The sequence below is a fragment of the Chitinophaga sancti genome (assembly GCF_034087045.1).
Taxonomy (GTDB): domain Bacteria; phylum Bacteroidota; class Bacteroidia; order Chitinophagales; family Chitinophagaceae; genus Chitinophaga; species Chitinophaga sancti_B.
This window is the reverse complement of sequence record NZ_CP139247.1, coordinates 173,015-230,685: the sequence shown is the minus strand read 5'-3', so window position 1 is coordinate 230,685 and position 57,671 is coordinate 173,015. Positions and strand designations below refer to the sequence as shown.

At 36.8% G+C, this 57,671-nt stretch carries 50 protein-coding genes (2 of these 50 running past the window's edge); 21 read left to right on the top strand and 29 right to left on the bottom strand.

Annotated elements, in window-relative coordinates; all coding sequences use genetic code 11:
- Positions 1 to 175 carry the 5' portion of an ABC transporter permease gene (locus tag SIO70_RS00865; protein WP_320578554.1) on the bottom strand. 2,180 nt of this gene lie to the left of the window's left edge, so the window shows 175 of its 2,355 coding nt (coding positions 1-175); it begins with the start codon at positions 173 to 175; its stop codon lies beyond the left edge, outside the window.
- Positions 176 to 336: 161 nt separating this feature from the next.
- Between SIO70_RS00865 and SIO70_RS00860 the strand changes: the two genes are divergently transcribed.
- The 4 genes from SIO70_RS00860 to SIO70_RS00845 all read left to right on the top strand — a co-directional run bounded on the left by SIO70_RS00860 (position 337) and on the right by SIO70_RS00845 (position 4,950).
- On the top strand, positions 337 to 1,182 hold the full coding sequence (locus SIO70_RS00860; protein ID WP_320578552.1) for an HNH endonuclease: 846 nt from the start codon (positions 337 to 339) through the stop codon (positions 1,180 to 1,182).
- A 388-nt stretch (positions 1,183 to 1,570) separates the two neighbouring features.
- Positions 1,571 to 3,703: a sensor histidine kinase gene (locus SIO70_RS00855; RefSeq protein ID WP_320578550.1), complete on the top strand. Its 2,133-nt coding sequence runs from the start codon at positions 1,571 to 1,573 to the stop codon at positions 3,701 to 3,703.
- A gap of 1 nt (position 3,704) precedes the next feature.
- Positions 3,705 to 4,334, top strand: a complete 630-nt coding sequence (locus SIO70_RS00850) for a hypothetical protein (protein WP_320578548.1) — start codon at positions 3,705 to 3,707, stop codon at positions 4,332 to 4,334.
- On the top strand, positions 4,327 to 4,950 hold the full coding sequence (locus SIO70_RS00845) for a hypothetical protein (RefSeq protein WP_320578546.1): 624 nt from the start codon (positions 4,327 to 4,329) through the stop codon (positions 4,948 to 4,950). The genes SIO70_RS00850 and SIO70_RS00845 overlap by 8 nt, the downstream gene beginning before the upstream one ends.
- Positions 4,951 to 5,229: 279 nt before the next feature.
- Here the strand turns inward: SIO70_RS00845 and SIO70_RS00840 are convergent, their stop codons facing one another.
- From SIO70_RS00840 to SIO70_RS00825, 4 genes are all read right to left on the bottom strand, one after another.
- Positions 5,230 to 5,904 carry a hypothetical protein gene (locus tag SIO70_RS00840; protein WP_320578544.1) on the bottom strand — a complete coding sequence of 225 codons (675 nt, stop codon included), beginning with the start codon at positions 5,902 to 5,904 and terminating at the stop codon, positions 5,230 to 5,232.
- Between the two features lie 24 nt (positions 5,905 to 5,928).
- Entirely contained in the window at positions 5,929 to 6,156 is a 228-nt protein-coding gene (locus tag SIO70_RS00835; protein ID WP_320578543.1) for a hypothetical protein, read from the bottom strand.
- Between the two features lie 322 nt (positions 6,157 to 6,478).
- Positions 6,479 to 7,795, bottom strand: a complete 1,317-nt coding sequence (locus tag SIO70_RS00830; RefSeq protein ID WP_320578541.1) for a 5-methylcytosine restriction system specificity protein McrC — start codon at positions 7,793 to 7,795, stop codon at positions 6,479 to 6,481.
- Complete coding sequence (locus SIO70_RS00825) at positions 7,785 to 9,932, bottom strand: McrB family protein (RefSeq protein ID WP_320578539.1); 2,148 nt, start codon at positions 9,930 to 9,932, stop codon at positions 7,785 to 7,787. The genes SIO70_RS00830 and SIO70_RS00825 overlap by 11 nt, the downstream gene beginning before the upstream one ends.
- Positions 9,933 to 10,135: 203 nt before the next feature.
- Between SIO70_RS00825 and SIO70_RS00820 the strand changes: the two genes are divergently transcribed.
- A complete protein-coding gene (locus tag SIO70_RS00820) occupies positions 10,136 to 11,578 on the top strand; it encodes a hypothetical protein (RefSeq protein WP_320578536.1) in 1,443 nt (480 codons plus the stop codon).
- A gap of 1,019 nt (positions 11,579 to 12,597) precedes the next feature.
- Complete coding sequence (locus tag SIO70_RS00815) at positions 12,598 to 13,455, top strand: glycosyltransferase family 2 protein (protein ID WP_320578534.1); 858 nt, start codon at positions 12,598 to 12,600, stop codon at positions 13,453 to 13,455.
- A 206-nt stretch (positions 13,456 to 13,661) separates the two neighbouring features.
- Here SIO70_RS00815 and SIO70_RS00810 read toward each other — a convergent pair whose 3' ends face one another.
- Genes SIO70_RS00810 through SIO70_RS00795 form a run of 4 tightly spaced genes read right to left on the bottom strand, consistent with a single transcriptional unit; the run spans position 13,662 to position 16,594 of the window.
- Positions 13,662 to 14,306, bottom strand: coding sequence for a hypothetical protein (locus SIO70_RS00810; RefSeq protein WP_320578532.1), 645 nt, complete (start codon positions 14,304 to 14,306; stop codon positions 13,662 to 13,664).
- Entirely contained in the window at positions 14,278 to 14,922 is a 645-nt protein-coding gene (locus SIO70_RS00805) for a hypothetical protein (RefSeq protein ID WP_320578530.1), read from the bottom strand. The genes SIO70_RS00810 and SIO70_RS00805 overlap by 29 nt, the downstream gene beginning before the upstream one ends.
- A 28-nt stretch (positions 14,923 to 14,950) precedes the next feature.
- On the bottom strand, positions 14,951 to 15,823 hold the full coding sequence (locus tag SIO70_RS00800) for a hypothetical protein (RefSeq protein ID WP_320578528.1): 873 nt from the start codon (positions 15,821 to 15,823) through the stop codon (positions 14,951 to 14,953).
- Between the two features lie 18 nt (positions 15,824 to 15,841).
- Positions 15,842 to 16,594 carry a hypothetical protein gene (locus tag SIO70_RS00795; RefSeq protein ID WP_320578526.1) on the bottom strand — a complete coding sequence of 251 codons (753 nt, stop codon included), beginning with the start codon at positions 16,592 to 16,594 and terminating at the stop codon, positions 15,842 to 15,844.
- A 57-nt stretch (positions 16,595 to 16,651) separates the two neighbouring features.
- Between SIO70_RS00795 and SIO70_RS00790 the strand changes: the two genes are divergently transcribed.
- The 3 genes from SIO70_RS00790 to SIO70_RS00780 all read left to right on the top strand — a co-directional run bounded on the left by SIO70_RS00790 (position 16,652) and on the right by SIO70_RS00780 (position 18,188).
- The gene (locus SIO70_RS00790) at positions 16,652 to 16,963 is read left to right on the top strand and encodes a hypothetical protein (protein ID WP_320578524.1); all 312 of its coding nucleotides are present in this window, start codon (positions 16,652 to 16,654) and stop codon (positions 16,961 to 16,963) included.
- 15 nt (positions 16,964 to 16,978) lie between these two features.
- Positions 16,979 to 17,299 (top strand): LytR/AlgR family response regulator transcription factor, encoded by a 321-nt coding sequence (locus SIO70_RS00785; protein WP_083730102.1) that lies wholly within the window; start codon positions 16,979 to 16,981, stop codon positions 17,297 to 17,299.
- 322 nt (positions 17,300 to 17,621) lie between these two features.
- The gene (locus tag SIO70_RS00780) at positions 17,622 to 18,188 is read left to right on the top strand and encodes a hypothetical protein (RefSeq protein WP_320578521.1); all 567 of its coding nucleotides are present in this window, start codon (positions 17,622 to 17,624) and stop codon (positions 18,186 to 18,188) included.
- Positions 18,189 to 18,236: 48 nt separating this feature from the next.
- Here SIO70_RS00780 and SIO70_RS00775 read toward each other — a convergent pair whose 3' ends face one another.
- From SIO70_RS00775 to SIO70_RS00760, 5 genes are all read right to left on the bottom strand, one after another.
- Complete coding sequence (locus SIO70_RS00775) at positions 18,237 to 19,811, bottom strand: alpha/beta hydrolase family protein (protein WP_320578519.1); 1,575 nt, start codon at positions 19,809 to 19,811, stop codon at positions 18,237 to 18,239.
- A 151-nt stretch (positions 19,812 to 19,962) separates the two neighbouring features.
- Entirely contained in the window at positions 19,963 to 20,415 is a 453-nt protein-coding gene (locus tag SIO70_RS33310) for a MauE/DoxX family redox-associated membrane protein (protein WP_414017898.1), read from the bottom strand.
- 11 nt (positions 20,416 to 20,426) lie between these two features.
- A complete protein-coding gene (locus SIO70_RS00770) occupies positions 20,427 to 21,497 on the bottom strand; it encodes a hypothetical protein (RefSeq protein WP_320578517.1) in 1,071 nt (356 codons plus the stop codon).
- 551 nt (positions 21,498 to 22,048) lie between these two features.
- Positions 22,049 to 23,959: a hypothetical protein gene (locus tag SIO70_RS00765; RefSeq protein WP_320578516.1), complete on the bottom strand. Its 1,911-nt coding sequence runs from the start codon at positions 23,957 to 23,959 to the stop codon at positions 22,049 to 22,051.
- Between the two features lie 1,152 nt (positions 23,960 to 25,111).
- On the bottom strand, positions 25,112 to 25,513 hold the full coding sequence (locus SIO70_RS00760; protein WP_320578514.1) for an AraC family transcriptional regulator: 402 nt from the start codon (positions 25,511 to 25,513) through the stop codon (positions 25,112 to 25,114).
- A gap of 528 nt (positions 25,514 to 26,041) precedes the next feature.
- Between SIO70_RS00760 and SIO70_RS00755 the strand changes: the two genes are divergently transcribed.
- From SIO70_RS00755 to SIO70_RS00745, 3 genes are all read left to right on the top strand, one after another.
- Entirely contained in the window at positions 26,042 to 27,913 is a 1,872-nt protein-coding gene (locus SIO70_RS00755) for a DUF262 domain-containing protein (protein WP_320578512.1), read from the top strand.
- On the top strand, positions 27,906 to 30,314 hold the full coding sequence (locus tag SIO70_RS00750; protein WP_320578510.1) for a DUF262 domain-containing protein: 2,409 nt from the start codon (positions 27,906 to 27,908) through the stop codon (positions 30,312 to 30,314). Before SIO70_RS00755 ends, SIO70_RS00750 begins: the two co-directional genes overlap by 8 nt.
- 458 nt (positions 30,315 to 30,772) lie before the next feature.
- Entirely contained in the window at positions 30,773 to 31,048 is a 276-nt protein-coding gene (locus SIO70_RS00745) for a hypothetical protein (RefSeq protein ID WP_320578508.1), read from the top strand.
- 80 nt (positions 31,049 to 31,128) lie between these two features.
- Here SIO70_RS00745 and SIO70_RS00740 read toward each other — a convergent pair whose 3' ends face one another.
- The gene (locus SIO70_RS00740; RefSeq protein WP_320578506.1) at positions 31,129 to 31,362 is read right to left on the bottom strand and encodes a hypothetical protein; all 234 of its coding nucleotides are present in this window, start codon (positions 31,360 to 31,362) and stop codon (positions 31,129 to 31,131) included.
- Between the two features lie 347 nt (positions 31,363 to 31,709).
- Here SIO70_RS00740 and SIO70_RS00735 point away from each other — a divergent pair, with 347 nt between their 5' ends.
- Positions 31,710 to 32,150 (top strand): MauE/DoxX family redox-associated membrane protein, encoded by a 441-nt coding sequence (locus SIO70_RS00735; protein ID WP_320578505.1) that lies wholly within the window; start codon positions 31,710 to 31,712, stop codon positions 32,148 to 32,150.
- On the opposite strand, the gene SIO70_RS00730 is transcribed toward SIO70_RS00735, so the two are convergent.
- The 6 genes from SIO70_RS00730 to SIO70_RS00705 all read right to left on the bottom strand — a co-directional run bounded on the left by SIO70_RS00730 (position 32,111) and on the right by SIO70_RS00705 (position 38,661).
- Positions 32,111 to 33,112: an AraC family transcriptional regulator gene (locus SIO70_RS00730; protein WP_320578504.1), complete on the bottom strand. Its 1,002-nt coding sequence runs from the start codon at positions 33,110 to 33,112 to the stop codon at positions 32,111 to 32,113. The two genes, SIO70_RS00735 and SIO70_RS00730, sit on opposite strands and share 40 nt — an antisense overlap.
- Positions 33,113 to 33,240: 128 nt before the next feature.
- A complete protein-coding gene (locus SIO70_RS00725) occupies positions 33,241 to 34,206 on the bottom strand; it encodes a hypothetical protein (RefSeq protein WP_320578503.1) in 966 nt (321 codons plus the stop codon).
- 68 nt (positions 34,207 to 34,274) lie between these two features.
- Positions 34,275 to 35,402 (bottom strand): FecR family protein, encoded by a 1,128-nt coding sequence (locus SIO70_RS00720; RefSeq protein WP_320578502.1) that lies wholly within the window; start codon positions 35,400 to 35,402, stop codon positions 34,275 to 34,277.
- Positions 35,403 to 35,437: 35 nt separating this feature from the next.
- Positions 35,438 to 35,989, bottom strand: a complete 552-nt coding sequence (locus SIO70_RS00715) for an RNA polymerase sigma factor (RefSeq protein ID WP_083730331.1) — start codon at positions 35,987 to 35,989, stop codon at positions 35,438 to 35,440.
- 478 nt (positions 35,990 to 36,467) lie between these two features.
- Positions 36,468 to 37,463 carry an AraC family transcriptional regulator gene (locus tag SIO70_RS00710; RefSeq protein WP_320578501.1) on the bottom strand — a complete coding sequence of 332 codons (996 nt, stop codon included), beginning with the start codon at positions 37,461 to 37,463 and terminating at the stop codon, positions 36,468 to 36,470.
- Positions 37,464 to 37,497: 34 nt separating this feature from the next.
- A complete protein-coding gene (locus tag SIO70_RS00705) occupies positions 37,498 to 38,661 on the bottom strand; it encodes a FecR family protein (protein WP_320578500.1) in 1,164 nt (387 codons plus the stop codon).
- A gap of 188 nt (positions 38,662 to 38,849) precedes the next feature.
- On the opposite strand from SIO70_RS00705, the gene SIO70_RS00700 reads away from it, so the two are divergent.
- The 7 genes from SIO70_RS00700 to SIO70_RS00670 all read left to right on the top strand — a co-directional run bounded on the left by SIO70_RS00700 (position 38,850) and on the right by SIO70_RS00670 (position 48,598).
- The gene (locus SIO70_RS00700) at positions 38,850 to 39,416 is read left to right on the top strand and encodes an RNA polymerase sigma factor (RefSeq protein ID WP_320578499.1); all 567 of its coding nucleotides are present in this window, start codon (positions 38,850 to 38,852) and stop codon (positions 39,414 to 39,416) included.
- Between the two features lie 413 nt (positions 39,417 to 39,829).
- Complete coding sequence (locus tag SIO70_RS00695) at positions 39,830 to 42,697, top strand: SusC/RagA family TonB-linked outer membrane protein (protein ID WP_320578498.1); 2,868 nt, start codon at positions 39,830 to 39,832, stop codon at positions 42,695 to 42,697.
- A 9-nt stretch (positions 42,698 to 42,706) separates the two neighbouring features.
- Positions 42,707 to 44,071 (top strand): RagB/SusD family nutrient uptake outer membrane protein, encoded by a 1,365-nt coding sequence (locus tag SIO70_RS00690; protein WP_320578497.1) that lies wholly within the window; start codon positions 42,707 to 42,709, stop codon positions 44,069 to 44,071.
- A gap of 87 nt (positions 44,072 to 44,158) precedes the next feature.
- Positions 44,159 to 44,497, top strand: a complete 339-nt coding sequence (locus SIO70_RS00685) for a hypothetical protein (RefSeq protein WP_320578496.1) — start codon at positions 44,159 to 44,161, stop codon at positions 44,495 to 44,497.
- A 290-nt stretch (positions 44,498 to 44,787) separates the two neighbouring features.
- Positions 44,788 to 45,216, top strand: coding sequence for a hypothetical protein (locus tag SIO70_RS00680; protein WP_320578494.1), 429 nt, complete (start codon positions 44,788 to 44,790; stop codon positions 45,214 to 45,216).
- Between the two features lie 42 nt (positions 45,217 to 45,258).
- Entirely contained in the window at positions 45,259 to 45,777 is a 519-nt protein-coding gene (locus SIO70_RS00675) for a hypothetical protein (RefSeq protein WP_320578492.1), read from the top strand.
- 205 nt (positions 45,778 to 45,982) lie between these two features.
- On the top strand, positions 45,983 to 48,598 hold the full coding sequence (locus SIO70_RS00670) for an alpha/beta hydrolase family protein (protein ID WP_320578491.1): 2,616 nt from the start codon (positions 45,983 to 45,985) through the stop codon (positions 48,596 to 48,598).
- Positions 48,599 to 48,607: 9 nt separating this feature from the next.
- On the opposite strand, the gene SIO70_RS00665 is transcribed toward SIO70_RS00670, so the two are convergent.
- The 8 genes from SIO70_RS00665 to SIO70_RS00630 all read right to left on the bottom strand — a co-directional run bounded on the left by SIO70_RS00665 (position 48,608) and on the right by SIO70_RS00630 (position 57,105).
- A complete protein-coding gene (locus tag SIO70_RS00665; protein WP_320578490.1) occupies positions 48,608 to 49,729 on the bottom strand; it encodes a FecR family protein in 1,122 nt (373 codons plus the stop codon).
- Positions 49,730 to 49,769: 40 nt separating this feature from the next.
- Positions 49,770 to 50,312 carry an RNA polymerase sigma factor gene (locus SIO70_RS00660; RefSeq protein ID WP_320578487.1) on the bottom strand — a complete coding sequence of 181 codons (543 nt, stop codon included), beginning with the start codon at positions 50,310 to 50,312 and terminating at the stop codon, positions 49,770 to 49,772.
- Positions 50,313 to 50,581: 269 nt separating this feature from the next.
- Positions 50,582 to 50,791 (bottom strand): hypothetical protein, encoded by a 210-nt coding sequence (locus tag SIO70_RS00655; RefSeq protein ID WP_320578485.1) that lies wholly within the window; start codon positions 50,789 to 50,791, stop codon positions 50,582 to 50,584.
- 199 nt (positions 50,792 to 50,990) lie between these two features.
- Positions 50,991 to 51,773 carry a hypothetical protein gene (locus tag SIO70_RS00650; RefSeq protein ID WP_320578483.1) on the bottom strand — a complete coding sequence of 261 codons (783 nt, stop codon included), beginning with the start codon at positions 51,771 to 51,773 and terminating at the stop codon, positions 50,991 to 50,993.
- Positions 51,774 to 51,776: 3 nt separating this feature from the next.
- The gene (locus tag SIO70_RS00645; RefSeq protein WP_320578482.1) at positions 51,777 to 52,820 is read right to left on the bottom strand and encodes a hypothetical protein; all 1,044 of its coding nucleotides are present in this window, start codon (positions 52,818 to 52,820) and stop codon (positions 51,777 to 51,779) included.
- 212 nt (positions 52,821 to 53,032) lie between these two features.
- The gene (locus SIO70_RS00640; protein ID WP_320578480.1) at positions 53,033 to 55,645 is read right to left on the bottom strand and encodes an outer membrane beta-barrel protein; all 2,613 of its coding nucleotides are present in this window, start codon (positions 55,643 to 55,645) and stop codon (positions 53,033 to 53,035) included.
- A gap of 354 nt (positions 55,646 to 55,999) precedes the next feature.
- The gene (locus tag SIO70_RS00635; protein WP_320578478.1) at positions 56,000 to 56,251 is read right to left on the bottom strand and encodes a hypothetical protein; all 252 of its coding nucleotides are present in this window, start codon (positions 56,249 to 56,251) and stop codon (positions 56,000 to 56,002) included.
- 350 nt (positions 56,252 to 56,601) lie between these two features.
- Entirely contained in the window at positions 56,602 to 57,105 is a 504-nt protein-coding gene (locus SIO70_RS00630) for a sigma-70 family RNA polymerase sigma factor (RefSeq protein ID WP_320578476.1), read from the bottom strand.
- 240 nt (positions 57,106 to 57,345) lie between these two features.
- On the opposite strand from SIO70_RS00630, the gene SIO70_RS00625 reads away from it, so the two are divergent.
- Positions 57,346 to 57,671 carry the 5' portion of a SusC/RagA family TonB-linked outer membrane protein gene (locus tag SIO70_RS00625; RefSeq protein ID WP_320578474.1) on the top strand. It continues 3,001 nt past the right edge of the window, so the window shows 326 of its 3,327 coding nt (coding positions 1-326); it begins with the start codon at positions 57,346 to 57,348; its stop codon lies beyond the right edge, outside the window.

Here is a 57,671-nt window from a genome sequence, read left to right as displayed (position 1 = left end):
TATAGGTCTGATCGGCGTTTTTATGAAAACGGTCGTAGCTTTTTTCATGTTGTACCCATAGTAATATCAAAATGCTGGAAGCCATACCGACTGCAAGGCCCAATACATTGATGGTGGTATAGGACTTATGCCGGATAATATTGCGAAAAGCGATTTTGAGATAATTTCTGAACATGGGTTGGATTTTGGCTGGTAGGCAGGGCACAAAAAGATGGCCATTTTTTAAGTGTTTATATTATTAAGTATTAGATATTATGAATATTTAGATGGTGTTCGGATTTGAGAATGGGGTGTTCGAATTTGTATATTTGGTAGTCAATTTTATACTGCGAAATTATGCTAAAATACAAAGAGCTATACGATAAGGAGGATCTTTATAAGCTCCTGTCTGTACCTGAAAAAAAGCGAAAAGGTCCTTGGCACACTGGGTATACTAAATTCGATGGGAGTTACTATGTTTTTGCCAATATTGGTGTGCCGGGAAGGACTGGTCACGATTATGACAATCATTGGGGTGGGAAAGATTTATTAGTTTGGTACGGAAAGAGTAAGTCTCATATAGGTCAGAAGTCTATTAAGGAGATGCTAAGTGGAAAGGTACCAGTGCATATCTTTACCAGAGAGGAGGATAGGAGCAAGTTTTTGTATCGAGGATTGGGAGTTCCCGTTAAATATGAGAATAAAAAGCCTGTATTGATTGAGTGGAGTTTGATGAAACCTGTGGAGGAAATAGAGACAGATGAGGTCATCAAGGATTTTATTTTGAAAGGGGAAGCTCCAGATGATGTGATAAAAAAAGTGGTGGCTGTTCTTAAGCGTGTAAGGGATGGACAGAAGAAATTGAAGGATGGGCTTATGCAAATATATGATGGGCAGTGTTGTATAACGGGATCTAGTATAGCGGAGGTATTGATTGGCTGCCATATTGAACCGCATAAATTAAATGGGAATAACCAGTCTAAGAATGGATTGTTGTTGAGGGCAGATTTACATATATTGTTTGATACTAATTTAATAGGGATAGAACCTGATACTTTGAAAGTTCGGATAGGGAGTAAATTAATGGAGAGTGAGTATGAATATTTAGATGGAATGGTATTAAAGCCAAGGAATGATGGAAGGAGACCGGATAGACAGGCTTTGGCCGAAAGGTGGAAGGTATTTGTAAATGCGAGTGTGTAAACCTAAGATGGTTTACCTATACTGTTATATTAATTGAACTAAGGACTGATATTTCATGGGAAACGCTTAGGATTCATTGTTAGTTATATGACAATGGAGGCGTTTGTGCAATTCAATGGTAATAAAGGGATAGCATTACAGTGGATGAACGCGAAATATTAGATTTACTAATATAGTCATGAGAAGAATATTGAAAGTCAAGCGGAAAAAAATAATTAATTTGTTAAATGAAATTTCCATTCCCTGTTTTGTTTTTATCTAGTTAAGTGTAACTGATTGATAATTATTGTATTTTGGCTTAATGTGTGTTGAATATAACCTTATTAGTTAGAGGAATGAGAAATGCTAATTCTATTGTTAAAAGCAAAATACCCTTATAAAGGTCATAATGAATAAAAAGGACACCCTAAGATGGCGCTTCGATGTAAATGCTTTTCGCTTGTTAGGAAGAGAGTTGATTACCGATAGGGTAACGGCTGTATTCGAATTGGTGAAAAACTGTTATGATGCTAACTCTACAAAAGTAAATGTTGAATTCCTGAATATTACAAAAGACTCCGATGATAAACAAATCATAATATCAGACAACGGTATAGGTATGTCATATAATGACATTGACAATAAATGGATGGTTGTTGGTACTAATAGCAAAAGAGCAAAATTGTATTCTGACCCGCCATTCAATAGGAAGTTTGTAGGGGAAAAGGGAATTGGTCGATTTGCTGTAGATAAGTTAGGAGAGCGATTAGTAATAAAGACCAAGCAAGTAGGAGAATCTAAATGGTTGAATGTAGAAATTAAATGGGATGAATATGAGGAATTGTCGACAAAGGCAACAGCAGGTGACCAGTTGTCCTTATTTACTGAAGTAGATAATCATTACTTTTTTACAGATGGACCCCCTGATGAACACGGTACCAAATTAATAATTTCACAGATTAGGGATAATTGGTCGAAAGCAGATCTTGAAAGATTGACAAGGGAGTTATCAATATTAAAATCTCCATTTTATCCGCTTAATCCTCCTTTTGATATATATATCGGATCAAACGATTTTATTGAGTTTAAGGAAAAATTAGTAAAACCGGATCCATTTAGATTTTATTCTCACCATGCAGAAATTGAATACGATTCAGCAAATGGAAAGCAGGAAACCTTGGTATTTAATAAAGAAGCTGGAAAGATTTTAAAGGAGTTGATTGATATAAGAGATTTTGGTCCAATTAAAGCAAAGTTTTTCTATTTTAATGAAGGAGCTAAACGAAAATTTAATGCAGTATATAAAAACGATGAAACAAGAATTGATGGTGTGAAAATTTACCGAGATTCGGTAATTACTACTCCATTTGCAGAATATGAATCTGATCCTGATAAAAGGAGAGATATTCTAGGGATAGATAAAAGGAGATGGAGGCAGACATTTGATAGAGTAAGCACAAGGGAAATAATTGGTATCGTAGATATTACTATGAATGATAATCCTCAAATCATAGATGGAACTAATAGACAGGATTTTATAGATACACCCGAATATAGACATTTGAAGGAATTTCTTATGCAGCAGATAGATGTTTTTGGTGCAGTGAAAATATATGAGAGAGAATTTAAACGATCTGCTGTTGAGAAGGAACTGCATAAAGCGGGACAAGAAGTTAAGTCTTTTTCGCATGCGATTGATAAAATTCAACAAGAAATAGATAAAGAGAAACCTGAGCTCAAGGCAGTCCTTCAACCTTTAAAAGAGCAAGCAGCAGAACTAAGTAAAAGTATATCCCAAAGTATAAGTGAGCAAAAGAAATATCAAGCGGATGTCACAAGAAAGGAGAATATTTATTTAAGTTTGATGTCTCTACAAGATTATGCATCTAACATTTCACATGCAATTAGAACGTCGCTTGGGAAAATAAAAAGGATGGCAGAATTTATTAAACTAAATTTTCCGAATCCTGAATATGACGTTTATTTTAAACAATATGCGTCTTTGATATATGATGAAATGGATGTTTTGTTAAAGGTGACTGATTTCATGTTAAGCTATGCGAGTTCTGGTGGGAATTTTGAAGATTTTAGTGTTAAAGAGCTAATAGAAAATTTGTTGCTTCACACATATTCACAAGCATTTAGATCAGAGGGAATTATTGTAGAAGTTGAAATCAAGGATGATTTTGTCATTAATTTTAATAAGAAAATTTTTGAGGATATATTTCAAAATCTAATTTCTAATTCTATTAAAGCCTTAGAGGGTAATACGAACAAACAGATCAAATGTTCTGGATATTTGGATAGCGATAATTTTACATTATACTTCTCCGACAATGGTGTTGGCGTATCTAAAGGGGATGAAAAATGGATTTTTGAGTTATACAATACAAGGACGGCAGATAAAGGTGGTGCAGGTTTGGGATTATATATTGTTGAAAAAAGAATACAAGCCCTAAAAGGATCCGTAGAATTGGTTGAAAGTGAGTTCAAGCCTCAAGGTGCAACATTTAAAATAAAGTTACCGTTCAACAAGATTTAAGATGGAAAATAAAATATCAAAAAAGATAGTTGTAATTCATGATGGGCTGATTTCAAACGAAGATCCATTACTTGTTGTTTTGAGAGGGAAGTTTGGAATAGATAATGTATTGTATTTTAAAAAGTCAGATGACGGATTAGATTATGTTTTAAATAATCTACATCAACCGATTGTAGTGATTCTTGATATGAATTTTAGCAGGAATGAGAAGTCTGGTATTGAAGTATTTCAAGAAATTAGGGAGAAAAGCGCGCTCGTATACATAATTTTAATTACCGCAAATGAGATAAGTAAAATTAATAATGATGATTTGATCTCTTTAATTAATAATGATGCATTTGCAGTAGAAAGTGTTTCAGCAGGTTATACAAAAATAGTATCCTTAGTCGAAAGTGCTGCCCATAAGCTAGATACAAGAGTAGACAGTGCATTAGAAAATTGGATAGTACTTCATCCTGAGTCGGAAAAGAATAAGCCTTACATAATGACACGTGATGGCCAATCATATTCTCTAAATCAGCTTCTAACAGAGATTCGTAAACAGACTCTATTGGGAATGGAAATAGAGAAAGATATTCTTATGTTAGTAATCGATATGTTATCTAGAGGGAAAAAAAGTATTAATGGCTAGTTTCGGTATTTCTTTTGATGACAGCCACGTAAGGCTGGGGACATATTTTAGGAAAAGTAAGGATGATATTATTACATTTATTAATGACAAATGTAATACTGCAAATATTAGTGAATTGAATGCTTCTTTATGTACTATCGCTAATATTGACAGAACAATGCCTTTGCTAAACCAAAGTAATTTTGTTTTTATAGCATACTCTCATGGTAAAGATGATGCTCTTGAAGTTGATGGAGAGCTGTATATACAAGCTGGTGTAAATTCATATTTATTCAGTAATAGCTTTTTTTATTCCATGGCTTGCAATACAGGAAATATATTGGGAGGTGATTTAATTGTTAATCGCAGCCATGGATTTATAGGTTATATGGATGAGGCGATAGCTTTGCCAGAACCTTATGAAAAATTATCTATTGATTGTGATAATTATGCCTTGAAGAAATTTATTTTAGGTGCGACTTTAAAGGATGCCTATGATGAGATGAAAGAATTTTTTAATCAGCAAATTGATTTTCTTCTTAATCAAGGGGAGTTTCTTTGGGCGTCCAGTTTAAGACGAAATAGGGATGCATTGATAATGCACGGAAATGGAGCCTTGACATTTGAAGAATTCTAATTTACTTTTATTCATAATATTTTGATTCAAGTGCATAACAAATTTAGGCACTTGGATAAATCTGAGAGAGCTCTGGTTTTGTTGCAATGTACTTTCTACAGGTTTGGTAGCTCTTTTAAATGTAACCCCTATATTATTTGGCGCTTTCAACATTTATTTCAAGGGAAGGTGCCCAATTACGATTAGTAACGATGATACTGTAAAAAAATCATCTAACCATTCAAATCTATTCTGATAGTTACAATGTTTTTAAGTTTTTGTAATTGAACGTTTTTAAAGCTATACTCTATTCCTCGAAATAAACTCAAGCACCCCCTGCAACATCCCTTCAACCTGTGTCTTATTATAAGTGGTATATTGCCCGTGTGCGGCTTTATTTCTCAAATCTAACCATGCCGTCACATTTTTATGATCAAGCGCATTATAAACATTGGCTTTGTACAATTCAGCATTCAATGTGTCTGCTTTTTTCGTGATGATCTTCCCTCCCCTGTTTTCAGTGATAGAAATACTATATTTATTACATAGCTGCCTTAAATGTTCTTCTAATACACTTCCAACCATAACGGCAGCTGGATCTTTGTAATTTTCACTTAATAAATATCCCGCCATTTCTAAAAAATCTGCAAAAATATCTGCGGAAATCAGGCCCTTTATATCCATTAACCAATTATCTTCAATCTCGGACTTTATAGCCCTTATTATGCCCCTTCCTATTTCGGCGCAGGAAGGTTCAGAGCGGGTAACGCGGCCATCAAAGTCTGTATAATAGGAATGGCTTTCACCATAGATATTTTTAATAAAAGAAAGAGATGCTGTTCTGAATTCATTAAAACTTTCCCTATTTACCTTAGCAATACCTATTCCTTGGGGATATTTGGTAGATTCGATCACCTTATTTGCAAGTTCAAGTAATTTAGTAACTCGATCCATTAGTTTTTTTTCTATAGACATATTATATCGAATGTTTATTGAAAGTTATACGGCTTTGATAGTTTCAATACTACAAATTCTATAAGGGGCACTTTCCCCTTTACTCTCTAAAGTAAAGTAGTCCTCTATTTGGATACTCCCTCCAGGATAATTGGGATCTTCAGGATAAATATTTTTCAATATTCCGGTTTTATTTGAACCATCTTTGAATAGTATTCTAGCGAATGTGTTAGGATGCTCCTCATCCCATTTTTTTAACTTATCAATGGTCATTACGCTGAAAATTATTTGAATTAATAACTACCTATAATTACTAAAGGAAGCCCTATTTTTAACAAGCACTCAAAGACTTATGAATTTTAAACCAGAATAAATCATATCACAAATAGTGATATTTAAGTAATTGAAAAATTGATCTGTGAAAAAATGATGTAAGATCAATTTTTTCAAAAGAAAATAGTGTAAGACTAAATGGTGATTATTACATATAATAGAATATTTATGTAGTAGCTGGGTATACTTAATTTTTTCTGTAGTGCTAAAATTATATCGTGAAATCTCTCCTAATTTCATATTGATATTATTAATTAATAGCTTATTCTTTTAACACCCCCAACAACTCCTCCCCAATCCTCCCTGACAACCCACCCCCCTCCGCCACCGGATTCACAAACACCAGCCCGCAATGACTATAAAAATCATCTCCCTGCCTCTTCTCCCCAGCCGATAATGGAAAATGCACATATGATCCCTCCACCTTATTAAAACTCCCTGGATACACTAAAAATGACTGCCTGGCATTCCAAAGTAAATTATACACAAACAATTGCTTCAAATCATCATCCCCTGGCATATCACCATCCACTACCTTCCACTTCGTATCCAAAATATAAATCTCCTCACCCATCTCCACCACAATATCAGGTTTAACCTTCTTATAAGACCTATATTCATTATGATACCAGAAATCCTTCTTACTCTGCCTATACACTCTCATATGTGCATAACCGGCCGCCGCTTTCTGTATCCTATGATATATAAACTCTTCCCAAAGCATATTCATATCAAACAAAATCGCGATCACCTGTTCGCTTCCTCCATTAATCCCTGGCCGGTAGTTTAACAGTAATAGCTTACTGATAAGCAATGCTTCCTTATACCTTTCCGTCTTACGATCAAAAGCCAAGCTGGAAAAGGTTTGTTCAGTTACTTTAGAAGTTGCCATTTCAGGAAAATGAAGCAATAACCGGTGTGCCTTATCTATTATTAATGAATCATTACATAATTTGGATATTAATAGTAATGTCATATAAAGCAGCTGGTTGTACTTATTCTGCACATTATATACCGTATGCCTTACATAGAAACGCTCTTGATGGACTAAATTTTGGCTAATGTTTTTGGAAAATAATAACTGCCCTTTCATCGCCAGTCTATTCCCTTCTTCTTTGCGATATTGCTTTGTAAGTCCTTCATGTAGAATCTTTTCCGTCTGTTCCAAAAATAGCTGAATATAAATATCCAGTATGGAATTAGACCGTAAGTTTAAATTGGCTTTATCTGAATGATGTACCTGCAAGAATCTACATTCCTTTAACATAGACAATAACACCTCATGCCAGTTAGCCCTAGCGTTGGCATCATCGTTTTCGAGGTGCTGTATATTACAATTTGCAGCAGTTGTCAAATGCCTATCGGTTTTAGGCAATATTTCGATAGTAAGTTCGCCTGCTTGTAAACCACCTACATAGTTGATAAACCTAATTCCCCGATCAATAATTTGGAAATGTTCGATTTCATTTCTGGCATGATATAAACATAATGCCTCCCAATGTTTCTTCTTGAAAGGCTTGTCATTATCATAATACAGTTTTTCATATTCTGCAACCCGGATGATGTTCTTATTTGCCATGGCTATAAATTGACTTGAAATCATCCAAATCCATCTCCATCGGATCTTTTAAGGTATATATGATCCTATCTGTGAAGTCCCCCGCAATTTCCTCTCCTTTTGCAAAATTTGCGAAGAGGTTTCTGCTGACGCTTTTAAAGGATATAAAAGTATCCCCTAATACAAGGCCAATTTTAGCATAGTCATTAAAGAAATACTCTTGTAAAAGAGGGAGGATCTTATTTTTAAACGCCTTTTGCAGATCATACAAGTCTTCAATACCCATCAACCATGCATGACCAATTAAATGATCCTTTGTCAATAGCGCTTCCAGTCTATTGTTAATCGTTTTTAGTAGTGCTTGTAAATCTAATTCCTCCAATGATTTTCCAATAAGAGATTCATCTGGCGACATTTCTTCAAAGCAAAACCTTCTTCGAAGCGCATTGTCCAATGCCTCTACACTGCGGTCTGCAGTATTCATTGTGCCAATGATATAGAGATTGTTTGGGACAGAGAATTCTGTTTTACTATATGGTAAGGTAACAACAAGAGACTCTTCTTCCTCAAATCGTTTGTTATCTTCAATTAGGGTGATTAGCTCCCCGAATATCTGGGATACATTCCCACGATTGATTTCATCGATTACAAGTACATAGTTCTTTTTATTAGTAATATCCTCGTTTCCTTTTTTAAGACCATAATTTTTTACAAGGTGGCTGATCGTGCCGCGGATGTATGTCGGATTATAGAGTCCTATGTAATTCTCCGTTTCAAATGCTTTCCGGATGTTATTGATGTTTACTGGGTACCAGGCATCTTCTTTTTCAGTATCATGCGGTTGAACGTAGAATACGCCTGTACCCCTGAAGGTGATATCGAAAGTGGAAGAACTACCTTGTATGGTAGCAGCAGGCATGCCATCTGCCTGAGATATATCTTTTTTAAACTTTTCAATCACAGTTTCAAAGTTGCCAGCAATAAATCTCGCTTTATCACTTATTTTCTTAAAGATCCCATCCTCAATTTCATATACTAGTTTCTCCCCATCAACTTTGGGCTTAATGCCTTCAATAAAGTCCTCATAACTGAGGTTTTGGTGGAAAGTAATAAATTCAATCTGGCCTTCTCTTTGTAGCCGTGCAAATTCTGCTTTTATATCCTGTCTATCAATAGACCTGAAACCCGGGTTGGCGATACTGACAGCTTTATTGATAGTATGATAAGTCTTGCCGGTACCCGGAGGTCCATATAAAATGGTATTTAGAGCGTGTGGGACGGAGACGTCAGTAGCGCCCAATTGTTCCAGGGTATGTTTATGGTATAGCTTAATTATATCGAAATAGTCCTGCTCTAAATCTTGAAAGAAAGTATAGGTTAGATCTATTAGGTATTCCCAACCTTTATCCAACATCTCTTCCTCATTAACAATCTTTACTAATTTTGACTGCATAAAATCTCCTCGCACATTTTCATATATTTTCAATCGTGGATCATTTGGTTCCAGTAAGATGGTATCAATCTTCATAACAAATCCATGTTCAGAAGAAATTCCGACAGTGAATGCAAGCCGGTCAGTAATGAAGGTTGAACTGGGATAGATTTTTGCCCAATGATAGTTTTGAAATTTTCCACTCTGATTAGTAGGCTTCATAATAATCTGAACATGCCCTATTTCCGGGAAGGTCCTCTTTTTCACTTCCTCCGCCCAGTACTTCGTTTTCTTATAAATTTCTTTTAGATCATTATATAAGTCCTGGTGCTCCTGATTACCCTCCACTTTTTTCACCCCTGCTAATTTTTTTAATTTGATAAAGTCCTCTTCTGTATAAAAGTCTGGGGCGTTTTCGTGAATAACTTCCATTTTCAATAATAAGTTGTGGGTGATAGTTACCTGCATGATCTTATCCATCAGCAAGTCTTTGAAGAAATCATTATTTATTAATACCTCGTACAAGTCTCTGCCTTGCGCATACCCATTTCTTGGAATCTCCAACTGTCCATAGACAATTCTGAAATTTGCATAATAGGTTTTCCTATCTCCATATTCTTCGAGGCCAGAAACAGGTATTTGAATGATTGTTGGGCTACTTTCAAAACATTGAATTAATTCAGGTAAGATAGCGCTCCAATACTGAGTGTATAGGTGATCCCCCATAAGTATAGATAATGTGATTAACAATATAAACTAAATATAAAAAAAATACTACTTCAAACAAACACTCTTCCCATTTAAATCGATTGCTATTCCCTCTTAACATCGCATTAACTCCATAACCTTTTATTATCCCTATAATTGCGTCCAAATCCCCAAATTATACCATTATCATTTTAATCACCAGCACATTAACTATCCCATTTATGAGACGACCTCAAAGTACGCTACTAATCTCCCTTTTCTTCCTTTTAAGTGGACCATTTACCCACGCCCAAATTTTGAAAAAGCTGAAAGAAAACATGAAAGACTTACAGGATCTTACCAAACAGGTAGGTGAGACCTCCAAAGAAGTCGCCAATACTTCAAAAGGCTTTAAATCCACCTGGCAAAAGGATACCAGTGGTAATATCAAGTATGAACAAATACCTGATTATCGTAGCCGGCAGGAAGTTAGTATCAGCAAGAAGCAAAAGTTAACAGTAGAAAACGGGGAATTTACCAATCTCTCCTGGGAGCCTGTCACCAATTTTCACGCGCAGGTCTTTCCTTCTTTTATTATTGCCTGGGCAAGTTATAGAGGAGAGAAGGATGTCGACATGGGAAGTAGTTTAGGATTTAAGATCAAAAGTAATGTCTCAGGAGTGGTATTGAAGTGGGAGATAGAATCTGCAGATAAAAGTTATTTTAAGATAGACAGTGGGTATATCACCTGTAAAGGCTCAGGGGAGACATTGAATTTCATGCCTAAAGTCGCCTGGGATTTCCGACAACTGGCCAAGCACCAGACATCGGCGCCAATGGATATCTATTTCAGGTTGATAGACCCTGTCACCGGTGCCAGGGTAGAGAAGCTGGTAACAGCAACCTTAAGGAGTATTAACGATTGTATGACCCTTTATGATAATCAGTCTTACAACTTCATGTTTGCCGCTTATGTAAATGAAGAACATCCTTTAATTGATAAGATATTAAAAGATGCGTTAGATACCAAGATGATTAGTTCCGTAATGGGATACCAGGGATTCAATAGGGGCCATGCACTTTCATCTGCTGAAAGAGTGGACGCCATGAATTCGGTAGATCTCCAGGTTGCCGCCATCTGGAGAGTATTGCATGACCGAGGATTTAAATATAGCAGTATTACTGATAATTCAGCCGCGCGACAGGATAACTATATTTTCTCTCAGACAGTACGCACTTTTGATAATGCCATGAATACCAGCCAGGCGAATTGTGTGGATGGTACGGTGTTGATGGCTTCTATTTTAAAGCGGATGGGATTGAGGCCCGTATTAGTGCTGGTGCCTTCACATTGTTTCCTGGGTTATTACCTGGATGCAGATTCGGATGATGAAACGGGTTTGACCTTTTTAGAAACGACCATGCTGTCATCGAGTGGTATGATTGAACATCCTAAGGATGCGATATTAAAGAATAAGCAATTAATTGATGAATATACGCCGGTGGGTGCAAAGCTTTCAGACATCAACAAGTGTTATTATGCCCAGTTCCTATTAGCGAAATTTAAAGGGATTGAAAATTATAAATTGAATAGACAGTTGGTAAGTGAAAATAAGGGGCTGATAGAATTGGTGGATGTCCAGCAGTATAGAAAAATGATTGCTCCTATACCTATTTATAATTAATTGAGAGCCATTGCGATAACAAGCAATGGCTTTTTTGTTTTTTGCCTTCACCATCTATATTGAGGATAATTATCCCATACTCAGGGATAAATCAATGCTATTTTAAAAAGGAGGATAAACACCACCGATCAGCCACCGTTCCAAAGGAATCATCCTTTGCGGTGGCTGAATGGGTGACATGGGTAATGAACTCAAACAACTTTCTGGTTCGTTGTCTTCGTATGGTAAGACAACAGGTTAATAATGAGGTATGTACTTGTATGCAGCTTTTCCGCATACGTGACTCCTGGTTTCCATAAAATGCCAGGTGCCTTCGAGGTTAAAAAGGGAAAGCAAAGAGCATGGCTGACATGAATATCAACCTGGTTCAATTTAGAGGGTATAAGTAAGACAATGCTGTTGATCAAAAAGTATGATTGGAATAGAAAAAAAGTTTAAATTTTTTTTTAGGGCAAAAAAAAGGCTTGAGTAATATAGAAATATTCTCAAGCCACTCTAATTTCAATTAAAACCAGATTCCTTCGAAACGATCAAAAGGAATCGGATGTAAATATTCAACAAATTTTTGAAAAAAAGACAAAATGGGTCAAATTATTTTGTTGATTTTCAAATTATTATCTATTTGATAATTTAATTATCAGTTTGGATAAAATCATTATCATTTTAAGAATTTGAAATCGGTTTTACTCCTGTGTCATTTGATAAAATCGGGTTCGATATATTATTTTAAAAGGAAATGTTTGCGAACTCATCCAGTTTATTGGGTCTTAAATCTCCGGGGCCTTCACCTTTTTTAGGGTAAAATTTAGAGGGGCAACACTATTTTTTACCATTAAAGTGTAAAAATATTTAATATGAACGGTCGTTTTTTCCTGAACATATTTTCCTCATCGATTTACTTTAGACATAGCGACTGTATTATTAGACATCGGGATAATCCTTCTCAATGAGGAATAAATGCATTGCCTTGCCGGATATTTGACACACCACACCCTTGTTAACCTTGTTAATCATAGCTTATGATAAATGGGAAGAAGATCCTCGTTGTATTACCAGCATATAATGCCAGTAAAACCCTTAAAATCACTTATGAAGAAATCGATCGCACATTGGTCGATGATGTCATTCTTGTAGATGATGCCAGTAAGGACAATACTGTAGCAGTCGCTAAAGAAATAGGGATTGTGCATATCATTTGTCATGAAAAAAACAAAGGTTATGGTGGTAACCAAAAATCCTGCTATAAACGTGCATTGGAATTAGGAGCTGATATCATTATCATGTTACATCCCGATTATCAGTATACTCCACTTCTAATTGAATCAATGGCTTCAATTATTGCAAAAGGAGTATATCCTGTTGTACTAGGTTCCCGTATCCTGGGCAGGGGAGCCTTGAAAGGAGGTATGCCTTATTATAAATACTTTTTTAATCGCCTCCTGACTGTTAGCCAGAATTTGTTAATGAGACAAAAATTATCTGAATACCATACGGGGTATCGGGCTTATGATCGGAAGGTTTTAGAATCTATTCCCTATGAAAATAATTCTGATGATTTTGTTTTCGATAATGAACTGTTGGGACAGATTTGTTATAAGGGATATGAAATAGCAGAGGTAACTTGTCCTACTAAATACTTTAAAGAAGCTTCATCCATAAATTTTAGACGAAGTGCGATTTATGGACTAGGTGTGTTGGGGGTAAGTCTGAAATATTTTTTGCATAAACATGGCTTTGCAAAATACAGTTTGTTTAAGGGGATTGAGCCAGATTCACATAAGAAAGGGAAGCGACAATTTGTGAACGTTGATCATAGTGTAATCGAATCTCAATCGGAAATTAATAATAAGATTTCAGCTAATTCTTCTCATCATTGATTGAGAAGGATAATAAATATCCTATTGCCCTGGATCAAAATTCTTGATAATCCCAAGGCTTCTTACCAGGATAAAATAGAAAAGGGATGTCGATTATTACCTGCCGACGATAAAATCGCATCCCTATCCTACTTGTATCTTCTCTATGAAATAAAAGATTATTTGATAAGTGAAATGCCACGCCCGGCATTTTTCTTTTGTCCATCCTAGCTGACTACAATTATACCTCTCTTATCCTTCGCATTTCCATCAAATATTATCCTATTAAACATCTCTCTCATCCTGCTCCTCACCTCCGTTCCATACTTTTGTTCTATCGCTTTTGTTGTCAACCTGGACGTCATATGCGTCACAGTTCCATAATGCGTATACAACTCATATCTTCCTAACAGGATCTTCTTCATTACCTGGCAATTATTGCCATAATGATGCGCCATATCCTCTGATCCCAAATCATCAAAACACCAGATGCGGTGGTTATATTTATCATTGTTATCTCCGCCCAGGTAGGTGCCCAGCATAGAGGGTCCTTTCAATGTATATTCCCTGCTGATCAGGTCACAATGTTTCACTTCATAACATAAACTGCCTGGCGTAATACAACGTAATAACTGCATGATCTGTGTTTTACCTGTTCCTACTGGTCCTCCCAGGAATATCCCTTTCTGCAGGTCAATGTCAAATTGCTTAGCAACTTCTACATCTCTTACCATCCATGCTATGATAGGAATAATCAATTTTAGATCTTCCGGGTAGATCCTGAAATGTTCGCCGAATAACTGTCTGCCCTTAGCAGCCAGCATTGGCAGGATTTCCTTGTAGTTAAAAAGACTGGTCGTAATCCTGGTCATTGTTGTTATCAGTTTTTTGTTTTGGTTGAGTGGTATTTAACATCCATTTATGGGCTAATGCCTGCCAGTTTGCAATGGGCGTATTACCTATTTTCCAGCCTGTGGCTTCAAACTGGTACCAGAATCTTAATCCTAAACCAGTATCGTACTCGTGAACCAGGAAAAGTTTCAGCACGTCATCCAATCCCGGCCCTTTTGACACACTATTTGTATACTTTGTATTTTCTTGTTTAAGAAAGGGGCCCTCTCCAGGTACCGTTGGAGTTCCATTTTCCTCTTTTTGCGGTCCTCCTGCAGGTACATGTACTGTCCCATAATCCTGCATGTTAACTAACGGAATCATTTCAATTTCCGCTGGTGTAAACCGGGAAGAGGAAGAGTAAAAGATCAACAATTTAGCTGCTTCCAGTTCTTTTAAACAACGGTAATATGTCGTTTTGGAACTGATCCTGGCAGCCTTCATGGCATCCGTTTTCCTGATCTGGAAGGTTTTTCGAAAACCTGTTTTGTTCCAGATACGGAATAGTGCCATGTACAGGGAATAGTGGTACGCTACTACCCATTGTTCTTTTGCTGCCCTTTCCAGGAAGGCATTTAAATGAATAATATAATTCATACACGTTTTGAATTTTATGTGTGTTAGGTTAAGTTTGGAGCATTTTTAGTTCTCTTTTTATCCATTTGCTGATCATCACATTGATAGGTGGATTACCAGGATCCAGCGTGCAATCGGTTCTTACAGTAGCCGTATCCATGTCCAGTTTTACTTGTTGTAGCCATGCTGTTTTTTCATCTTCTATAAGCAAAGCATCCGCTTCTTCCGCAATATCAGCGATAAGGTGTTGCGCAAAGCCGATATCATTGAAGTTTAAGTAAATGAGAAATGAATAAAGTGCTTTCAGCCCAAATGCATCTCCCCGTTGCTGTATATTGTGCATTAACTGGTCAACGAAATTGCAGCCATATTCGATTTCAGCATAAGAGAATCTACAGTAATTGTTCCATAATCGCTCTTGATAAGCGGCAATGATTTTCCATACCAGCCTTAACTTACCCCTTTTCTCCTTCGCGTGTTTGGATATAAACAACCAGTTGTTATAATGACTTGATTTCTCCAGCTGTATGTACAGCAATGGCGGATAAGCAGTCTTATCAAAGAATGTGGGGTACGCCAATTGCATTTCCCTGATGAGTCGAAAGCACTCGAAACAAATATTCCATTTTTGAATGGATTGCTTATCTGGTTGAGCACATGCTGCATGAATGTCCATGCCTTCAAACCAATCATCCGGAATCTCGTCAAATAAGACCCTGATTTGTTCCTGCCAGGTACGCATATAGCGTTTCAGTATATTGTCATCTTTAGTAGTCAGCATGTAATCTGCCATCGCACTGTGCATCTCAGTGATGGCTATTTTGGCATGTTTATACAATTTACCGGAGCGTTCTTTCGGATTGTCCAGGTAGCTTTGCAAGGAATCACGCAAATCCCAAAGTGGGTAATACGTTGCGTTCATACTGTGAATTTTTAATTGTTAAAAAGGATTTTTTTCATCGAAATTCATAATGAGCATTTTATTGCCTTTTATGAATTTTAACCGTTCTGGAGTGCGTTCCACCTGCAGGATTTTTGCAGCCTGGCAAAGGGGGACTACATTACCACTTGACGTGGGTGTATTGATATAGCTAATACCCATTAGCAATAGCATGGTTTGCCCATGGTTCGGTGGAATATGCACGTTCAGGGTAAAAGCTGGAACAGCTTCATTTACTAATGGAATCAGTGATGAGGTGTCAGATTCCATAGTAGCATTGTAATAATTCAAGTCCATTGAAGCGCCTACTGCTATTATTTTGCAATGGGTGGCATTGTCCGGGTAAATCAATTGCTTCGATGGAATAAAAGATGGAAAGTAAATGTGCATGTCACCATTATTAGCATCGACAGTGGAGGTAAATGGTGCACGTATAATTTCCAATAGTGGTACGTCTGTTTCCAGGTCATATCCTTCCAATAATCGCATATTTCCTTTGAGTACATTTCGCTTACCAGGTGGGTTCTGTTTATCTGATTTTATCACCTGTTGCAAAATGAATTTTGCGATTTGACGAAATCGACTGCGATCACGTTGCATTATAATCGGACCGGCGCAACCTATTGTCCGTATTAGCTTTGCGACACGTGCTGCATGAATCAATTCAGGATTTATTTTCCTGTTTTTTCTTAAAGACATAGTTTTTCTTTTACGCCTGCTTAGCAGTCGTTTACGATAAAATGTCATCTTCATTTGGATTTTTTTGGATGTAAATTGATCGTGATAAGAAGAAATATTTTTATATTCGTCTTGCCACGTAAAATCAAACAATATGAAGTTAAGATCCCAAAATCAACAAAAGTGGCAATTGACCAAAATGGCGAATTTGGCCAAAATGGCAGATTCGCTTATTTATTGAAAATGCCGATTTCCTCAAAGGAAATCGAAAAAATCACAGATTACTCCCTGAGGCATTCGACCAGATTCAGGAGAGATGCGATAATATACCATGGAAAGCCTCCTAAGTATATGTTAACCTTCGGCCAATTCCTTGATTACTTCACAAGGATTGATCGGGATGTTCTCATCTACCGCTTCTGGAAAATGAAGAAAGGGAAATAAACCAAATTTTTAATTATGAATGACAGTTTATTCATTCGGAAAACCGAAGGGCTATTCACGCGCGTTGATAGCCGAGTCGTCATACTGGTCGAGGCCAGTGGCGGATGGTCTAAGATCATTACTAAGGAGGGTGTACACCTGGTAAGCAGTACACTCGGCCAGCTGGAGGAGCAATTACCCGTGGCGCTCTTTTGCCGGGTACATCGCACTTACATAGCGGCTCTAGAGCATATTAGCAGTTTTACTGCTAATTCAGTTAGAATTCTTGACAGGGATATTCCCCTGTCAAGATCTTATGCTGAAAAATTATTCAGCAGGTTGAATATTATCATGTAAATGTTCGTTGCACTCATCCTCCACTTATCGCTTCGCCAACCATCGCTTATCGCTTCACCACCGAATTTTTTCTTTTCTCTTTTGTTACCTCGCTAATATTGTTGTCATGAAAGACAGTTGTACAGGCTGTGCCCGGGATGGGAGAGAGGCACCTTTCTATTCCACTGGATAGCTGTCATTCGAACAAGCGTCGAACTAGTGTCGAACAAGCGTCGAAGAAAGGGTATACAACACTCGAACAACGTTCGAACAATACTCGAAGAACATTCGAACAACGCTCGAACAACATTCGAAGCAATCTTATCAAACTAAACAAATTTTTATGGCAAAATCAGAAAATATCATCCTGAAGGAAGCCTCTGGCTCCGTAGGGAAAATGTTAACGATCACGAAGAAGAGATCCGGTACAACCCTGTTAGGTAAGCACAGGGGAGCGAGTAAGGTTCCTCCCACTGAAAAACAGCAGGAAGTGCAAAGTAGGTTTAAGATGGCGATTGTGTATGCAAAGGCGGTGATGCAAGACCCGGATCTGAAAGGGCAGTATGAAGCAGCTGCTAAAAAAGACCAGTCGGCTTATAACCTGGCAGTAAGAGATGCCTACAAGGCGCCGGAGATCAGTAGTATCACTACTCATCTTTACACAGGTGCGATTGGTAGTAAGATCACCGTCAGGGCCATTGATGACTTTAAGGTCGCCAGTGTACGGGTGAAGATTACAACTGCTGCAGGTGTGGTGATTGAGCAAGGTGATGCTGTGTTGCAGGGTAATGGCCTGGACTGGGTGTATACAGCCACTGCGCTGAATGATGAATTGCAAGGCAGTATCATTGCTGCTAGTGCATTGGACCTGCCGGCGAATGAGACGGTATTGGAAGTGATGATGGCATAGTGTTGGACCCGATCATTGATCAGGGGAGTTCTTTAAAGAGCTCCCCTTTTATTTTGCCATCCAGGAAGGGGGCGGAGCACCCTTCAGGAAGTGATTGAAGAATTCCAATTGTTTCCTGGAAAAATCTTCCTGGTTTTCCCTTTTAAATAACTGGTGCCCTTCGTCTTTATATTGAATCCACCACACTTGTTTATCCAGGCGGCGCATAGCCATGAATAATTCCATAGATTGCGCATACGGAACAATGATATCATTCTCATTATGGAGGATTAACAATGGTGTAGTGATATGCTGCACCTTGATGATTGGGGAATTCAATAAATATTTCCTGGGATTATCCCAGGGTGTTGTCCACATATTATTTTGGCCCCTTTCATAAAGCGGCTGCAAGGATGTATTTGACCCCTTTTTTACACTTCCATAACCACTTATAAAATCCACTGGCCCTGCAGATTCCTGGGCTGCAGCAAATATCCTGGAGTGTGTAATGACATAGTTGGTGATGTATCCTCCAAAGCTAAACCCCTGGAGACCTATATGTTTTTGGTCTATCCATTTATATTTACGGAGCTGTTTAGCAGACCTGGCCACTATCCTGGCAGTGGATGGACCAGGATGTCCCTTTTTAGTTTTTATGTCCGGCACAAATACCATATACCCGCTACTAATATAAGTCGGTATATTAAGTGTCCCCTCGCTGTTTTGCAATGGCTGAAACTTATGTAGGTTGTTACTGAAATTTTGATAATAAGTAATGATAAGTGGATATTTTTTAGAGCTGTCAAATGTTAAAGGAGTATATAGGATCCCCGTGATATGCTTAAAACGGATAATTGTGGATTTTAATAAAGTCGGCGGTTTGAAAGAATCTATTGGGTAAAATGTCTTAAAATCACTCGTAGAATAATAGGAAGGCGGAATTCCTGCGTCTTGTTTTAATAAAAGCCAGGTGGTGCTGTCAATCGATTTTACAGGTTTAAATTCATCCAGGGGGTAGATTGGGAAATAATAGAGGCAATCATCCATGGAAAGTAGCTTTGGATCATTTTCAGTGAGTTTAAAAAAGCCGTTTTGTTTATTTATAGTGTTAAAGGCAACAAGTATTGAATCGGTTAGTTGTCTGAAAATGATTTTATGTTTTCTTCCATAACCATTAGTCAGGTTAATGTGCATATTTCTACCTGGAATTATTTTCCAGATATCATATTGATCATACACAATAAATGCTGAGTCATCTGGAAACCATTGGGGTAAACATTGAATGTTTTTTTGAAGAATGAGTATACTGGAGCTTGCTATATTGTAGATACAAATACTTTTGAGATATGTATCATACCAGGAAACGTATTTTTCTGATGGTGATAAACTGGCATGTATGACTAACCCTTTTGGGTTTTCTGCTATTTTTAATTTTTTACCTGAGTTTAGTTCAGTGAGATAAAGAGCGGCAGGCAAAGGATGATTCCAATAGTATTCCCATGCATTGACTTTGTTTTGAGTAAGTGCATATTTTTCTCCTGTAGCACACAATACGGTGGTGCTATCTTCCAATTGTATAATGGTTGTATCTACATTAACCTTAAAAGATAAGGTTATCAGTAGTAATTTCAGAAAAACTGGCATTGGTTTTAGTGGTTGGCTACAAATGGACTATTTATAGTAAGACAATGCTAACAGGGGAAATAGATTAAAAGAATGGTTGAATAATAGTATTTTTAAAAAAAGAGCTCCGTGGTAAAACGGAGCTCTTTAAAATTTAAGTACATTGTTCGACTTATGAGGGAAAAGCTATATTCCTGGGGCGATAAATTAATACCGAAATTATTCCTAAGACGACGAAAATGAGGTTGAAAAAAAGATGTTGGTTCCAGGTCATTTGTTGTAAGATTCCACCACAAGAGCACGGTATGAAAGTGCTAAATTGGGTAATGGCGATAATATACATGGTGAATATTACCATTAATCCATAACTAAAGTATAGCCCTGTCATTCTTGTTTTATTGAACAGTAACAAGCCTACAATGATGAATTCAATCGTAGGGATTACCCACATAATGGTGGCACCGAAAGGCGTTAATAATGGTGATTGACTAATTTGTGTTTTGAAATTTTGAACATCTGTTAATTTGCTGACAGCAGCATATGTGAATAATAGTATAAAAAGACATGTGATCAGGTCGACTATCCACACCCGTTTCGGGTAGGGGGGCAATTTGTATTGTGGCATGATTCGGATTTTTATGATTTTAAATTTATACCCGGGAGATGTAGTTGGTATATTTTAAGTGCATGATCGTAAAGAGCAATCACCTGGTCTCCATTGACTCTAAAATCCTTGAATTTGACATCGTTTTCATATGGTATATAGAAGCTGGAAAGGTATTTCCCATTTTTGAGATCATAAATATCTACTACCGAAGAATGGGAAAAATCTTCCCTATTTTCATTATCAGCTTTTAATCCGGAGTTGATAAATAATAATCCATGGCTTACACAGCTTTTCCTACTTACAATCAACGGCGGCGCTTCTATTGTAACAACCCCATTTTCTCTCCGGTTTGAGAGCTTTAATTTTGCATGGACGGTTGTGTCTAATGTATGTCCCCTATATAATAGGTGTAGGTTACTATCTGCTACAATGAATTCGTTCCTGTAGAGGTAGGTATAGATGATTTTTGATTCATAAGGGTCATATAGCAATTGCCCATCCTTACAGAATACACCGTCTAACTGTTTTTGGAGTAATCCATTTACCTGGGTGAAGCTGTCCTTGTCAAATGATTTTTTAGCTAATTCAAATCCATCCTGGCGGTTTAATAATCGATAAGTGAATGTATTGTTAGATATAGGCAGCGCCAGATCGAATGTAGAGCGGTCGGCTTGGAGTAAGTGAGCTTCCCATTTTCCAACATCTCCTTTGTAAATTTTTCTTAGATTTCCATCTACCAGGAAGAAACTAGTATCGTTTATATACAAGCTGGCATTGTTGAAATGCATTGTATCTGCCTGGTCCAATTTAATTTGTATGAAGTGAGTGTCGTTTTTTGGGATATTGCATTTCATTAATAGGTTCAGGTACTTACGATTACCCAGGTAAATATCATCTCCCGAAATACCGGATATTTGCCAGGTGTTACCCGCTAGCTGCCAATTCTTTTCTTCTGAGATAGCATTGTTTAGAATTAACCGATTAAAATTGTTGGATTTGAATGTGTCGATTTTTGCATAGATGTGTAGGGTAACTATGATAGTAACAGCAAATGCAAATATGGACAGAAGATTTTTTATCCTGTTTTTCATTGGGTTCATAAAGGAATAGGGATAATAAAGGTAGATCACCTTTATTATCCCGGGAGTGATTAATAGTACCTTCTTAGGTAATGAGATGATAATTCATAATTACATGCCGCTTCAGTATCATATGCGGTTGTGTATGAAATAGTGCATATGGAACCATATGAATAGATATCGCAGACTGAATTATTATCTAAAATATCAAACATGCAAATTGCATTTTGATACCTAAACCAGCCGTAAATTTGAAGGAATTTTTGTGAAGATTTTCTTCCTGCGAATGCGCTACCGGTAGCAATCAACATGATTGCTATTGCGATTAACTTGAAATGTTTCATGTTTTAGTATTTGGTTGAGAAAAAAGCTTTATAAATAGGTTATTAATGAGGTTTAATCGGCGTTTTTAAATTAAATGAATGGAATTAACAGATATAAGGATCAAAAGAAAAACTGTGTCTATTCTTATAGCTGCGATGTTGATTATTCGAGGATAAAATTGCTAACAATTTCTCAATTTAATGATATCAAAAGGGAGATAAAAACATTCAAAATGATTATTGTATTTTTTATTTAACTACTTCGAAAGTTTTTGTTATGCAAAATGGCCCTTTATCAGTGATGCCTTGAATAACACATTTGTATATGCCTGGGAGATCATTAGTATAAAAATTAAATGATGCTTTCCCGTCAGTATTGTTCCTCATGAGGTGGTTCCAATATAATGTAGTGTTTGTTTGAGGGATTGTTATCTTTTCCTGGCGATAGTCTGGTGCATGAAATTGAGCGGCATACCAAATAGGAGAGATGGATTTCATGAATTTGGGTGGTTCATAATCTTGCGGGCAGCCTTTATATAGAATATAAGTATTTGTTTTAGGATCAAAATATTTTTTACCAGGAATTGGCTTTGTGAGCGTGTGTAGTGATACCGGGTTGGCCGTGCACATCCATACGTCATGATTGCAAACATAGGCATTACAACCTTTGTCAAAGAATGGTACCCCCGAATTGAAGTCAGCACTATATGGAGCCGATTTTACAGTTACTGCTTTTAATGTAATTGTTTGATCACTCATGACTTGCATATTATATACCTGTGGTGAAGAATTTCCTGGTGGGTTAGGAAATATGAAAGGTTGATTGGCAACCTGGTCATTTAATGTATCAGTGGAAGAATTTAATTGAATTTCATATGATTCGAGATTGTCACCCCCACTAATGGTAACATAGAATGAGGTGTTGATACTTCTTATCATGTCACTACTAATACTGAAGAAACCGGTATTGTCAGTTTGAAAATTTACCGGTGTGGTTCCTCCAAGTAATAAAATTGATACAGGACGTTTTGGCTTCCTGCCATTCTGGAATACTTGTCCGGTGATGGGAATAAAAGGAGTAGATTTCTCTGCTATTGTATCTGCATCTATCCAATTACCAATTCCTTGAAGTGTGTTAATACTGTCAATTGTTGTTTTATAGTCCCAATAAAAAGGAATTTGAAAAGCAGGAGGTAAAAATTGTTCAAAATAATAGTATTTACGTATATCAGGTAAAGTAGGAAGTATTGTTTTGCTGAGCGAGCAGCTAATTGAAAACATAGCAGGGATCGGGTTCCCAGATGCATCGTGGATTGAAATACGACAATGGCAGTTAGTCCTTAAACTATGAATAGCTGAATCTATCTCCAGTTTCACTTTAATTGTTTCAGGTTCTTTCCAGAAAAGAGTATCGGCGAGTATTTTTTGATCAGTATTTAATAATTCTATTTTTTGCAACCCTGGCCTCAGTCCTGTGTTTGGTATTTTTAGCTGACCAAATGTGCCTTTCATTTGAACAGCCAGGACTTCCAGTGATTTTTTAAGATCATGGTAGGAAAGTAAGATGTTTTGTGGGCTTTCAGGGATATTAATTGCTGTAATGATGGAGTCCTCACCTTTTGGTTGTACTAAAGCTACCTTATAACCTTCCTTTTCGTTAATAGGTGCTGTAAAATGCTTATCAGCGCCAGGTATTGTTTTCCTGAATGGTGTTGTGTTAGACCTGATAGTTACTACCTGTTTGAAAATTTTTTCATGCTTACCTTCTGCATATGCGTTTGTGTAAGCGGTAAGTACGTAATCTGCCGATGGGAGTGTATCTGGAATCGTTAAACCTACCTGTGCAATACCATTTATAATAGCAAATTTTTGTGGGGCAAAAGATTTTTTTATGACTGGGTCAACCAGGCACAACATGAGTGTATTGTATTTTAAAGAATCTTCCAGTTCTATATTCAATAAATATGCTGTAGCCCAAATAGATTCCCCTGCCTGGAAAATTGATTTGTTCGTGTGGAGGAAGAGAGCTGCATCTGCATGTGATTTTGAATAATTAATGAATTTTTCTGAAATGGTTTCTACGATTTGTTTAAGCTGCTGGGCGTTTGAATGGAATGTAAATAGTAATAATGACAGTAGCCAGAATGCGAGTGTTTTCATTGCCGATTTCGTGGATTGGTTTTATTATTTTCACTCCTCACTTTATTACTCAGGGTTGCTCGTCACAAGTTTTATAATACTTATTTAACTTTATTGGTTATACGAATATCTATATTATTTCAATGTAGAAAATTGTTGATGAAAATTAGCCGAACCTCCCTTTTCGATATTATCATTGGGTTGCAAAAATGATAATCCCATGCTCGATTTTATAATCGGAGGCAGCTTTTTTTTAAAAAAAATCGTTGATTTGGTTTTAAAAGGAGTGGTTATTGCTTAATCTTTTAGTGAAGAAGACATGCCGCTAGGATGTATTTATTGTAGCATATTGAGTGATCATAAATGGTATTTTGAGGTGAGTGTAATTTCGGTAAAACTTACAATTATATAGTTAAGTCGGTGTTAATAAAATGAGAAAAAGTATGATGTAATGGTGAAATATTTGCGGATTCAGGCAACTAAATATGGATTTTATTGTTGCGGTGCGGTTAAGATATTAATGTTAAGTTAGCTAGTTGATCTGGATGGCTTGTTTTAGCTGTAATGGATGACATCTATAGATATCGGGGTGTCAGTCGTGTAATCACTTGAATTATAGGTTTATGAATTGGGATGATAAGTCGTTTATTCATTTATCATCCCAATACAGATTAGTAATACCTTCTCAGGTAATGAGATGATAATTCATAATTGCAAGCTGCTTCAGTATCGTATGCTGTTGTGTAATTAATGGTACATATGGAACCATATGAGTAAATGTCACAGAGTGTATTGTTGTCTAATACGTCAAACATACAAACAACATTCTGGTATCTAAACCAACCGTAATTTTGAAGAAACTTTTGTGAGGATTTCTTTCCAGCGAATGCACTGAAAGTAGCAATCAGCATTATTGCTACTGCGATTAATTTGAATTGTTTCATATTATATTTTGGGGTTGAAAAAATACGAAAGGTTATTAATTGAGGTTTTTTGGAGTTGTTGTTATGAAAAATTGAATTGAAGGAACTAACAGATATAAGGCTAAAAAAACTGTGTCTATTCTTATAGCTGTGACTTAAATGTTTTGATGTAAATTCCTGATTATTTTTCAATTTAATGATATCAAAATGGGTATAAAAAGATTCAAAATGATTATTGAACCTTCTTTATTCAGTAATTACTTGTCTTACTCAGAAATGCACTTTTTGAAAATTGTAAAGGCAAATTGCCAGTATGTTTCTTAAAGTCTCTTGTGAAATTTGAACTAAGGGAATATCCAAGCTTTTCAGCAATTTTAGTTATTGACTGTTCCCTGTTGTTTAACAACAAGATTTTAGCATACTCCATTTTTTGTTTTATAATATATTGATGTACTGAAGTGTGATAACGGAGACGAAACGTTTTTGTAATCAAACTTTTGCTCATGAAAAACTTTAATGAGAGTTCACGTATTGTAAGATGGTAGACGTTTTGCCTGTGTAGTTCATCAATCAGTTCTTTTATTTCCTCTATTTTCTTCCATGCCTGAAGCGAAGTGTTAAGCTTAATTGAGGTGTTTTTTTTCTTTTTCATAGAGTTGCGAATTGAATACTACCCAGGAGGCTCCTATTATACCTTGGGTAAAAGCAACAAGATACCGGTAACAAGAATCTACTAATAGTAATTCTTGCTTTACTTAATTGGTTATACGAATATCTGGTTTATTTCAATCCGGAAAATTGCCGAAGAAAATTAGCAGAACTTGCCGGTTCGTTATTATCCCCTGATTTTGAAAATGATAATCACCTGCTCGATTTTATAATCGGAGGCAGCTTTTTTTTAGACCTGCTGATTTGTTTTTTATAAGCGTGATTTTTCTGAATCTTTGGTGAAGAATACACCCTACTAGGAAGTATCAATTTTAGAATATTGAGGGATCATAAAAATGTATTTTGAGGTTAGTGTAATTTCGGTAAAACTTACAAGTATTTAGTTAAGTCCATGTTAATAACTGTGGGAAAGTATTAATAATTCGAGAAATATTTGCCTTATAGTCAACTAAATGGGATTTTTATTGTTACCAAGAGGTTAATATATTATTGTTAAGCTAGCTAGTTAAATATGGCACAATCACTTATGTTGCTTTCAATAGCAGACCTATTAGGAAAGCAATTCTTTATACCTTCTTACCAGAGAGGATATCGTTGGAGCCCTCAGCATGTCAATGATTTATTGGAGGATCTATTCAGTTTCGCAAAAAAGAAAAAGAGCATTGAGGAGTTTTATTGCTTACAGCCCATTGTCGTGAAGAAGTCTACCTGGAGTAATGAAACTAATGCTGAAATTTCAGGGTGGGAGGTTGTTGATGGGCAGCAAAGGCTTACAACCATTAGGATATTAATGGAGTATCTAATTGCAACTCATTTGAGAGGGGCTACACTGAAGAGTGAATATAAGAAAGAGGTGTATAGTATACATTATCAAACCCGAATGGAATCCGAGCAGTTTTTACAGCGAATTGAAGAAAATGTAGGACATGATATTGACCTGTATCATATGAGTAGGGCATATACTGCTGTTAGATTATGGTTTGAAAAGCAGGATATACCAAGGGATGCCAGAGAAAGTATGTTACGCATGCTTGTGTATGATAAGCAAACACAACAAAGTGAAGGGGTCGCCCAAATCATTTGGTATGAATTGAATCCTATGGAAAATCCTATTGATAGTTTTGTGAGGATCAATCTTGGGAAAATCCCTCTTAGTAATGCGGAGCTTATTAAGGCATTATTTCTTCAAAAGACCAATTTTGGACCAGATAAAAACGAGCTAGCCCGACTTCGTCAATTAGAGATTGCTAATGAATGGGATGAAATTGAAAATGCTTTGCAACAACCCTTGTTTTGGGCCTTCTTGAATAAGTATCCTTCAAATAGACCTTGTCGTATAGAATTGCTGCTGGATCTTTTAAAAGAAGTAGCGATAGCGGAAGACCCGCAATTAGTCGAACTTATTGGGACAGATGATCATGCCACCTTCCGTTATTTTTATCAATTATTATATAAAAATAAGACTTATGATGATATGAAGAGGATCTGGGGAGTGGTGATAGGATGCTTCAGGCAGGTGCAGGAATGGTATAACACCCCTGTGTGGTACCATTATGTGGGATTTTGGGTGGCGTGTAATAATGAGCCCCTATCCAGGATTTATAAGGCGATTGTTAATGAAAAATTGCCCAGCCGTGAGGCAATCACAAATATGTTAGAGCAAAAAATAAGATCGTTGTTCAGTACTGTCAAGTGGGCCCTTGATCCAACTAACCAGGATATTTTCCTTGATCTTACCTACAATAAGGACTACGAAAAGGTCCGGCAACTATTACTGCTTTTTAATATTGAAAGTATTGTACAGCAATGTAAGAAAAACAGTATTATTTTGAAATTCCCATTTGAAGCATATAATGGTGTGAGTATTGGCAAGGGGTGGGACGTGGAGCATATAGATTCCCTCACGGAAAATGAATTACATACTAAGGATGCCAGAAAAGAGTGGCTGGAAAATGCCCTGGTAGACCTTGAAAATATTGATGAATCATTACTACTCAAGGTTAGAAACTTTCTGGATAATGAGGCTAGCAAGGAGCCGTTTGAGAATTTATTTACAGCGATTACAAAAATTGCAAAGGAAGATAGGAATGATGAGCTTGTGAAAGATAATATAGGTAACCTTGCATTATTGGATGCCGGTACCAATAGAGCTTATGGCAATGCACTTTTTACTACCAAACGGAGAATTATTATAGAAAAAGATAAAGCGGGGGTGTTTATCCCGGTGTGTACGAGAAATGTTTTCCTGAAGTATTATGATCATGCTGGCAATACCCCGTCAACCTGGACAAGTGAGGATGTGAAGGACTATAGAAATGCCATTGTGAAGACCCTGGAACGATTTTTACCTAATAAACCCCAGTCAATTACTCAACATGCGTAAATATACACTACCTGATTTGCTGAATGGTACTATAGATGTACTTGAACAAGGAAACGCTTATACGTATAATTTACAAGGGATTCAAATACCTATGATCCAGAGAGATTATGCGCAGGGTAGGCCCCAGGAGTATAGGATTCGGAAGCGATTTTTGGATGCTTTGTTTAATGCTGTTATAAGTGGTGATAACTTTGAACTGGATTTTATTTATGGGGCGATTGAAGAATTGGATGGAAAGCAGATATTAATTCCCTTGGATGGACAACAACGCCTTACTGCACTCTTTCTTTTGTATTGGTATATCTCAAATCGTGAATTATATGGCCAGGAGCTAACCAATATGTGTGATTTGCTTTCACGTTTTTCTTATTCTACCAGGGCAAGTGCCAGGGAATTTTGTGAGCGGCTATGTAGTATTCGATTGTCGTTTGATATATTACCTTCTAAAGAAATCGGTAATTCAGCCTGGTATTATGAGGTATACCGTTTAAATCCTACCGTAGCATCAATGTTAGTTGTTCTTGATGACATACATGAACGTTATGAACAAGAAGGTCGGCAATTATTCCCATTGCTGAGTAACGTAACGTTTTATATTCTTCCGCTTAAGAGTTTTAGCCTGACAGATGAGCTGTATATTAAAATGAATGCAAGAGGGAAACAGCTATCAGATTTTGAAAATTTTAAAGCGGATCTTATAAAGTGGATGCAGGGAAAAGCTAATGGCGCACATCCATTATTTGCTAAACGAGTAGTGTATGATGGGAGAGAAATGAGCTATCATATGGCTTTTAGCCTAAAATTGGATAATGAATGGACACGCCTTTTCTGGAATTATGCGGAGGATAATGATCCCAATATTGGTAAGGTGGTAGATGGAGGTTATTTTCGCTTTTGGAATTGGTACCTTTTTCATCATTTTATGGGAATTACTCCCTCTTATCTTAATAGTCTTGAACACCAGAAACCATTTTGGGAGAGGTTTGTGGCCAATGACCAAGAGAGGTATACCGGCTTTGATGAATTTGCAAAAGTGTTTGAGAATAGTGACGTAGTTTCGAAAATCGAAAGGGTATTAGATGGGCTTAGTATTCATCACAGTGAGATTAATGAGTTGCTTCAACCTGCGTGGCCAACCAGGCAAAGGTGGCATTTTTTTGAGGAGAATGCCACATTTCCCCAGCGTATTATCTATTATAGTGTGACACGTTTTTTGGAGGAAATACCTTATGATAGGGTGGCAATGCAACGATGGTTAAGAGTCGTCTGGAACCTGGCGATTGACCCTGATGTACGTAGTTCTCAAAATATGTGGAGAGTAATGAGATTGGTAGATAAAATGGCTGTGGGGGTGGAAGATATTTATAGTTTCTTATTGCAACCAGCATGTGAAGAAATTATTAAAACGGAAAGCTCGTTTCTTAAGAACCAATTATTAGAAGAGGTGGCGAAGGCGAAATTGATATTATCAAACGGTGATTGGGAACCTTTACTGGTTAAGGCGGAAGGACATCCTTTATTTATGGGTAATATTAGATTTCTATTGTCGGATGATGAAGATGTGAATGGATTTTTGCATAGAAGTGATTTGGCGATGAAAATGTTTTCAGGGGCTGGACCTCAAGGACCTTTCGCTAAAGATTATATGCTGATGAGAGCATATATTTCGCAGGTTCAAACCTGGAGTGATTTATTAATGATGAATTTAAAGGATTATACTGATAATTGGAGATTGATATTACGAAGAAACCCTAAGGCCATGGACTTCATTCAATCTATTTGTTCGTTGCCAGACGAGGCTGCGCAAGTAGAATTGATGAATGAATTAATAGACAGGCCTTCTGCTTTAGATGAACCTAATTTTTTTACTTTAGCCAGGCATATGCATGAAAAATTGTACCAGCCGGCGGATTTTCATGATTGGTTGCAGAATTTACACGCAGATAAAGGGATTGAGCTTAAATGGTATGAGAATAATTTATATGTACATAGACCAGGAAGCTGGTATGATAGGGTAATGCTTAATTCTTTTCGAAATGAGATCATTACGCTTATGATTCAACGATTTGATTTTACTACCCATAAGCAATGTGGGGAGACGCCATTTTACTGGGATTATGATGTGACGTTATATAAAAAATTGGATTCGGAAACGCTTGTAGCTAATTTTTTGAGTGATGGGAGGTTGGTGTTTCATTTATTGGAAGATTTGGAGCCGTCTGAAATACAAGAAATGGAATTCAGTTATGGGTATTCATTGGTGGAATCAATTGATGGAGTAGAACCATTTGTTGATAGAATTTCAAGCGAAATTTTTGATGAAGACAATCAAGAGAGTATGCTTTTTAAAATTCGAAATTTTATGGACACCCAAAAGAAGAATCCTGAGATGATTGAATAGAATATAAATTTTATAAGCAGACTTTCAAGCGGCTAAACAGTTGAAAGTCTGCTTATAAATTTAAGTTGGATATTTTTATTTAAAGCCTGGACTAAGCTATAGATTGAACCTTGATGAAGTAGAACCTGAATCCAAGCTGTTGATTTTCCCGATACCATAAACTTGGCCCATCCCTACATTATAATCATTACTATATTTAACTTTTACTTTCCAGCCAATCACATTATTCCATATTATTGATACCAAACTTAATATTCCCTGTCTCCAATCCAATATCCCCTACCTCATCTTACCTTTACTCCGAATTTTCCTTCGCTATCCAAAAAATGAATGTTTAATCAAAGAATGGCTATCAAACAAAATCTGCACTATCCTTATCTCATAACTGGTTAAGCCTACGACCAGTATATTGAGATGACTATCCTTTAAGTGTAGGCCAATTCCTTAAATTATTCCTTATGGGAAAATTTAAATTCCTTTTTAACAAAGATGGAACAAATATGAAATTTCTGTACTTGAAATTTCTTTTTGCATTTTCAGCCGTAGTAGGATTAGTATCCTTTACGGAAAAGAGAGGTTCAGGAGTTATTTATTGTGCCAAGTGGAATAACCCCGGTATTTGCACAAAAACAATTCCGAATTTTGTGCCTGTCAACCCTGGTCCGTATTTTGGGTATTGTAATACTGTAAAAGCCAATGGTTGTACGTTAGTACTTGTAGTAAAGGATCCTTGATCGATTTTATTCAACTAAAATAAAAAGGCTGACCAAAAAAGTTTGCAATCGCTTTTGGTCAGCCTTTACTTTTACCGATTTTATGCAGTTATATATACCATTGTTGTACAAGGTGCTCCAAACCCTGTAGTACAATAACCTCCAATGTACGGTGAGGTGGTAATACTTCCACTTTGAGCAGCAGTACAACTCAATGAAGTGGTGTAAGAACAGTACAGCGTGCCAGCATAAGCTTCCTTATATGCCTTGAAAGCAAATAAAGCTCCCAGCACTGTAAAGGCAGCCATGGTCATGGCGATTACTCTAGCTTTCATAGTTTGAATGCTTTTTGTAATTCAAAAAAGCTAAACTTTGATGTAATGAAATTACTACCTGGTATTAACTCCGTGTGAAAAAGTGGTAGTTGGTAACTTCTCCCGAAGGTAACTGACAATGTTGGACTGGTTGTTCGGTATAATTGCTCTGCGTTCTCCATCCCTTCGCTATGAGATGTTTAACCGGATAATTAAAAGTACGGTAATTTTGACGCAGTGTGCTTTGGAGTACCTGTTTATTATTACCAGCTCACGCCTCCAAACTTTCGCATGTTTCTCCTAAGTATACAATCCTCCTGCACCATTACCTTTATCGTTGTAGTTCTTAAAGCAAGTATTCCCCAATTATGAAAAGAAGTACCATAATAGAGATCATCTCTATGCTGTTTATCATATTGTTTGTATACACCGCCATTAGCAAATTCATGGACTTTAGTGTATTTAGCGAGCAAATCGCCACCTCCCCGATTTTAGCACCGGTAGCTAGTTGGATTGCCTGGGTAGTACCTATTGCCGAAATTCTTGTATCGATTGCCCTGTTAATTCCTGCTTTTAGATTAAAGGGGTTGTATGCTTCCCTGGCCTTAATGTTGGGCTTTACAATTTATATCATATTAATCCTCAACTTTAGCCCCCACATTCCCTGTAGTTGTGGCGGTGTTATTGAACTCATGTCCTGGAGAGAACACCTGGTGTTCAATAGCTTCTTTATTGTTGTAGCGATACTGGCTATCTGGCTGTCAAGACCTCACATTGCCCGCCTTAGTTCTTCCAATTCGCATTCGTAATAATTATTAAATGCGGTATTCATTGACTCCCAGTTCCTGAACCCGGCTACTGATGCAATTTCCGTAAGACTTGTTCCTTTTTCTGTTAGTAATGCAAAGATCATCATCATTTTTACCATCAGGATAAAATCCTTTAATGATGTTGAGAATTGTAAAAGAAATGCGGGTGCTAACTCTTCTTCAGGTATTTCAAACAACAATGCTAATTGTTTGGTACTACAAGGTTGGTGTGGATTTTCAATTACGAAATTGAATAACTGGTTCAGCTCATTGGTGTATAACACATGTTTGCTTTCAAGGGGCAATTGCTTGTCCTGCTGGGCAAAATTAAAGAACAGGTCGAGACAACATCTGAACAGGAAGCACTCTGCCGGGAAGTTAATATGCCTGCAGGTGAGCATTTTGCGTAATATAAAATTGCATACCTGGTTGATGTGGTAGGGGTATTTATTCAAAGGACCACTTACACCAGGTGATTTCAGCTTTGCCAGGTTCCGTAAAGAGGGATACTTTCTTGCCAGCTCCTGGAATTTTTCAGGTAAAATGTTAATATGGCAGGATAATAACTTTTGCCCCCTTACCAGGGGCACTTTATGGATATCTGATTCCAGGCTAAACAGGTTGCACTCTCTTTCCTGCAGTACCAATGATTTATTTTCATACAACTGAACCTGGAGACTGGCATCATACATAAAATGTAACGCCCAAATAGGAATGGGTGCGAATGGACATAATATTAGAGCTTCGTGGGCATATACTTCCTGTATCCAAAAGGAGAATTGCCTCAGCGCAATCGTCTGACTAATGATATCACATTCAGCATCTTGTTCAAAATAGACGCCTGCATATGGTAATACAAGCTGTAAGTATTCTTCCGGAAGCCTTGAAACGTCGTCAAATGCTGTTTTACCCTTCTCTACATAGAACAGCTTTTCGGTTTTACCCGCTGGATGTGTTAACATGGGAGATGTTTTATTTTAAGGGATGTTTTTCTCTGTTAATGGTGGTGTTAACTACTACTAGCTATAAGTCAATATGACAATCTTATTATCACTTCCATTGCAGAGGTGTAGAAAAGGTAACATGCATTTTAATGATTCACAGGATTGAACCCATAATATTCTTCTACAGCCTCTAGCATAGAGGCTACTTGTTTATAATTGGTCACTTTTGCGATTTCTTCAAGTGGAAAAGCATTCTCCTGTATAGCATGCCATATCATCATCATTTTCCCCATGTGCAGGTAGTCAGCGATGGAAATAGCAAAATGTTGTTCGAAACCATGTTCCAGTTCTTCTACCGGAATGTTATACATATAAGAAATTTCTGGCAAGGGGTGTACTTTGTGAGGATGATCCGAGAGATAATTAAACAGGTTATGGTAGGTATCTGCCCTTAGCATACTGGTATATATAAATGGCGTTTGAGAATCAATATGTTGTTTCGCATAATTGAGCAGGATATCTGTGCAACAGCGTTGGAGGAAGTGCCTGGCGGTTACCCCTGTGTATTTGCAAGTCATTATTTTCCTGACCAGCATATCACATACCGCATTTATATGATAAGGGTGATTATTAATAGAGGCACTAACCTTGGGGTGAATGCCTGTGGTTAAATGGGTAACCTGGGGATATTTTTTAGCAAGCCCTTCCATTTCCAGGGGCTCAATATTAATATGAAATGAAAATATCTTTTTCCCGGTGTTCATGGGCATTCTGTACAATTGCCCTGGCGTGAGGTAGAAACCATTACATTCACGTTCTTCCAGGATATATCCTGCCCTGGGTACTGGCAAACTGTCTTCGAACATAAATTGCAATACAAAAACAGGAATAGGCGTAAAGGAGCGTAACAGGATAGGACCTTTCGCCAGGATATCATGCAACCATACAGAGTAAGGGCCGAGAAGAAGATGTTGAGAAAGTATATCGCAGGCATGATCCTGCCGGAAGTAATATCCTGCCTGAGGAAGCAGTATTTGCTGGTATTCGGATGGAATTGTAGCTGCAGGCAGATATTTGCGGGCAGTTCGTTCCAGTGGTAAACTTTTGTTCACGTTATTTAATGTGGAATGCATGAATACTTACTACTTAAAGGGGTTATCTTCAATAAGATCATGGTTGGTTACTGCATATGCAAAACACTGTCTTTGTCAAAATGATAATCAAACTGTCCTGTGAATTTTAAACCATCCAGGAAAACGTGTATGGGTTGGTTCTTATTAATTGAGCCCCTGAATTTATGATGAGCTTTCATAGGGTTGTCAACAATTACCTGGATGCCGAACCACCTGGTAATAACCTTTGCCATGTCATTGACATTTGCATTCTGAAAAATATAAATGCCCTGGCGCCAGGAGAGTATTTCCTCTGCATCAAAAGGTATTTCATGAAGATTACCTTCCGGAGAAGAGCTAACGGAAAAACCCGGGTGCAAAAGGATAGAGTCTTTATTTGTTCCTAATTTAATGGCCCCTTTTACCAGGGATACACGTTCCTGGTCAATATCGTAAGTATTCACATTGAATTCTGTGCCCAGCACCTGGATGGTACTATTAGGTAAATGGACAAAGAAGGGTTTGATCGCATCTGGCGCCACCTTTACATAAGCTTCCCCACTAACGGTGATCTCTCTTGTTTTACCATCAAAAGAAAAAGGAAAACTTAGTTTGGTAGCCGCATTCAGCTGAATTTCTGTTCCATCGGAGAGGGTGAGGGCGTAATCTTTCCCTTGTGGAACTACCAGCGTAGCCATTTGGTTGCCGTAGTGGGATGGGGCTACATAGGATAGTTTCTTTTCTTTGTTTTGGAGGGTTAAGTCTCCAATCTGAACTTTTTGCTGTGAGTTGCCCAGGTTTACCTCCTGGCCACCTGGTAACCGCAGCACAATATTATTATTGGTTGCAGGCAGCTCTTTTTGTGCCAAAGCAGGCTTTCTTGCACCCGGTGAAAAAAGTAGATGTGATCCAAATATGACAAGTATAGCAGCGGCTATTCCCATTGCTGCCCGGAGGAATGCATACCCTTTCCTTTGCTTCCGTATTCCTTCCCATACCTTTTCAACTGAAAGGGTACGTGGTAGGTCGTGGAGAGCGGGGTGTTCGCTATATTGTTTGTACAGGTCATTACGAATGACAAGCGCTTCCGGTTCCTTCACCAGGAGGTTATTGAGAGTAGCACTGTCTTCCGGTGTAATGACCCCTGCAATTTCATCCAACACCAATTGTTCAATATATTCCGGATTTACAGACATATTACCCTATAGTCGTAAAAAGTTAGAAAAGGTACTTATGACAAACTATGTTTTAAGTTTTTTCGAAGGATTTTGAGCGCCCGGTGAATATGGTTTTTAACGGATTGTACATTAATGTCCATTTCAATAGCAATTTCCCTGAGACTTTTATCTTGCAAATATAGCTGCTCAAAAGCCAGGCGACTGGCCGGCGTAATGCTATTAATTGCTTCGGACAGTTGTTTGCCCAGTTCTTTTGCTTCCATAGGTAATTGGTTGGTATGGGTATCTGCTACCCAGGTATAGTTTTGCCTATGGTTTCTGGCAGTAGTAGACTTTCGAACATGGTCAACCACCTTGTTTCTTACGACTCTTACAAGATATGGCTTTAAGCAATTGCCAATATCCAATGTGGCCCTTTTATTCCAGAGCCACATGAATACCTCTTGTACAATGTCATTTGCCTCCTCCTCGTTTTGCAACCGGGTGAAGGCTTCCAGGAACAGGCGCTTACGGTATCGTTCGAAGAGGATGTTAAATGCCTCATTGCTACCAGCCTGCAGTAACAGAAATAGTTGCTCGTCGTTATAGCTTTCGAAACTTTGCATAACGATAATTTGGATTTCAGCCTTGGTTAGTAATGTTTCCAGGATTGTGTACTCACATGACGCGATATACGATCGGCTTACAATATATAGCTTTTTATCATATCCTGGTAGTCGTCCTCCCTTAAATAATTGTTACTCTAAGCTAATAAAACGATAGAAAAACGAGGTTAACACAGTGTTAATGATGGGAAATACTTATTAATATAAGTATCAAATTGTGAGTATTGGTGAATTAGATAGTTGATAGCCTGATAGAAAGGGAAGCGAGTGTTGCATCCGGGATGTGGTATCTTTAGCTAGTTTTTCTGCCGGGTATCCGGTAACCCGGTTTATTTGCCCCGGATGCATGCCACTGCTGAATGGGATAAAAGATAGTGAAAGCGCAATTTGGTGGGATAGTTATAAAGTTAGCGGATTCGTATTATTTACTATTTAGGAGTGATGAATAAGAAATGGGAGAACGGTATTTAGTGGTTTTTTACCTCATTTGGTCAATATCACAATCATAATAACATTCTATTCTTTGCACCATTTCCTCTACAGTGCTGAATCCTACCGCGTACATGATATCTTTTAATGACAACTTACTTTTATACAGCAGGTTATAAGTCACTATCATCCTTATCATTGTAATAAAATCCTCTATCGGCATGGAAAAATGTTGTTCAAATCCGTGGGCCAGCTGAGCTGGTTCCATAAAGAACATATAGGACAATTCGGCCAGTGAATGATTTTTATGCGGATGCTCGAGCAGATGTTGAAATAATTGATGGAAGGTGTCCATATGCAACAAATTATGGAACAGGAATGGCTGATCCGATGCCGCATCCTGGCGGGCAAAGTTGATGAATAAGTCAATGCAGCATCGTTGGATAAAAAAATATGCCCTGCTGCCTGTGTAAGTACAACTTAATAATTTCTGAATAAGAAAGTCACATACAGGGTTGATATGGTGCGGCAAAGGATTTACCGGGCCACTTTTGATCAACCGGATGTCCGATTGAAGTGAAGCAAGAATTGGATATTTATCCACCAGGTAAGGCAGCAGTTTTGGTCGGATGTTGATGTGTACGGATAGTATTTTCTTGTTAGCTTCCATTGGAATGCTGTGGACGCCTGGATAAAGATTGAAGAGATTGCATTCTTTTTCTTCCAGCAGGAACGAATTTTTCTGGCGTGTTTCTGCTACCAGGCTATCTTCATACATATAATTAAGTGCCCAAATGTGGTAGGGGGTATATGGTAACAGCGTAATATCTTCTTTGGCAAAGATATCGTGTACCCAAACGGAGAAAGGACCGGCCGCAATGTTTTGTGTCAGGATGTCGCAATCATTATCCTGGCGAAAATGAATTCCAGCATAGGGCAGTACAAGTTTTACATATTCTTCTGGTATATTCACAGAAGATGTATGATGGTGCTCTTTTTTTTCAATTAAGAGCAATTTATTGGCTTTAAATAGTGTAGAATTCATTTTCATGGATGTTTTAATGATCAGGGATGTAGGGTTATTTCTTGTATTCTTTTATGTGAAGCACACTATCCATACCAGTACCTGTAAATGTATAATTGCATACCTGGGCAGTATTCAGGTTCTTCATAAATACTGATAATGTGTCAGTGTTTGTAAAGTATGCCTTTAGCTTCCTGGATTCAACTCCCGGATCATCAAATACGACAAGAATGCCAAATGTTCGTGATACAGCATTCATTACCTCCTGGAGGGAGGCTTCATCATAATCGTAAACACCATCTTTCCAGGCAAGTAAAGAGTCCTGGTCGAAAGTGTTGATCTTTATTTGTTTGCCCGTTTCGCTAATGGCTAGTTGGCCTGGAGATAAAGTAGTGGAATAACTACCAGACCTGAGTGTTATTTTCCCACTGGTCAATGCCACTTTAACAAGGTTTTTTTCATAGGTATCAACATTAAAAGCAGTGCCTAATACCTGGATGGTATTGTTAGGGAGGTGAACTAAAAACGGGTGGCTTGGGTCTTTTGCTACTTCTATAAATGCTTCACCGGTAAGGAGGGTGATTTCCCGGTTGCCCTTACCAAAATTTAAAGGAAATTGAATAGATGAGGCGGCATTCAGCATTATTTTAGTACCATCAGGTAAGGTTACCTTATACTGTTTGGTAACAGGAACAGTGAGTGTGGCCGGCTCTGGCTTAGTTTTACCAGTCCATGACAAAGCTCCTTTCTCTTCATGAAAGGCTGCTCCTTTACTATTAAAAGTTGCATATTGTTGGCCCAATATCACTGGTGATTGGCCGGGTAAGGATAGTGTAATACTGGAGCTTAGCAATCTTTCTTTTTTTGCCAGCGCCTGATTCTGACTGGTAGATTTAACTATTCCTAAATAGCAAAGCCCACCTATAGCCAGGAGCGTAACAGGAGCCAGTAGTGCAATTCGATACCTGTATTTTCTTCGCCTGGTCTCCTCTTCCTGGGCATACCTTAATATTCTTTCCATTGGGAGAGAAGATTCCAGTTCAGTTTTTATTTTGTCGAGATAACTATCAGGTAGCAGTTCTCTAAGCTCTTTCCAAATTGCCTGCGCTTCTTCACTTTCAGCTAAAAGTTTATCCAGGAGGGCGCTATGTTCAGGGGTAATAACCCCGGATATCTTCTCTAGCACCAGTTTTTCGACAAAATCGGGGGGAATAGGCATGATACAATCAGGTGTTAATTACATAATCAGTATTCAACTAAGTATGATGTAAGTAGTCGCAATCTGAAAAAGGTACTCATCGAAAACGGCTTTTTTTTAAAGAAATATTTTGGTTCATTAACATCCGGTTAACCACTACGACCATCCTTATTCGTAGCTTAGAGTACAATGTATAATCTCAAATCATTATGACTGTAGACAACCATTACAATGGGGACCAACTTATCGAGCGGCTAAGAGATGGGGATAACGATGCATTTAGAGAAATCATAGATCATTACCGTTCATATTTATTTTTGTTGGCTTTTAGGAAGCTTCAAAATGAGGACGAAGCGAAAGATGTAGTACAGGATATTCTTATATCTGTTTGGAATAATCGGGGGAAAATAAAAATCAACACAAGTTTACAGAGTTACTTAAGTGGAGCTGTTCATAATAAGGTATCAGAATTAATACGGCAAAAAATTAAACGCCGTGAAAGGGAATCTTTTTACCTGGAACAACTGGATCAGACTACATCAACATTGCCACTAGAGGGAAAAGAAATATATGTTCGTATTTATACGGCTATTCATGGTATATCTCCCGCCACACGGAAAGCTTTTGTACTGGCTTACCTTGAAAGCAAAAGTTATAAAGAAATTGCTGAAGAAATGAATATTAATGTTCAGTCTGTTAAGAACCATATTCAAAGAGCATTAAAGTTACTCCGTCATACATTATCCCAGAATGTTTACGACACGAAAATCCTTTAGTTTTTATTAATAATAATTTACGTTTATAGATCTATTCATTACGAGTTGATAATGATTGAACTTTTTTTCAAAAATTGTTCAATCGTATAAGTACTTTTTTGCCGTTCTGGCAACTAAGTAATAATAGCACAATCAATTAGTAAATGAGGGTATCATAATGCTAGCTTAATTCCACCATTTCTATACTTAGAATATTCTATTGTTATTTATTTCGTAAAAGTCATTGTATGAAGTATTACAAACTTTTAAGCAATTTTATTGCTTGTATTGGCATGCACCTAATATTGGTCTTGCATCCAATTACCAGCATGGGACAAGATGCACCAACCAAAATTACATTACATGTTAAACAAGCAAAATTACAATCAGTTGTAGAACAAGTTGAACGGCAGATTAAACCAGCATTACATTTTATGTATGCGAAGGACATATTCAATGGACCAAAAAGGATCACCCTGGACTGTGATAATGCACCCCTAGATGATGTTTTAAAGAAGATTGAAGCGCAAAGTGGGATCTATTTTACCTATAGCACTAACACAATTATGTTGGCAGCCAGGGATGAAAAAGGGAAGGATATTCCAGTTCGAACAGTTCCACGTAAAGTAGATTCTTTAGGCAAGATAAATAAGGTAACTACGCTAGGGGAAACAGTTGTAGTAGCATACGAATTAACTACCCGTAGAATTTATACGGGTAATGCTACTCCTGTTAAATCGGAAGATATATCCATTCAACCTGTATCAAATCCTTTACTGGCGTTACAAGGAAGAGTGCCTGGAATGTTTATTTCTCAAACCAGTGGTATGTCTGGCACAGCGATTAATGTTCAAATCAGGGGGAAAAATAGTTTGATGAATGATACTAAGCCATTGTATATAATAGATGATATCCCATTTAATCCAATTTTGAGAGGAGGCTTAGGTTCTGTGATCTGGGGAGAGGAAAGTAATGCGTTAGATTTTATTAATCCCTCCGATATTGAATCAATTACTATTTTAAAAGATGCTGATGCTACTTCCATTTATGGATCAAGGGGTGCTAACGGAGTTGTTTTAATTACAACAAAAAAAGGGAAAGTAGGAAAGCCATCATTGAGTGTAGATGTGAATTATGGCATTGAGCAGGTGCCTCGGTATAATCACTTGTTAAATACACAACAATACCTGGCCATGCGTAGGGAGGCATTTAAAAATGATGATGTACCAGCTGGGGAACGAAATGCTCCTGACCTGGAGGTTTGGGATACAACCAGGTATACTGATTGGCAAAAAGAATTAATAGGTCATGCTGCAGGAATCATGAATGTACATGCGAGTGTGTTGGGTGGAATTGGGTTAATGCAATATTTAATCAGTGGATCTTACCAGAAGAGGGGGACTGTTTTTCCTGGTTCTTTTAACACACAAAAGAGTAACGTGTATTTTAATTCTACAGCGATTTCTCCTGATAGGAAGTTCCAGGTAGGGATAACGGGTGCTTATGCAACGAATCAATCATTTTTGCCAGGGGCTGATATGAGTAATGCTACGACATTTGCCCCGGATGCTCCCCCGATTTACAATCCAGATGGTAGCTTGAATTTTAGTTATGTGAACCCGTTGATCGCATTGATAGGGCCACTGTTTAAGGCGAATGTGAAAAACCTGTATGGAAATGTAAAAATCCAATATGAAATCTTACCAAGATTGTGGTTAAAGGCAAGTTTTGGCGATTATTTATTGGAAGGTAATTCCCAGACTACTACACCCATTAGCACACGGCCGCCGTCGTTAAGAGATAGTGCGACAGGTAGTGCTACCTCTTACCAGTATGATGCTACCTCCCGCATATTTGAACCCCAGATCAATTATGATAACTATTTATGGAATAGTAAGTTTAGTATTATACTCGGCGCCACTTTGCAAGGTCATTCAGAGAATAGACAAGCTATATATGCAACTGGATTTAAAGAAGATGCATTCCTGGGTAACCTGGCTTTTGCGGGGAACATAACTGGCACTTCTGATAAAACTGATTATCGGTATGCTGCTTTGTTTGGACGTATAGGATACCAGTTATGTAGTAGGTACTTATTAAACCTGAATGTAAGAAGAGATGGCAGTAGCCGGTTTGGTAGTAAAAAGCAGTATGCCAATTTTGGATCAGTTGGTGTGGGATGGATCTTCAGTGAAGAGCGGTTTACATCTTTTGCTGCAAATGTGGTCAGTTTTGGGAAATTACGTATGAGCTATGGCATTGCCGGGAATGATCAAATTGGGGACTACAATTACCTGGAGCAGTATGAACGGGTGGGTGGCAGTTACCAGGGAGTAATAGGCTATCAGCCATCTAGCCTGGCCAACCAGGAGTATGCCTGGGAGCAAACCCGGAAATTTGAAGTAGGATTGGAGTTAGGATTTTTGAAAGATAAAATATCCCTGACCACCAGTCATTACAGGTATCGATCCTCTAACCAGTTGGTGAATTATTCATTGCCGGAGCTAACGGGGGCAGGCAGTACTAAAGGTAATATTCCTGCAGTCGTGCGTAATACGGGTTGGGAATGGATGGCACATGTGAATAATATTGGTAACAATCGTTTCGGTTGGTCGGCTATGGTGAATGTAACATTACCTTTCAATAAGCTGGTTTCATATCCCGGACAAGTTCCAGCTGATTTAGGTATTGTGGGTAAGCCACTCACACAATTAATGATGTATAGGGCGATGGGCACAGATCCTAATACAGGTGCTTATTTATTTGATGATGGTACGGGGCATGGTGCACCGGCATCAGAGAATTTGAAGAGAATAGTGCCTGTAAACCTGGCACCAAAGCTCTATGGCGGAATTGAAAATACATTCCGGTACAAGTCATGGGAAGTAGATGTCTTTTTCCAGTTTGTACAACAGCAGGGGATGAAGGATATTTTTGATCCCACTTATATGCCGGGTTACCAGCGTAATCAAAATGTGGCTGTATTGAATCGTTGGCAGGAAAAAGGGCAGGTAAGCGATTGGCAGCGGTTTACGCAGACCAGTACTTTGCGAAAAGGATATATGAAGGCACTGGAAAGTAATCTTCATTATGGGGATGCCTCTTATGTAAGGTGTAAAACGGTATCTATTTCAAAGAAGATACTGTTTAAAAACCTGCAGGTGAAAGATGCGAGGTTGTATGTGCAGGCAGAAAATTTATTTACGATTACTGCTTATGAAGGAATAGACCCGGAAACACAATCACATAACGTATTACCTGTACTTAGAACTGTGCGTGCAGGAGTTACAATTACTTTATAATATCAAGTCATGCGTCTTTATACAATTATATTTCTCCTGTTATTTTTTTGTGGATGTAAAAAGGTATTAGATGCAGGATTGCCAACAGACAAGATTGTATCAGCTACTGTATATGCTTCAGATGCTACGGCTGCGAGCGTGATGACGGGATTATATTATACCATGAGTAGTGGAGGACCGGCCACTGGTAATGAAAGTCTATCGCTGATAGCAGGTTTGTCAGCAGACGAGTATAAGTTAGTGAATAGTGATGAAGGGCTCAGGGCCGTTTATCAAAATGCGCTTACACCAATGATGGTGCCTGCATGGGCAAAATTGTTCAATTACATTTATGTGGCAAATAGCGCACTGGCAGGACTTAGAAATTCAAATTCGCTGACGCCGGCTGTAAAAAGTCAATTAATGGGAGAAGCTTATTTCATAAGGGCATTTTGTTATAGTTATCTCGTGGGGCTGTTTGGTGATGTACCTTTATTATTAAGCCCGGATGCACAAAATAATAAGTTGGCGGCAAGAACGAATGTGGATAAAATCTATGAGCAGGTGGTGGATGATTTATTGAGAGCCAGGCAATTAATGAATGATCAGTATTTGAGAGCGGATATATCTACTCTCTCTACAGATAGAGTGCGGCCTTCTAAATGGGCCGTGAATGCTTTGTTGGCACGGGTCTATTTATATTCAAAAAAATGGCAGGAGGCAATGGCAGCTGCGGATAGTGTCATCAACAATACTTCGTTATTTGAATTAGCGCCAATTGGGAATGTGTTTCTTCAAGGTAGCAAGGAGGCAATATGGCAATTAGAGCCAGTTGTAGCAGATTATACCCTGGATGGACAACTATTTAATGTAGACAGACCTGTATATCTAAGCCCTTATTTAATGAATGTATTTGAAAAAGGGGATCGGAGAAAAACCAGCTGGACAAATAAGGTAATAGTGGGTGATAGTGTTTATTATTATCCCTATAAATATAAGGTTTATGAGGAGGTAAAATTAAATCCTGAGTATTTAATGGTGTTGCGATTGGGAGAATTATATTTAATCAAGGCAGAAGCTGCGGTTAATTTGGGTGATCGCACAACGAGTGCTATGTGTATCAATGCGATTAGGGAGCGGGCTGGATTAGGACCAATGAAGGATACGACTATCGCTGCTTTGTCAGTAGCGATACAACATGAGCGACAGGTGGAGTTATTTGCAGAATGGGGACATCGTTGGTTTGACCTGAAGCGGGTAGAAGGATTACAAGTAGTAATGCCGGAAGTGACGAAATGGAAGGGAGGTAATTGGGATGATTATAAAAAACTGTATCCAATTCCAGAAAATGAGCTGCAGTTGGATCGCGCTCTTGTGCAAAATACAGGCTACTGAAAATTCTTGTACCTAGTAATTGGGTGCAGTGGGTCCTAATTGCATCGATCGGTGAGTATATACCTTTATTTCATAAACATATGAGTTATGAAAAAAGCACGTATTCTTCTTTTATTCATTGTAATCTGCCTGGCAATAAATGGGTTGCTGGCATTTAAAGTAAGTAGGGGGTTGAGTAATTTATACTTAACTACAACGGGGATATTCGTTAACCTGGGGGCGAGTAGCTTGCTCACTTATGCAACCTTATCTCCTTATAGGACTTTCCCTACTGATATTACCCAATCGACTATAGCAGTGACGCGGCCATTGTATACAGGGGTCACATTGACCATCACTATAATAGGTGGAGGCCCCTACACGTACACAATAGCCACTGGCAGCCGTTGGTCGACACTTACCATTTATGATGATGAAGACCAGTGATTCACCAGGGCTTTACACTGCCTGGTAATACTCAGGTTTTGCCAGGCAGCTTTTTTACTAAAATGTTCTTGAGTGAAGTTATGTGAATTGCTTTTTAAGTACTGTATAATGTGAATGTTATCCATTTTAGCACAACCTAAAAATAATATTGTTAAATAGAGAAAATACTCATCTTTTAAATGTTATGATTTTCTTTTTTCCGCAATTATTAATTAGAGCGAGATAGTGTTAGTGGAGAGATCCAGGACTTTGACATATCGATAATTTTTCTTCAATAAAAATCATCTACAATGATTGAAGACGAAAAAGAATTTATTACCCAATTTAGGGAAGGGAATCCTGATGCGCATATGGAGCTATATTCCATGTGTATTAAGTATTTATGGGGGAGAGCCTATTCCCTGATAAAAGATGAGGATACCGCTACGGAAGTCGTAGAAAGGGCATTCAGTAAATTATGGAATGATCGGGAATCTTTTTATAGCAGGGAAGAGATTGTTGATTACCTCTATGAAACAGTGGATAAGGATAGTAGGAAAATTAAGGCTTGCATTCGGGTTGATGGAAAAGGTTATACCCTGTTGTGTGACGGAACGCTCCAGTTGCAGAGCAGTTTTGTGGCTCAACCATGGAGTTACGTCATGGCGGCTATTTATTGGGACCGGTGGCGGGAATGGCTTTATATGTTTCTTCCCCGGCCAGGAAATAAGATCGAGTAGGAGTTATTACAGATTATTTGCTCATCCTAAAATTTATCTCTTATGAATGAAATTAACTTGATTAATCGGTTTTGCGATGGTGATAAAAGTGCATTAAAGGAGATTCATGATAGATACGCCACCTTATTAAGGATTAGAGCCTATATGATTTTGAAAGATCAGGATGAGGCGACAATTGTTGTGGAGAAAATGTTTGCCGTATTTTGGTATAATAGGAGGAAAATGCGGAAGATCGTGGATCTTAAAGAATTTTTACTTGATGCGGTTGAACAAACTAGTTGGTCGATAGCAGATCGCCCTTATGTGGTCAGGTCCCTGTTGGCTTGTGTTGGGGAGAAGGATAAAAATAGGGTTAATTGGGGGGATATAACGAGATTGATTAACCAGCTTGAGGATAAGTTGTACCCGGCAGAGCAGGCGAAAATGGCGGTATTGTATGTGGTGCAGGAGAAGGATTATTTTGAGATTTCGTGTGAGATGAATAAGAGATTGGGGAATGTGAGAGGAGAAATGAGGTTGGTGTTGATTATGTTGAAGTTGGCTGTAGGGGGGAATATTTAAGGATATGGATATGCAAAAAATAATTGAATGGAGCATTCACCTGGGAACGGGTGAATGCTCCATTTTTGTTTAATAAGGAGGGAATAGATGTATAGTATAACCTCCTAAAAGATTATATTTAAGTAATAATTTTTAATTTGAAGTTTAATTCGAATAGCAGGATAAGTTAACCACGTTCTCTTTTATTAATCCCTAAATTTCAAACATGAAATCGTTGTTGTTAACAGTTATTATAAGCTTGATTTATTGTGGTGCCACTGCGCAGAAAAATGTAATCGATAGTACAATTATTGACAATTGGATGTCTGTCAGTAATGGTACTATCAGTAATGATGGTAATTATGTTACCTATACTCAAAGAAAAGGTAGAACTGGCCATGCTGAGTTGGTAATAAAGAATCTTAGCAATAAGAAAGAGCTTGTAATTGCAGGAGGTGATATGGTGAAATTTACTGACAATAGCCACATCCTGGTGGTCAGATTGAAAGATAGCATTGGCTTAGTTTCATTAAAGGATTTTAGTATTCACTATGTTGACAATTTGAAGGAATCCCGGGTTTTCTCAAAAGATAATCATGAGTATTTAATTTATAAAAAGAATAATGATTCATTATTTGTTAAATCTATTGAGGATGTAACTATTATCAAATTGGGAAAGGTTAGGAATTATTGGACTAGTGAAAATGGAGAAAGAATTGTTTTGCTCAAGCCAACCCAGGATTCTACCGTTTATTCTTTATCTATCTTCGATTTAAATAAAGGTACAGAACAGCTCATCTGGAATGGGGAGGGGAGTGATGTAAGTAACCTGGTCATCTCTCCTGGTAATAAACACTATGCTTTTTTGTTACCCAATAATCTGCATCAGGTTTTTTATTATGCTGATGGCATGAGTAAGGCAATCCCAATCATAGATGATCAAACCCCAGGAATAGATGCCAGGTTTAATATTTCAGGGATTAAAGGATTTAGTGGTGATAGTGAGCATTTATTTTTTACGATAATAGATAAAGAATTGCCTAAGCCTTTAGCCAATTCAGTTTTAGTAGATGTGTATAGTTACAAGGATGAACAATTACAGTCCTTACAGCTGATGGAGAAAAGAAGGAGAGATTATGTATTGGTTTATAATTTTATTGATAAGGAAATTATCCGATTGCAATATGAAAATGAACATATTGATTTAAATCCTGGTGAAGGGAATGAAAGACCTGGTATTATTAATAATAGAATTGGAGATCCTTTTGAACAAAGTTGGAATCCATTGGCATTAAATAATATTTTTTTAATTGATGTATTTAATGGTAAGAGAATAAAATTACAACTATATGATAACATTGGTTTTTCGCCGGATAGAACCTACATGGTGGGCATGGATAGCTTGTCTAAAGATTATTTTACCTATAATTTGTTGACTCATCAATTAAACAATATAACCGCTAGTTTACCAATTCCGTTAGAAGACAGTGCTTTGAAATTTACCCAGGATACCAGGCAAATCTCCATTCCTGGTTGGTTACCTAATAATACTGGCGTTTTAGTAAATGACCGTTATGATATCTGGTTAGCAGACCCAAATGGAATGAGGCAACCTGTATGTATAACTGATGGATTTGGGAGAAGTAATAATATTACTTTTCGAATAATAGGTAGGTGTTGGATGGGAAATCGGGTAATTGACCCTTCAGAACCTATAATATTAAATGCATTCAATCATTTTACTAAAGACAATGGGTTTTATAGCGTCAAGATAGGGAAGCCTGGATCGTTACGTAAGTTGACAATTGGACCTTATATATATGATGTGGAAGATGTAGTTTTGGGCGGTATGTCGCCATTAAAGGCGAAATATAGTAAGCGTTATTTAGTCTTGAGAAATAGTGCCACAGAATCTCCTAATTATTATTATACAGATGACTTTATATCATTTTCGAAAATAAGTAATGTTAATCCTGAAGAAACATGTCGTTGGGAGAAAACCAGGTTGATAAGTTGGAGAACACCTGAAGGGAAATTATTACAAGGGGTATTGCATTTACCTGGAAGTTTTGATTCTACTAAGAAATATCCAATCATTTTCCATTATTATGAAAGGATGTCTGACGAGTTGAATAGGTTTCAAGTGCCTGGTTATACCTATGGATTATTGAATATTCCCTGGTTTGTAAGTCGGGACTATTTGGTATTTACACCTGATATAGATTATGAAATAGGATATCCTGGTAGAAGTGCATTAAGGGCTGTAGAGAGTGCCGCTGATTATTTATCTAAATTTCCCTGGATCGATACAACCAAGATGGGGTTACAGGGGCATAGTTTTAGTGGATTTGAGACCAATTATATAATCACCCATTCTAATCGATTTGCGGCAGCAGTAGCTGGTTCCAGTCTATCAGATTTTATCAGTGATTATAATTCTATAATGGGTGGAGGTCAGAGTCGGCAATTTTTCTTTGAGGATTCTCAAAATAGAATAGGGGCTACATTATGGGAGCGGCCTGATTTATACATTGAAAATTCACCGGTGTTATTTGCTGATAAGGTGACAACCCCGTTGTTATTAATGAGTAATAAAGATGATGGAATTGTACCATTTACCCAAGGAATGGAAATGTTTCTGTCATTGCGAAGATTGCAGAAGAAGGTTTGGTTATTACAATATGATGGAGAAGGTCACCATGTGTTAATTCCGAAGAATACTATTGATTATACCAGGAGGATGACGCAGTTTTTTGATCATTACTTAAAGGGTGCGCCTGAGCCAAGATGGATGAGAGATGGAATTCCGGCTAAAATGAAGGGGATTGATGGTGGGTTTTGAAATAACAGGTTATTTTATGTGAATAGTATCCCCTTTTTTATAATAGTCAAACTCATTTGTTGATTTAAGAAGATCCAATGAGTTATCTATGGGTTCATTCCGATTGATCATTCCTGTAAATCGAATATTGTTTCTATCAGGATTATCTATCACAATTTCATTACTAAACCACCTGGTTAAGACTTTTATAATCTGGGATACTGGGGAATTGTTGAAAAAATAGATCCCCTGTCTCCAGCTTAGCAAGTTTTGTTCATCAAAAGGTGTAATGTTTAGGGCAGAGAACTTAAGGGTAAGCTCATCCCCTGGCTTCAGTTGAACTGTGTCGTTGTTAGCATTCACCTTGACAGAGCCACTTACCAATGCAACCTGGATATTCCCTTTATCATATGAATTTACATTAAAAGCAGTACCTAATACCTGTACAGTGGAGCCTGGTAGATGTACTACAAATGGCTTAGTATCTTTCGCTACTTCTATATATGCTTCCCCATCAATGTAAATATCCCTGGAATGATCAGTAAAGTTTAATGGAAATTGCATTTTAGTAGTGGAATTCAACCATACATTGCTTCCATCGCCCAAAGTTATTTTATAGTCTTTCCCAACGGGAATAGTTAAGGTCGCCAATTTATATGAATTATTCTTCCCGGCATCATAGGTGAGTGAGTTTTGCGTATTATTTAAGCTAATAGCATTTAATTTCACATTGCCTTGTTGCTGAGAAAGGTCAACAGTTCCTTCTCCTGGTAGATCTAATTTGATATTCTTATTATTAACTAGTTCAGTTTTAGCAATAGCTATTTGAACAGCAGCTTTAGGAGGATAATACAAACGAAAGATGCAAAAACCGGCTATTAATATCGCTGCCATACTCAAAGAAAATCCCCAGTGTCCAAATCCATTCCTTTTCTTCAATGACGCATGGAAGATATCTTCAACTGGACGGGGGGATTCAAGGAATGCTTTTACATCGGGAGTATCAAGAATGGATCTTGTCTCCATCCAAATGTTAAAAGCTTCGGGGTTTTCCCGGATAGTTTTTTTGAGGTAAGCTTGGTCTTCATCGCTAATAACACCTGCCAGTTCTTCCAGTACCAAGCGGTGTATCAGGTCATTGTCTATATTCATGATATTGATAAATTGCTGATATCACCTCAAAGTAACATTTTCATATTACTTTTTTCAAGTGAGAGCGAATTATTTTCAAGGCCCTGCTTACCTGGTTTTTTACTACCTGTGGCTGGATATTCATATCTACAGCAATCTCTTTATGCGATTTATCTTCAATATATAATAGCTCAAAAGCTCTGCGAGTGGCGGGGGCAGAAACTGATGCAATGGCCTCCTTTATTTGCCGGTATATTTCTTTATTTTCCAGCACATAATTAGTGGCAGCTTCTCTTGACACATACAATGTATGTTGTATGAATTTGCGCGCTACTTCGCTTTTCCTGCATTTATAAGCGTATTGAAGGTGTACCGCTTTAAATAGGTAATGCTTTAATGGAATACTTAAGGATAATTCTTTCCTTCGCTGCCATAGTGAAGTAAAGATTTCCTGCACCATATCTTCAGCTTCTGGATAGGACCTTATTTTATAATAAGCCTCTAGTAGCAGTAATGGTTGGTAGTGGTTGTATACATCTGCAAAGGTAGCTTCATTCCCTTGCTGTATTTCCCTCAGTAGTTCTTCATCTTGTTTGTATAACATAGAAATTTCCCTCCCTGTATAGGATTACATGACAATTGTTGATACCGATTCAAATCTATGTATAAATAAATAGGGAGTAGTTAACTCGAAGTTAATGTGCCCAGATTTTGGATGAACGGTAAACGATTACAATTCAACCATTACAAATGGCATTAATTAATTATAATATTGAAAAGCTTAATTAGATAAGAAGGAGATGATGGGCAACAAACTAACGTAACTGTTTAATTACAGCTGAAATAACTTTAAAGGGCATTGGGTTGTGGATCTTAAAAGCTAAAAAAAGATCCTGAAATTTCGGTTTTTACCTGGTTGCCTTTATATGAAGGCGGGATTTTATCAAGTATTGCTTTGGTTGCTTTTTCCAAATAGATGACAATATATGGTTTGTCATTTTTGGACACAACAGCAGTTCCAACCACCTCGTCATAAGCCCTCAGAGTTTGATAAAGTTCCAGGGAAGCGTCTGTTATTCTCATGATTTAAAGTTACTTTATTTTCTTAAAAACTGACGTTAAGTTTATTCATTATTGGTCCAATTGGGTTCGCCAGTGTCATACCTTTATCATTTCCTGCAAAAAGCAGTCCGACTGCAAAATGAGACTCATGGTCAATTATTAGTGACCCAGAATCACCAGGTTCGGAAAAGGGTTGAGAGTTAATGAATTGATTATCAGTTCATTTTATGAGTATTTGGTTAGCAAAATCATATTGTTGACCATCTATATTTACTTTGACACTAATTAAAGAGCTCGCTATTGTGCCATATGTTTTACCCGACATAGCTCCTATTTTGTATACTTTATTTCCATCTTTGGCAATAGTCAAACCCTCAACAGGTGCTGCTATACCTGGAATAATCCAATTTACATCCACTGAAATAGGACCTGCAATAGCAGCATCATGCTCATTTACTTCAGATAGTGAATAAGCCAGGGATTTGCAATAAAGGCCTATTGTATCACCAGCTTCTCCTCCGTCCAGGGTACATGGTTGTATTACAAAATTATCATCCACATCCTGGCTATTATAAAGTACATGATGGTTGCTTAGAATATATGTCTGACCATCCTCTAAACCTTTAACTAAACCTCCAAGCGTTCCTTTTATATTGTTTAGCCGATGACTGACAGAACAACCAATTTCCAGGGGGCGTTTTTTATACCTTAATTCAAATGGGGAAGTGACAAATGGCCTGATATCATTAGGACCTGCTCTATAATAATCTCTAATTGGGTTTAAATAGAGATCCTTTTGTTCAGAAAACAATTCAACATAATATCCCTTTTGATCTGAGCCAGCCACACTTACTCCAAATATATCATTGAAAATATCGTATATCAGCCCATCAGCGGAATGAAAATCATCTTCATCGCCAGCTATTGCATACTGCCTTTGCCTGGAAAATAAGAATTGATTAGTGATTGCTTTTTGAAGGTTAATTGCAGTTTGAAGGTCCATATGTCAGCTGTAATTAAATGTGGGATCTAATTTGGTTTTTTTCATGCCTACTTTGAAAATAGCATAAGTGGCATCTTTAAGTGGGTCATCATATTTCCCACTCAATAATTGGGCTTGATTGACACTTGCGGGAACTAGCTTTCCATATGTAGGGTAATAAATCGGATCAGCATCTAGCAGTTTTTGAAAATCCTTACCCCTTGCTAGTACACAAAAGCCAGGATTTAAACACCCCATTTTTATCCTGGTTATGCCTTGTGTAAAATCATGTTTGGCTTGTTGGGTTAAAGCTAACCTTAATGGGCGGCTTTTAAAAAGCACTTCCGGGTTATTATCCTGAAGCCTATTCATCAACTGATCTAGCATTGTAATAGCCTGGGAAGTAATGGCTGGGAATCCAATGGTAGATACAAGGTTTTTGCCCGTATCAGACTCCAGGAATTTAAAAATCTTTTGCCACCAGGCTGGCTCTTTGTGTTTAACTACTTCAAATGTCATCTGGCTAAGCCCACCTGGTATTTCAATGGGGCGATTATTAAATGCTTTTTTAAAGTCTGCTTTTAAATCTTTAGCGGGTGTTCTATCTTTTCCATTAAATAGATCCAGCCCGGCCGCAATACTCCAAAAAGCTGTATCAAAGTTTTTATCCCTGGAGCTACTGTCTTTGCCAATATTTATCCGAATGGTGGCTTTAGTATCCTTATCGACAGCTTCATTTGTTCCCAGGTTGAAAGAGAGCATTTCTAAAGCCATTAAAACGTCCGGTTCTTCCGATGTTCCATCTACAGAAGGATTTACCTGTGACGATTCGAGAATACTAGGGCCATCTGGTGCAGAAGAGAATTGGAATACCATGAATTGATTAGCCATATCGGCAGAATTGATATTCGGATCGCTACCATCCCTTGAAAATGATACAGCATCGTTACCTCTTAAACTAAAAGCAGAAAACTCTTCTTTTTGAATTATTTCAAGTCCTTTTTCCTGAGGTTTATCATGGTACCAGGATGTTATTACTTCATTTTCTTTAAATGAAAATAGCTCCATACGTGAATATTGAGGTATTTATTTTTCGCTTTTTGCTGTGTATTTTCTGATTTGTAACTATTTGGGGTGTTACTTTTCTAAGATAGGTAATATTTTATAAAATCAAATAAAATTGATCTTTAATAATAGGCTTAATTCGTTGGCTTAATGTTTTTTGTATTGAATTGACTTAGATAAATCAATAATATTAAAGTTCATATTTATGCAAGATTTTAATTGGAATACCTAACCTTTTTGAGGTCTAGTACAACTGAAAATAAATAGAAGCTGCCTATAAGATTTGTACGAGTTTGTGTGATAGAGTTACTTGAAATTGTTTGGGTCAGGTTTGATACCTGGTTGAGTATATTTTGCCCTTCCAGCCTACAAGTAATTTTATCCTTAAAGATTTTCCTTTCTATAGCTGCATTTAGAGTTATAGGATTGGCCGTTATAGAACTATTTAATCCTTGATTAATTTGTTTTTGGTAATCGAATTCAATTGCCCAATTTTTCGAGATGAAAAATTTTCCATTAAGTTGAAAGTTCCATGTAGAAAAATTAATTATATTATTTGTTGTAACGAGATATCTATTTCTGTTATACGTGTAGTTAATAGATGCATTTAATTCTGCCCAATTGGGGAAAAATCCTGATTTAATAATGCTGTTAAAGATGAGGTTATTTGTCTCTTTCTGTATATAATTCATATAAATATTACTATGTTTCAGGGAGCTCGAAAAATCCCAGGAAAGCATATATCTCCCTTCTTTCAGTGATCTGGAGATTCCTCCATTTAAATTGAAGGAGTAATTACCATTTAAATTTAGGTAATGCGTTTCATTAATTATGTTATTAGATGAATCTTCATAAACTACTGTATTTGTGACAATCTGATTTTTAATCAGATTGGTCTTTATATTTAGTAAAACTATATTGATTCCAGTATGACGAAATTCTAAATTAATTGCATTATTTGACTCCGCTTTTAAATTGGGGTTGCCAAAAATTGGAAATTGGATGTTTGTTCTATTTGGAATGAGTTGGGACTGCTGATTATTAGGATATTCAACAGTTGAATTAGTTGATATTACAATCATTGAGGACTGGCCAGTTTGCATTTGAAGTCGGAGCAACGGGAACCAAATATTACCGATTGTTTTATAGTTTTTTTGAGCAGAAATTTTGTTGTTTATTTTATAAAGCAGAAGTTTCCCTCCTAAAATCAGCTCAATTTTCTTTGATGTAATTTTATAACTGGCACTAATTTCGTTCTGAGTAGTTTTATTTTTATATGCATTAGTTAAAGAATCAATTAATTCCAACTTCTGGTTAGAGTATTCATAGTATGTTTTTTGTGAATAGTGATTGTTTAGTTGATTTAAGTTATATTTTATTTCAACATCAGAGTAATTGTTTATTGGTTCAATCCAGGAGGATTGGATATCTAAAATGAAATTTTGAGTTTTTGGGACAATCTTCTGTTTTAAAATAGAATCTTTACTTGAACCATCAGCGTAAGTAAATTGTAGTTTATTATCATTAACTGTATTGCTATTAACTGTTTGATAGTTTAAGTATTCTCTGATCGTAAAGACACGACCTGTTTTATTGAATTTATGAACAAAATATGAAGAGTTCGCTAAATAGGGAGTTTTCTCTTCATAATAATTATTTTGTTGTTGCATTACTGTTTGTAATCCTGATTGAGAAGCTGCAAAGAAATTTTGAGAATTATTAGAATTTAAGCCGCTGCGAATGTTAAATCCTAAGATTGATTGTTTATTAAATTTATAATCAAAACCAGTATTAATAGCAAATGCATTAGTTGATAAATAGTTTTTACTATTACTATTGATATATTGTTTTCCTGAATTGGTTTCCATTTGAACAAATTGTTCGACCTCATTCTTTATTTTTGATTTATCCCAGGTCGTAATTATTCTAATGGATAATTTTTTTTTGGTTTTAACTAATGAAATGTTTGCATTGTTGGTGGTGTTGTCGAATCCAGATCCTATATTGTTGCTATTCCCGGATATAAAGAATTGTTGTGAGGGAGTAATATCTGTACGTACTGGAGACAAGAGATATCTGTCTTTATTTCCCAGTCCTATTTTAATCTTGAATTGTTGGTTTCTTTTAACTGTGTTTTGAGTTTCAATGCTTATGATTGGTTTAGCCTCTCCATCCTTTCTTCCGGTAATACGAGCAATTTCACCATAATCATCAATTAATTGGATTTTTTCAAGCATTTCAATTGATAAGACGTTAATAAGTGCCTGAACATTTTTTAGCGGATAATCTTGACCATTAATACGTATTTGGGATATTGATTTTCCCATAAACGTTATAGATCCATCGGCATTTACAATTAAACCTGGTAATCTTTTTAAAAGATCGTTCAATACCGCATTTCCCTTAAGTTTGAATTGATTTATATTATACTCAATAGTATCACCCCTTAGGATGGCAACGCTTTTCTTGCCTTTTATAACTACCTCTTTTAATAAGTGATATGATGATGTTAATAGTATAGCAGGAATAATGTAGGTAGAGACATTAGTTGGAGGTTCAAAATTTCTAGTCAAAGGGGAATAGCCTAACGCAGATATTTTTAATTGGAATGGTGCATAATTATCTTTATTGAATTGAAATAATCCATTTTCATCACTTACCGTATGTAAGGAATCAAAAGCGCTAATTACCAAAATATTAGCTCCTGCTATACTCAGATTTGTAGAATCTTTTAAGCTGCCTTTTATTGTTATATTTTGACCTTTTAAAAAGAAAGGGAAGATAACAATCATAAGGATGATGGCATATTTACTCAATATGGATTTCATATCAGTTAATGATGAATGGGGATACTCTTATACGGGCTAACGATTATTTATGTTTAGAAATCTACATGGCATAAGTATCCATCGTAAATTGAAAGTTAACAGTATGAAATTAAGTTTTTATGTTAGTTATTCAAAATTATTAATAGCTGAATTATTAGTGCAGTATTGCCTTCTAAATAGAATTTTTATTCTACTATGATGTATTACTATCGTGACTTAGCGAAAAGTCATTTACTAGAATTTTGTTGATAGTAGTTATAATTAATTGCAAGTTGTTGATTATAATTAGGATTTAACGGCATGTTAAGCCCTAATTACACTAATATATTTTTTCTTATTTAATATCGGAGGAAATTAGACTCCATGAATTATCCTGGCTCCAATACAAGCCTTAGCACCTTTTTCAAGTGTGAAATATCTATATAGTTCACTTATTTTAGTAGTTGCGGTTCCATTAGTATAGGTTAAATTTGCTGCTGCGCAATATGCGGTTGTTATATAATAAGGAAGTACTGTATGATTCTTTTGGGATATTTTGAAAGCGAAAATGCTTCCGGTTATACCTAATGTGCACATTGCTGAAAAAATTATTCTTGCTTTCGTCATAATTATAGATTTTTTTGGTTAATTTTTTTCGGAAAATTTTCAAATGATAGGTAATTTCATTAGAAAAAATATAATCAAATTCTAATATTAATATTGTTCCTAGGAATCCTGAGATTTAATGTTGCTTATATACTAGTGGACTTGAACTTGATATTTGGGAAAGGTTCAAGGAATTATGAAGTGTTACAGTTTATTATGTTAGTTTAGAGTTTTTGATTATTTCGCATTATATAGGTACTTAATTTGTATTAAAAATATTATATTTTTGGATTACAAAACCTTCTTAATCCTAGGAATAATTAATATTTAGAGAATATTTATCGGATTTTTTAAGCATGATTTGATTTAAGTTATACTACCTGTTTTAATTTTTCTCGTACTATTTTTAGTGCTCTGCTGGTTTGGTTTCTTACAACCTGGGTTTTTATATTCAATTTCACTGCAATTTCACTGCAATTTTGTTCTTCCAGAAAAGCCAGTTCAAATATTTTTCGACAAGCAGGAGCGCTAATCTTGTTTATTGCTGATCTTATTTGTATTTCCAGCTCCTTGTTTTCAATCTTTGACGATTGACTTTTTTCTGATAGTTTTCCTAATTTATATTGAATATATTTTTTCACGACAGTTGAATGCCTGCAGCGTTGAGCATATTGTAGTTGTACAGCACGTAACAAATAGTTCTTGATTGGAAATTCGTTGGATAGCAACTCTCTTCTTTGCCATAAAGAGGTAAATATTTCTTGAACGATATCTTCAGCCTCTTGTGTACACTTGAATTTCTTTATAGCAAATTTTAACATTAATGGTTGATACCGGTTATACATAATTGTAAAAGCAACTTCTTGCTCTTTCATTACCGTTTTTATTAATTGTACATCTTTTGGATATTGCATGATATCCTCATATCGTAAAAAATATTAAAAGGTACTGCGAAAAATATTTTAATTTTTTTTGAGTACCTCGCAATTTTTGATACGATTATATTTGATATGTTTTGGGGAAGCATTTCTTTTCTATGATTTTTTGTGCTATCATTTTGCTTTTACAGAAGTATAAACCTGTATTTATCACTTAACAAACCAACTGTTTCGGTTATGCAAATTCCTACACCTCGTAGTTTGCTATTAGCAAGGTTGTTCACTTTTATTTTATTGATTCACACATTTTCAATTTCGGTCGCGCATGCTAATCAAGATGGAAAGCAAAAAATTAAATTAATTGCTAGTAACATAGCACTTGAAAGCGTTTTTAAGCAAATAGAAAAGCAGACTGGTTTGCGATTTATGTATGCCGTTGATATTTTAGATTTAAGTGAAAAAGTAAATGTTTCCTACAATCAAATTCCCTTAGATGAGGCGTTGGGTAGTTTATTAGGTTCAAAAGGTATTGTTTGGCAATATAGAGAAGGCATTATTTCTTT

Bases quoted from the DNA above. Each gene is read 5' to 3' on its own strand.
- SIO70_RS00685 (WP_320578496.1), top strand. From the start codon at position 44,159: ATGAAAAAAGCACGTATTCTTCTTTTATTCATTGTAATCTGCCTGGCA.
- SIO70_RS00780 (WP_320578521.1), top strand. From the start codon at position 17,622: ATGGCAAAATCAGAAAATATCATCCTGAAGGAAGCCTCTGGCTCCGTA.
- SIO70_RS00670 (WP_320578491.1), top strand. From the start codon at position 45,983: ATGAAATCGTTGTTGTTAACAGTTATTATAAGCTTGATTTATTGTGGT.
- SIO70_RS00840 (WP_320578544.1), bottom strand. From the start codon at position 5,904: ATGTCTATAGAAAAAAAACTAATGGATCGAGTTACTAAATTACTTGAA.
- SIO70_RS00700 (WP_320578499.1), top strand. From the start codon at position 38,850: ATGACTGTAGACAACCATTACAATGGGGACCAACTTATCGAGCGGCTA.
- SIO70_RS00720 (WP_320578502.1), bottom strand. From the start codon at position 35,402: ATGTCTGTAAATCCGGAATATATTGAACAATTGGTGTTGGATGAAATT.
- SIO70_RS00645 (WP_320578482.1), bottom strand. From the start codon at position 52,820: ATGGAGCTATTTTCATTTAAAGAAAATGAAGTAATAACATCCTGGTAC.
- SIO70_RS00765 (WP_320578516.1), bottom strand. From the start codon at position 23,959: ATGAAAACACTCGCATTCTGGCTACTGTCATTATTACTATTTACATTC.
- SIO70_RS00810 (WP_320578532.1), bottom strand. From the start codon at position 14,306: ATGACCAGGATTACGACCAGTCTTTTTAACTACAAGGAAATCCTGCCA.
- SIO70_RS00730 (WP_320578504.1), bottom strand. From the start codon at position 33,112: ATGTTAACACATCCAGCGGGTAAAACCGAAAAGCTGTTCTATGTAGAG.
- SIO70_RS00845 (WP_320578546.1), top strand. From the start codon at position 4,327: ATGGCTAGTTTCGGTATTTCTTTTGATGACAGCCACGTAAGGCTGGGG.
- SIO70_RS00675 (WP_320578492.1), top strand. From the start codon at position 45,259: ATGAATGAAATTAACTTGATTAATCGGTTTTGCGATGGTGATAAAAGT.
- SIO70_RS00665 (WP_320578490.1), bottom strand. From the start codon at position 49,729: ATGAATATAGACAATGACCTGATACACCGCTTGGTACTGGAAGAACTG.
- SIO70_RS00640 (WP_320578480.1), bottom strand. From the start codon at position 55,645: ATGAAATCCATATTGAGTAAATATGCCATCATCCTTATGATTGTTATC.
- SIO70_RS33310 (WP_414017898.1), bottom strand. From the start codon at position 20,415: ATGCCACAATACAAATTGCCCCCCTACCCGAAACGGGTGTGGATAGTC.
- SIO70_RS00850 (WP_320578548.1), top strand. From the start codon at position 3,705: ATGGAAAATAAAATATCAAAAAAGATAGTTGTAATTCATGATGGGCTG.
- SIO70_RS00630 (WP_320578476.1), bottom strand. From the start codon at position 57,105: ATGAAAGAGCAAGAAGTTGCTTTTACAATTATGTATAACCGGTATCAA.
- SIO70_RS00755 (WP_320578512.1), top strand. From the start codon at position 26,042: ATGGCACAATCACTTATGTTGCTTTCAATAGCAGACCTATTAGGAAAG.
- SIO70_RS00695 (WP_320578498.1), top strand. From the start codon at position 39,830: ATGTATGCGAAGGACATATTCAATGGACCAAAAAGGATCACCCTGGAC.
- SIO70_RS00815 (WP_320578534.1), top strand. From the start codon at position 12,598: ATGATAAATGGGAAGAAGATCCTCGTTGTATTACCAGCATATAATGCC.
- SIO70_RS00805 (WP_320578530.1), bottom strand. From the start codon at position 14,922: ATGAATTATATTATTCATTTAAATGCCTTCCTGGAAAGGGCAGCAAAA.
- SIO70_RS00795 (WP_320578526.1), bottom strand. From the start codon at position 16,594: ATGAAGATGACATTTTATCGTAAACGACTGCTAAGCAGGCGTAAAAGA.
- SIO70_RS00785 (WP_083730102.1), top strand. From the start codon at position 16,979: ATGAATGACAGTTTATTCATTCGGAAAACCGAAGGGCTATTCACGCGC.
- SIO70_RS00760 (WP_320578514.1), bottom strand. From the start codon at position 25,513: ATGAAAAAGAAAAAAAACACCTCAATTAAGCTTAACACTTCGCTTCAG.
- SIO70_RS00860 (WP_320578552.1), top strand. From the start codon at position 337: ATGCTAAAATACAAAGAGCTATACGATAAGGAGGATCTTTATAAGCTC.
- SIO70_RS00705 (WP_320578500.1), bottom strand. From the start codon at position 38,661: ATGCCTATTCCCCCCGATTTTGTCGAAAAACTGGTGCTAGAGAAGATA.
- SIO70_RS00830 (WP_320578541.1), bottom strand. From the start codon at position 7,795: ATGGCAAATAAGAACATCATCCGGGTTGCAGAATATGAAAAACTGTAT.
- SIO70_RS00740 (WP_320578506.1), bottom strand. From the start codon at position 31,362: ATGAAAGCTAGAGTAATCGCCATGACCATGGCTGCCTTTACAGTGCTG.
- SIO70_RS00820 (WP_320578536.1), top strand. From the start codon at position 10,136: ATGAGACGACCTCAAAGTACGCTACTAATCTCCCTTTTCTTCCTTTTA.
- SIO70_RS00750 (WP_320578510.1), top strand. From the start codon at position 27,906: ATGCGTAAATATACACTACCTGATTTGCTGAATGGTACTATAGATGTA.
- SIO70_RS00800 (WP_320578528.1), bottom strand. From the start codon at position 15,823: ATGAACGCAACGTATTACCCACTTTGGGATTTGCGTGATTCCTTGCAA.
- SIO70_RS00635 (WP_320578478.1), bottom strand. From the start codon at position 56,251: ATGACGAAAGCAAGAATAATTTTTTCAGCAATGTGCACATTAGGTATA.
- SIO70_RS00735 (WP_320578505.1), top strand. From the start codon at position 31,710: ATGAAAAGAAGTACCATAATAGAGATCATCTCTATGCTGTTTATCATA.
- SIO70_RS00690 (WP_320578497.1), top strand. From the start codon at position 42,707: ATGCGTCTTTATACAATTATATTTCTCCTGTTATTTTTTTGTGGATGT.
- SIO70_RS00775 (WP_320578519.1), bottom strand. From the start codon at position 19,811: ATGCCAGTTTTTCTGAAATTACTACTGATAACCTTATCTTTTAAGGTT.
- SIO70_RS00660 (WP_320578487.1), bottom strand. From the start codon at position 50,312: ATGTTATACAAACAAGATGAAGAACTACTGAGGGAAATACAGCAAGGG.
- SIO70_RS00715 (WP_083730331.1), bottom strand. From the start codon at position 35,989: ATGCAAAGTTTCGAAAGCTATAACGACGAGCAACTATTTCTGTTACTG.
- SIO70_RS00680 (WP_320578494.1), top strand. From the start codon at position 44,788: ATGATTGAAGACGAAAAAGAATTTATTACCCAATTTAGGGAAGGGAAT.
- SIO70_RS00770 (WP_320578517.1), bottom strand. From the start codon at position 21,497: ATGAACCCAATGAAAAACAGGATAAAAAATCTTCTGTCCATATTTGCA.
- SIO70_RS00650 (WP_320578483.1), bottom strand. From the start codon at position 51,773: ATGGACCTTCAAACTGCAATTAACCTTCAAAAAGCAATCACTAATCAA.
- SIO70_RS00745 (WP_320578508.1), top strand. From the start codon at position 30,773: ATGGGAAAATTTAAATTCCTTTTTAACAAAGATGGAACAAATATGAAA.
- SIO70_RS00855 (WP_320578550.1), top strand. From the start codon at position 1,571: ATGAATAAAAAGGACACCCTAAGATGGCGCTTCGATGTAAATGCTTTT.
- SIO70_RS00655 (WP_320578485.1), bottom strand. From the start codon at position 50,791: ATGAGAATAACAGACGCTTCCCTGGAACTTTATCAAACTCTGAGGGCT.
- SIO70_RS00710 (WP_320578501.1), bottom strand. From the start codon at position 37,463: ATGAATTCTACACTATTTAAAGCCAATAAATTGCTCTTAATTGAAAAA.
- SIO70_RS00835 (WP_320578543.1), bottom strand. From the start codon at position 6,156: ATGACCATTGATAAGTTAAAAAAATGGGATGAGGAGCATCCTAACACA.
- SIO70_RS00825 (WP_320578539.1), bottom strand. From the start codon at position 9,932: ATGGGGGATCACCTATACACTCAGTATTGGAGCGCTATCTTACCTGAA.